The sequence below is a fragment of the Tractidigestivibacter montrealensis genome (genome assembly GCF_024741235.1).
GTDB lineage: Bacteria > Actinomycetota > Coriobacteriia > Coriobacteriales > Atopobiaceae > Tractidigestivibacter > Tractidigestivibacter montrealensis.
In genome coordinates, this window is record NZ_JANSKA010000005.1 from 229,193 (window position 1) to 284,629 (window position 55,437).

The 55,437-nt window shown below is 62.0% G+C and carries 44 protein-coding genes, 1 tRNA gene and 1 CRISPR repeat array; of the genes, 9 read left to right on the forward strand and 36 right to left on the reverse strand.

Going from position 1 to position 55,437, the window contains the following annotated elements; all coding sequences use genetic code 11:
• The first annotated feature begins 26 nt into the window (after positions 1-26).
• A complete protein-coding gene (locus tag NVS32_RS08635; protein WP_158559480.1) occupies positions 27-2,462 on the forward strand; it encodes a glycosyltransferase family 2 protein in 2,436 nt (811 codons plus the stop codon).
• A gap of 77 nt (positions 2,463-2,539) precedes the next feature.
• Here NVS32_RS08635 and NVS32_RS08640 read toward each other — a convergent pair whose 3' ends face one another.
• The 19 genes from NVS32_RS08640 to lepA form a co-directional block, all read right to left on the reverse strand.
• Complete coding sequence (locus NVS32_RS08640; RefSeq protein WP_199563322.1) at positions 2,540-4,279, reverse strand: N-acetylmuramoyl-L-alanine amidase; 1,740 nt, start codon at positions 4,277-4,279, stop codon at positions 2,540-2,542.
• Positions 4,280-4,326: 47 nt separating this feature from the next.
• Positions 4,327-5,382 (reverse strand): glucosaminidase domain-containing protein, encoded by a 1,056-nt coding sequence (locus tag NVS32_RS08645; RefSeq protein WP_258499443.1) that lies wholly within the window; start codon positions 5,380-5,382, stop codon positions 4,327-4,329.
• 86 nt (positions 5,383-5,468) lie between these two features.
• Positions 5,469-6,620, reverse strand: a complete 1,152-nt coding sequence (locus NVS32_RS08650; protein ID WP_258499445.1) for a glycoside hydrolase family 25 protein — start codon at positions 6,618-6,620, stop codon at positions 5,469-5,471.
• Between the two features lie 337 nt (positions 6,621-6,957).
• Positions 6,958-8,967, reverse strand: a complete 2,010-nt coding sequence (locus NVS32_RS08655) for a L,D-transpeptidase family protein (RefSeq protein ID WP_118078107.1) — start codon at positions 8,965-8,967, stop codon at positions 6,958-6,960.
• Positions 8,968-9,112: 145 nt separating this feature from the next.
• Positions 9,113-11,392: a polyribonucleotide nucleotidyltransferase gene (locus tag NVS32_RS08660; protein WP_258499447.1), complete on the reverse strand. Its 2,280-nt coding sequence runs from the start codon at positions 11,390-11,392 to the stop codon at positions 9,113-9,115.
• A gap of 170 nt (positions 11,393-11,562) precedes the next feature.
• Positions 11,563-11,841 carry a 30S ribosomal protein S15 gene (gene rpsO / locus NVS32_RS08665; protein WP_032111731.1) on the reverse strand — a complete coding sequence of 93 codons (279 nt, stop codon included), beginning with the start codon at positions 11,839-11,841 and terminating at the stop codon, positions 11,563-11,565.
• Positions 11,842-11,997: 156 nt separating this feature from the next.
• On the reverse strand, positions 11,998-14,286 hold the full coding sequence (locus NVS32_RS08670; protein WP_258499449.1) for a S8 family serine peptidase: 2,289 nt from the start codon (positions 14,284-14,286) through the stop codon (positions 11,998-12,000).
• Positions 14,287-14,388: 102 nt separating this feature from the next.
• Positions 14,389-15,138: a DNA repair protein RecO gene (recO, locus tag NVS32_RS08675; RefSeq protein ID WP_258499450.1), complete on the reverse strand. Its 750-nt coding sequence runs from the start codon at positions 15,136-15,138 to the stop codon at positions 14,389-14,391.
• Between the two features lie 14 nt (positions 15,139-15,152).
• Complete coding sequence (gene era / locus NVS32_RS08680) at positions 15,153-16,073, reverse strand: GTPase Era (protein ID WP_258499451.1); 921 nt, start codon at positions 16,071-16,073, stop codon at positions 15,153-15,155.
• A gap of 56 nt (positions 16,074-16,129) precedes the next feature.
• The gene (locus NVS32_RS08685) at positions 16,130-16,504 is read right to left on the reverse strand and encodes a diacylglycerol kinase family protein (RefSeq protein WP_258499452.1); all 375 of its coding nucleotides are present in this window, start codon (positions 16,502-16,504) and stop codon (positions 16,130-16,132) included.
• Complete coding sequence (gene ybeY / locus NVS32_RS08690) at positions 16,501-17,010, reverse strand: rRNA maturation RNase YbeY (RefSeq protein ID WP_258499453.1); 510 nt, start codon at positions 17,008-17,010, stop codon at positions 16,501-16,503. The genes NVS32_RS08685 and ybeY overlap by 4 nt, the downstream gene beginning before the upstream one ends.
• Positions 16,994-17,992: a PhoH family protein gene (locus tag NVS32_RS08695; protein ID WP_117652319.1), complete on the reverse strand. Its 999-nt coding sequence runs from the start codon at positions 17,990-17,992 to the stop codon at positions 16,994-16,996. Before NVS32_RS08695 ends, ybeY begins: the two co-directional genes overlap by 17 nt.
• Before the next feature lie 103 nt (positions 17,993-18,095).
• Complete coding sequence (locus NVS32_RS08700; RefSeq protein WP_258499455.1) at positions 18,096-19,484, reverse strand: MiaB/RimO family radical SAM methylthiotransferase; 1,389 nt, start codon at positions 19,482-19,484, stop codon at positions 18,096-18,098.
• On the reverse strand, positions 19,481-20,743 hold the full coding sequence (gene dnaJ / locus NVS32_RS08705) for a molecular chaperone DnaJ (RefSeq protein WP_258499456.1): 1,263 nt from the start codon (positions 20,741-20,743) through the stop codon (positions 19,481-19,483). Before dnaJ ends, NVS32_RS08700 begins: the two co-directional genes overlap by 4 nt.
• 144 nt (positions 20,744-20,887) lie before the next feature.
• The gene (locus NVS32_RS08710; protein WP_258499457.1) at positions 20,888-22,003 is read right to left on the reverse strand and encodes a DnaJ domain-containing protein; all 1,116 of its coding nucleotides are present in this window, start codon (positions 22,001-22,003) and stop codon (positions 20,888-20,890) included.
• Between the two features lie 146 nt (positions 22,004-22,149).
• Complete coding sequence (locus NVS32_RS08715; RefSeq protein WP_258499459.1) at positions 22,150-22,638, reverse strand: deoxycytidylate deaminase; 489 nt, start codon at positions 22,636-22,638, stop codon at positions 22,150-22,152.
• 88 nt (positions 22,639-22,726) lie between these two features.
• Positions 22,727-24,007, reverse strand: a complete 1,281-nt coding sequence (locus NVS32_RS08720) for a coproporphyrinogen-III oxidase family protein (protein ID WP_258499460.1) — start codon at positions 24,005-24,007, stop codon at positions 22,727-22,729.
• Positions 23,997-24,935 carry a tRNA dihydrouridine synthase gene (locus NVS32_RS08725; protein ID WP_258499461.1) on the reverse strand — a complete coding sequence of 313 codons (939 nt, stop codon included), beginning with the start codon at positions 24,933-24,935 and terminating at the stop codon, positions 23,997-23,999. Before NVS32_RS08725 ends, NVS32_RS08720 begins: the two co-directional genes overlap by 11 nt.
• A gap of 122 nt (positions 24,936-25,057) precedes the next feature.
• The gene (lepA, locus tag NVS32_RS08730) at positions 25,058-26,869 is read right to left on the reverse strand and encodes a translation elongation factor 4 (RefSeq protein WP_258499462.1); all 1,812 of its coding nucleotides are present in this window, start codon (positions 26,867-26,869) and stop codon (positions 25,058-25,060) included.
• A gap of 89 nt (positions 26,870-26,958) precedes the next feature.
• Here lepA and NVS32_RS08735 point away from each other — a divergent pair, with 89 nt between their 5' ends.
• The 3 genes from NVS32_RS08735 to rpsT all read left to right on the forward strand — a co-directional run bounded on the left by NVS32_RS08735 (position 26,959) and on the right by rpsT (position 29,044).
• Complete coding sequence (locus tag NVS32_RS08735) at positions 26,959-27,690, forward strand: helix-turn-helix transcriptional regulator (protein ID WP_258499463.1); 732 nt, start codon at positions 26,959-26,961, stop codon at positions 27,688-27,690.
• 143 nt (positions 27,691-27,833) lie between these two features.
• Complete coding sequence (locus NVS32_RS08740) at positions 27,834-28,400, forward strand: hypothetical protein (RefSeq protein WP_258499464.1); 567 nt, start codon at positions 27,834-27,836, stop codon at positions 28,398-28,400.
• A 380-nt stretch (positions 28,401-28,780) separates the two neighbouring features.
• Positions 28,781-29,044: a 30S ribosomal protein S20 gene (gene rpsT / locus NVS32_RS08745; RefSeq protein WP_258499465.1), complete on the forward strand. Its 264-nt coding sequence runs from the start codon at positions 28,781-28,783 to the stop codon at positions 29,042-29,044.
• 115 nt (positions 29,045-29,159) lie between these two features.
• On the opposite strand, the gene holA is transcribed toward rpsT, so the two are convergent.
• The 16 genes from holA to NVS32_RS08825 all read right to left on the reverse strand — a co-directional run bounded on the left by holA (position 29,160) and on the right by NVS32_RS08825 (position 44,281).
• Positions 29,160-30,122, reverse strand: a complete 963-nt coding sequence (gene holA / locus NVS32_RS08750; protein WP_258499466.1) for a DNA polymerase III subunit delta — start codon at positions 30,120-30,122, stop codon at positions 29,160-29,162.
• A 51-nt stretch (positions 30,123-30,173) separates the two neighbouring features.
• Positions 30,174-32,618: a ComEC/Rec2 family competence protein gene (locus NVS32_RS08755; protein WP_258499467.1), complete on the reverse strand. Its 2,445-nt coding sequence runs from the start codon at positions 32,616-32,618 to the stop codon at positions 30,174-30,176.
• Between the two features lie 13 nt (positions 32,619-32,631).
• Positions 32,632-33,279, reverse strand: coding sequence for a helix-hairpin-helix domain-containing protein (locus NVS32_RS08760; RefSeq protein ID WP_258499468.1), 648 nt, complete (start codon positions 33,277-33,279; stop codon positions 32,632-32,634).
• Positions 33,280-33,839: 560 nt separating this feature from the next.
• A complete protein-coding gene (gene thiI, locus NVS32_RS08765; protein ID WP_258499469.1) occupies positions 33,840-35,090 on the reverse strand; it encodes a tRNA uracil 4-sulfurtransferase ThiI in 1,251 nt (416 codons plus the stop codon).
• Positions 35,091-35,093: 3 nt separating this feature from the next.
• Entirely contained in the window at positions 35,094-35,378 is a 285-nt protein-coding gene (locus NVS32_RS08770) for a DNA-directed RNA polymerase subunit omega (RefSeq protein ID WP_032111716.1), read from the reverse strand.
• The gene (gene gmk / locus NVS32_RS08775; protein ID WP_258499470.1) at positions 35,365-35,958 is read right to left on the reverse strand and encodes a guanylate kinase; all 594 of its coding nucleotides are present in this window, start codon (positions 35,956-35,958) and stop codon (positions 35,365-35,367) included. The genes NVS32_RS08770 and gmk overlap by 14 nt, the downstream gene beginning before the upstream one ends.
• A complete protein-coding gene (gene mihF / locus NVS32_RS08780; RefSeq protein WP_059054191.1) occupies positions 35,958-36,266 on the reverse strand; it encodes an integration host factor, actinobacterial type in 309 nt (102 codons plus the stop codon). The genes gmk and mihF overlap by 1 nt, the downstream gene beginning before the upstream one ends.
• A gap of 219 nt (positions 36,267-36,485) precedes the next feature.
• Entirely contained in the window at positions 36,486-37,208 is a 723-nt protein-coding gene (pyrF, locus tag NVS32_RS08785; RefSeq protein ID WP_258499471.1) for an orotidine-5'-phosphate decarboxylase, read from the reverse strand.
• A complete protein-coding gene (locus NVS32_RS08790; protein WP_258499472.1) occupies positions 37,202-38,128 on the reverse strand; it encodes a dihydroorotate dehydrogenase in 927 nt (308 codons plus the stop codon). Before NVS32_RS08790 ends, pyrF begins: the two co-directional genes overlap by 7 nt.
• Positions 38,122-38,940 carry a dihydroorotate dehydrogenase electron transfer subunit gene (locus NVS32_RS08795; protein ID WP_258499473.1) on the reverse strand — a complete coding sequence of 273 codons (819 nt, stop codon included), beginning with the start codon at positions 38,938-38,940 and terminating at the stop codon, positions 38,122-38,124. Before NVS32_RS08795 ends, NVS32_RS08790 begins: the two co-directional genes overlap by 7 nt.
• A complete protein-coding gene (locus NVS32_RS08800; RefSeq protein ID WP_258499474.1) occupies positions 38,941-40,233 on the reverse strand; it encodes a dihydroorotase in 1,293 nt (430 codons plus the stop codon).
• Positions 40,217-41,152, reverse strand: a complete 936-nt coding sequence (locus tag NVS32_RS08805; RefSeq protein ID WP_258499475.1) for an aspartate carbamoyltransferase catalytic subunit — start codon at positions 41,150-41,152, stop codon at positions 40,217-40,219. The genes NVS32_RS08800 and NVS32_RS08805 overlap by 17 nt, the downstream gene beginning before the upstream one ends.
• Positions 41,152-41,709, reverse strand: coding sequence for a bifunctional pyr operon transcriptional regulator/uracil phosphoribosyltransferase PyrR (gene pyrR, locus NVS32_RS08810; RefSeq protein ID WP_258499476.1), 558 nt, complete (start codon positions 41,707-41,709; stop codon positions 41,152-41,154). Before pyrR ends, NVS32_RS08805 begins: the two co-directional genes overlap by 1 nt.
• A gap of 245 nt (positions 41,710-41,954) precedes the next feature.
• Positions 41,955-43,073: an ABC transporter ATP-binding protein gene (locus NVS32_RS08815; protein ID WP_258499477.1), complete on the reverse strand. Its 1,119-nt coding sequence runs from the start codon at positions 43,071-43,073 to the stop codon at positions 41,955-41,957.
• Between the two features lie 56 nt (positions 43,074-43,129).
• Positions 43,130-44,005, reverse strand: coding sequence for an ABC transporter permease (locus NVS32_RS08820; RefSeq protein ID WP_258499478.1), 876 nt, complete (start codon positions 44,003-44,005; stop codon positions 43,130-43,132).
• A 201-nt stretch (positions 44,006-44,206) separates the two neighbouring features.
• Positions 44,207-44,281 (reverse strand) — tRNA-Asn (locus tag NVS32_RS08825).
• Positions 44,282-44,531: 250 nt separating this feature from the next.
• Here NVS32_RS08825 and folP point away from each other — a divergent pair.
• The 3 genes from folP to NVS32_RS08840 all read left to right on the forward strand — a co-directional run bounded on the left by folP (position 44,532) and on the right by NVS32_RS08840 (position 47,139).
• Positions 44,532-45,719: a dihydropteroate synthase gene (gene folP / locus NVS32_RS08830; RefSeq protein WP_258499479.1), complete on the forward strand. Its 1,188-nt coding sequence runs from the start codon at positions 44,532-44,534 to the stop codon at positions 45,717-45,719.
• A 136-nt stretch (positions 45,720-45,855) separates the two neighbouring features.
• Complete coding sequence (locus tag NVS32_RS08835) at positions 45,856-46,560, forward strand: hypothetical protein (RefSeq protein ID WP_258499480.1); 705 nt, start codon at positions 45,856-45,858, stop codon at positions 46,558-46,560.
• A gap of 9 nt (positions 46,561-46,569) precedes the next feature.
• Positions 46,570-47,139, forward strand: coding sequence for a TetR/AcrR family transcriptional regulator (locus tag NVS32_RS08840; RefSeq protein ID WP_258499481.1), 570 nt, complete (start codon positions 46,570-46,572; stop codon positions 47,137-47,139).
• Positions 47,140-47,316: 177 nt separating this feature from the next.
• Here the strand turns inward: NVS32_RS08840 and NVS32_RS08845 are convergent, their stop codons facing one another.
• On the reverse strand, positions 47,317-52,008 hold the full coding sequence (locus tag NVS32_RS08845; RefSeq protein WP_258499482.1) for an InlB B-repeat-containing protein: 4,692 nt from the start codon (positions 52,006-52,008) through the stop codon (positions 47,317-47,319).
• Positions 52,009-52,358: 350 nt separating this feature from the next.
• Here NVS32_RS08845 and NVS32_RS08850 point away from each other — a divergent pair, with 350 nt between their 5' ends.
• Together NVS32_RS08850 and NVS32_RS08855 are read left to right on the forward strand one after the other, a co-directional pair.
• Positions 52,359-53,150: a DUF1295 domain-containing protein gene (locus NVS32_RS08850; protein ID WP_258499483.1), complete on the forward strand. Its 792-nt coding sequence runs from the start codon at positions 52,359-52,361 to the stop codon at positions 53,148-53,150.
• Positions 53,135-53,650 (forward strand): hypothetical protein, encoded by a 516-nt coding sequence (locus tag NVS32_RS08855; RefSeq protein WP_258499484.1) that lies wholly within the window; start codon positions 53,135-53,137, stop codon positions 53,648-53,650. The genes NVS32_RS08850 and NVS32_RS08855 overlap by 16 nt, the downstream gene beginning before the upstream one ends.
• Positions 53,651-53,920: 270 nt before the next feature.
• A CRISPR array of direct repeats spans positions 53,921-55,368; the repeat unit is 33 nt; unit sequence GTTTCAATCCACGCCCCTCATGCGAGGGGCGAC.
• Positions 55,369-55,437 lie beyond the last annotated feature (69 nt).

A 55,437-nucleotide genomic window follows, 5' to 3' on the forward strand; every position in this document is an offset into this window, starting at 1 on the left:
CACAGGGACAACACAAGGCGGTCAACTTGGACATCACTACCATGGGCATCTGCAGGAATGCCGAGAAGATCTACCAGCTCGTTTCTCTCGAAGGCGTCTCTCCAGACGCGCTCCTCGATATTAGCGCCCAGGACGACAACGGAGAGGATGTGCCCGCCAAGGTCTTCCGTGACACGCCTACCGAAGCCGTAGTCGTTCTTATCGACGCGCACTCCAACACCTCCAACATCTCCTACACCATCTATGCATCTGACGGGGCCATCCAGGATGCCAGCGCATGGCTTGAGGTTGGCGCGGCAACTGTGAGCCTTCGCGACGCCAAGCTGCAGTCCCGCATGAACTACCGCGTCCACAAGGACCTCACAAGCAGGATTCGCGACTACGACAATGGCCGCCAGTTCCTCTTCTCGACCATCTTCATCAAGAAGGCCATTCCCGACAGGGGCTCCGCCATCGTGCGCGTGGCAGTCCGCGTCCCATGGCGTGAGGATGGCGAGGTAGCACTTCGCGTGCGCGACCAGGCGCTGGCGCCTATAGACTCCGCGCCCATCTTCATGGGCTCCCAGAAGTTCGACGCCCGTTTCTCAGGCACAGTCAAGTTCCGCGAGACAGTCTTCTCGGTCCGGCTGCCCAGAGACGAGCGCACCGTAATCTTTGACGCCTGGGACAAAGCTGACCCCCACCAGCACACCTTCTTCGAGCTGCCAAAGCCCGACCTCGACCACCTGATTTACGAGAATGAGGTCCTTACGAGGTCTGCCGATCGCGATCCCTACTACAACGAGTGGTTCCACAAGCAGCAGGCACAGCCATGGGAACTGAGGCTTCAGAGCGAGGTTAGCTTTGACAACGAGGTCACCTGGAGCGTTGTTGTACCGCTCTTCCACACCACCCACCAGCAGTTTACGGACCTTGTGGCCAGCTTTAGGGCGCAGTCCTACGCGCACTGGGAGCTTGTCCTGGTAAACGCCTCCCCTGAGGACGGGGAGCTTGCCGAAGAGGTTGCTGCCGCCGTTGCATCTGACGAGAGGATCCGCAGCATCACGCTCCACAAGAACCTGGGCATCACGCTCAACACTGCGGCGGGAATCCGTGAGGCAACCGGTGACTTCGTGGGCTTTGTCGACCATGACGACACAATCGAGCCAGACCTCTTCTTCCACTACACCGAGGCCGTGAACAAGGAGCCAGAGACGGACGTGCTCTACTGCGACGAGGACAAGATCGACCCCAGTGGCACGCATGTCAAGCCCTTCCTCAAGCCGCAGCTTGAGATTGACCTTCTTACCTGCAAGAACTACATCTGCCACATGCTTGCCGTGCGCCGCAGCCTCCTCATGAGCCTAGAGTTTGACAACCCCGCATTCGAGGGCGCGCAGGACCACCACCTCACGCTGCAGGCCGTGGAGAAGGCCCGTCGCGTGACCCACGTGCCGCGCGTCCTCTACCACTGGCGCATGTGGGAGACCTCCACGGCAACCAGCGAGAGCTCTAAGGGCTACGCGCAGGAGGCGGGCATGAACGCCGTGCGCGCGCACTTCAAGCGCATTGGCGTGGACGCCGAGGTCACAGAGGGCGAGAGGCCCTTCTCGTATCATGTGTTCAACAGGCCGCCCGTCGAGCACCCGCGTGTCTCCATCCTCATCCCCTCTCGAGACCACGCAGAACTTCTCCAGCGCTGCATAGACTCCATCATTGGCAAGACTACCTATGACAGCTACGAGGTTCTTGTTATCGAGAACAACAGCGAGCGCACGGAGACCTTCTCGTACTACCAGCAGGTGCAGCGCGAGAACAAGGGACTCGTACGAGTGGTTACCTGGGAAGGCAAGGGAGGCTTTAACTACTCGAGCCTCATTAACTTTGGGGCCAAGGAATCCAGTGGCGACTACCTGTTGCTCCTGAACAACGACATGGAGCTGAGGACACCGGACTGGCTCGAGCGCATGGTTGGACTGGCGTCGCGCAAGGACGTTGGTGCCGTTGGTGCGCTTCTCCTCTATCCCGACAACACCGTCCAGCACGCAGGCGTCATTGTGAGCGGTAGCTGCGCCAACCACTTTGGCATCGATCTTCCGGAGAGCAACCATGGGTACTGCAACCTTATTGAGGATGAGCAAGACCTCTCGGCGGTGACCGGCGCATGTCTCATGGTGAGTAGAGAGAACTTCCAAGAGGTTGGCGGCTTCGACAGGGATCTTGCCGTTGCCTTCAACGACGTCGACTTTTGCCTCAAGCTAAGAGAGCAGGGGCTCCTCGTTGTCTACACTCCACAGGTTGTGCTCACGCACTTTGAGTCCGTCTCAAGAGGCTCTGATTACTCAACAGACAGAGTCAAGCGCTTTGCCCATGAGGTTGGCATCATGAGGGAGCGCTGGTCTGACTACTACGGACTTGGCGACCCCTACTACAGCCCCCTCCTCCGCTCCTACGAGCCGCTCGACACCTACTGGAGCTTCTAAACGAGAGAGCGCCCAACGGTTTTTCCGTTGGGCGCTCAATTTTTCCTGCAAGATGAGATTCGAGTCTTTGACTCCCCTTAGATTTTGGAGAGCTTGTCGTACCACTCCTGGGCCTTAGTGATGTACTCGTCGTGCTGAGAACCGCCAACTGCAAGCGATGCTGGGCACTCCGTTGAAACGCACTCGTTGTGGCCCACCACATTGACGCCCCACTGCGGCCTGCCAAGACTGTACTGAAGGCAGAGCGCCGCAACCAGGCGAGCTCCCGAGTTGATGGTGGCTTCCGTCATGCGCCACTGGCCGTTCCCGTCTTTGTAATCCGCGTGCTCGATGCCTATGGACTGGGTGTTGATGGTCCAGTTGCCCGCATGCCATGCCGTGTTGGAGTCCAGGACGAGCTGTCCCACCGTGCCGTTGGCCTCCACCTGATAGTGGGCTGACGCGGCACGCGTCTGCCAGGTGCTGTAGATGGTCTCTGTCGTAAGGTTGCCAACGTTGTGGTGAATCACGATCTTCGAGATTGACTGGCCAAAACGCCCAGTGGAGTAGTGGACGTTCATGAGCAGTTCCTTGACTGCGCCAGCCCCGGACCAGTAGGGAGAGCTCTTGAGCCAGCAGTAGCTCTCGCCGGCATTGGGGGCAATCGTCTGTGTGATGGTGCCGTCACTTGCGGTGGCATAGGTGTATCCGCTTGAGGGAGAAACCCAGGTGGAGCCCTTGGCCACAAATCCCACAGGAGTGAGGTAGCGAGACTGGCCGCTCTCGTTTGTAACAACGGCATCGGACTTCACCGCGCCACCAGACACAAGAAGCTCGTCTCCCGAGGAGGTTACGTACCAGCCATCAGCAGGCATAGCGGCACCATACCAGCCCGCACCCTCCTTACGCCACCCAATGGAGCCAAGGTAGTCATACTCGCTCTGAGCCGTGGTGTAGTGGTGCGTGGCCACAGTGACATATGGGTTGAAGAGACGGTACACCATGGTTGTCTGCGAGGAGTCAGAGTAAAAGCCAACGCCTTCGCCACTCCAGCCAAAGGAAACAAGCGAGTTGTACTCGTCACGGCTCGTCGTGTAGTGGTGGTCTCCCGAATACCTGTTGTAGAGGCGGAAGACGGCATTACCGGAATTGGGAGTAAACCAGGCAACGGACTCGCCGGTCCACCCAAGAGAGATGAGGCTCTGCGCCTCAGAGGAGGACGAAGTAAAGAGGTGCTCGCCGTTGTACCTGTTATAGAGGCGGTACATGGGAAGCTGAGAGATGCTCTCCTCTGCAGTCGTGACTGAAGAAGTCGTAGCTGCAGCAGAAACGCTCTCTGCGACAGCTGTCGTCTGAGGCGACGAGCTTGCCTCGGTAGTTTCCTCCGCATGGGATGACGCCTCGTCAGCATCGGAAGACGTGACGGACGTCTGGGTCTGACCGGCCCCCGGAGTCTTCTCCTCTTGAGCCTCCTGCTGCTGAGAAGAAGCGGGCATCTCGACTGTCGGCTGCTGCTCCGCGTTTGCCGTGTTTTCCTCGGTCGTTCCGGTAACAGTTGGAGATGTCTCGGCGCTGCTGCTTGCTGGCGCTTGGGGCTCAGCCTTTGGGGTGGCCCCGTTTGCTGTGCCCGTTTCAGCGACCTGGGACTCGTCGGGCTGAACAGTGCTCCTGGCGTCCTGCGACTGCACGGTCGTCAGGACTGAAGCAGTGTCGGTGGTGGCTGGGACGCCATTCTCGGCAGCAAAAACTATGGCAGGAGTCCCAAGCAGAGCAAGCCCCAGCGTAGTCACCAGTGCTACGCGATTAGGCAGCCAGTACGAGCGGTTCTCTTGTTGCACGATACAAAAACTCCCTTAATATTCCGGGCATCAATACCCAGCCAAATCTAGATGCCGTAGAGAATGGCGAGAATGCTTGCGCCATAGCCAGTTCCGCTGGCCCACGTGCCCGAGAGTCCCTCCACCGTGGTCGCACGTCCAAAGAGCCAGGTGCCATAGCGCTGGTCAACGATGATCGACGAGAGTGGTGCGTACCCAGCATAAGCGCGCAGGTGCTGGGCTTGAGCTAAGAATCCCTCGTAGACGCTCGAGAACCTGTTGGGTTCGCCGCCGCTGTCAGTGGCACCAAGGCCGCTGAAGTTGCAGTACTCAGGCTTGACGGCGCCGCCAAAGCCAAGGTAGCCCGTCTCGACCATGGATTGCGCGTAGATGACGTCAGCCCGCACGCCCTCGGCCTCGGCGGCTTCGAAAAGCCTGTCGACAAACTCGTCAACGTTGCTCGCGCCGTACTGCGCATACACGTCGGACGGAAAATCCCTCCCGCGCGCCTTGAGAGCGGCAGTGAGGTTTGCCTTGACCTGCTCCCTCGAGTGCTCGCTGGTGCCCATGAAGGGGGTGCCGTTCACAACGCTACCAACAGAAGAAGGGTCAAGGCCGTACCATGCGGTGCCCTCCGCATGCCATCCCAGGGACACAAGGTAGTCATTCTCGGCACTGGATGTTGTGTAGTTGTGCGTGCCAATTTTCTCATAGGGGTTGAACTGCCTGTAGAGCGGAACGCCTTGAGCGTCATCGGAGTACCAGCCCACGCCCTCACCGCTCCACCCAAGGGAGACGAGCGAGTTGTACTCGTCCAGGCTCGTTGTGTAGTGGTGGTCTCCGCTGTAGGGGTTGTACAGCCGGTAAACCGGAGCGCTCGATTCAAGCGGAGCATACCAGCCAATGCCCTCGTATCTCCACCCGGCGCGGTCGAGGCTCGAAAGCTCGCTTGCGCTTGAGGTATACAGATGCTCACCGGTATACGGGTTATAGAGCCGGTACATTGCCACAGCCTGAACGTTGCCCTGTGCGAATGCAGGGGCAACGCCAAAAGACAGCACAGCCGCAGCGACAAGTCCAGCCACCAGGGGTAGCAGCTTCTGGAAAGCATTGTGACGCGTCATGACGTCCTCCCAAATTGCAACTAAAGGAATAGTATACACGCCTGAGAATTCGCCAAGTAATAACTACGTCACGTTATCCGTTAGGCCTACACACCGTACCAGGCGACCCCTTCGTCAACCCAGCCAAGTGAGACGAGGTGGTCTCGTTCCTCGGTGCTGGTTGTGTAGTTGTGCGTGCCTATCCAGGCATAAGGGTTGAACTGCCGGTAGATGGGAACTCCCGTACTCTTGGGGGCAGAATGCCAGCAGACGTTCTCGCCCACCCACCCAACCGAGACGAGCGAATTGTACTCGTCGCGGCTCATCGTGTAGTGGTGGTCGCTCGAATACGGATTGTAGAGGCGATAGACCTCGCTTCCCGAGGTTGGGGCGTTCCAGCCAAGCCCCTCGTAGTTCCAGCCCAGGCTCACGAGGTTGTCTCGCTCACTTGCGCTCTCGGTGTAGAGGTGCTCGCCCGAGTATGGGTTGTAGAGACGATACATGGACACGTAGGAGTCCAGAGCGATGCGGAAGTCGATGTCCACGTTGCCGGAGATGCCGTTCACGCGGCCCGTCGAGCTGCATTGCCAGTACTCGTAGGAGCCCGCATAGGTGCAGGAGGAGTTGTACTGGGCAACCCAGCGCGACCAATTCTCAAAGCGGGAATCCGTGAGGTAGTTATTCCACCAGTTGAGGTTCGCATAGACCCCAGGGGTGTACCCAGCGGCCTCAACGGCTTCGCAGAACCGCGTAGCCATGTCTCCAAGCAGCGTGGCATCGCCATACGGCAACGTAACGTCTTCAAGGTCGTAGTAGACAGGAAGCGATGGAGAGGCATCGCCCATCGAGGCAAGGAGATAACGTGCCTCCTGCGCCGCCGAGGAAGCATCGACTGCGTAGGAGTAGTGGTAGATGCCATACGGGATGCCCACGCGCTCGCACTCCGAGGCGTTAAACGCAAACCTCTTGTCATGCTGCTTCGTCGAGGTTACGTCATCCGGCCAGCCGTAGCTGCAGCGGAGAATGGCAAAGTCGATTCCCGCCTCCTTGACGGAATCCCAGTCAATCTCTCCTTGATGCTCAGAAACATCGATGCCTTTGGCAACGGCGCCCTTGATGATGCTCCCGTCGCTTGAAAGATACCCACCATCGGTCTTGGTCCACGCATCACTCGAAGCAACGGAAAGGCCGGATACGCCCCCGCTCTCGCCTGGTGCCCCCGCTGTGTAGCGGAAGCTCTCGGCAAAATCGTTCTGCATGCGATACTGCAAGTCAGAGGTGGCGCCAGATGACGCCAAGGAAGACTGCTCTGCACGGGCAACATGGGGAAGCAGAAGCAACGGGACAGAACCGGCAATCCCAATAAAAGTTCGTCTGGATACGTGGGGCACGGGAGCCTCCCGAAGTCAGTCAATACTTACCAATCCACACGTAGTCTACGAAGAATGGCACCCCCTGCGCCATACTTGGCACGAATGCATAGAAAAAAATTCTGAGCTGCTGTGTTCTTCAAGCAATACAAACTTGTTGATTGAATAAAGCGGCCTCGTCGGTATAGACGAGGCCGCTTCTTAGATACAGAGCGCTCTCAATAACCTAGTACGTGACAACCTTGGTCCCACGCGGAATGGTGTCGTAGATCCACTTTGCGTTCTCGATGGCAAGACGCACACAGCCGTGGGACGCGTTGATGCCAAGCCTGCCATCCATGACGCGATTGCTGTTCTGGTAGTAGAGCACGGAGTGGAAGAGGTAGTCACCGTAGAACTGGGTGAAGTAGTAGCAGGTGAAGCCGCGACCAAAGGAGTAGCCCTTGAGGTTGGTGGCAAACTCCCCCTTGACGGTGCAGTTGTTGGCACCCGTCGTGCATGCCCATTCCTTCACCGCATACCAACCGTTGTCCCACTGATAAACGGCCGTCCTGTTGCTCCAACAATCAACGAGGATGAGGTAGTTGGTCGAGCTGCGGTAGTTCTGAGCCTTCGCTGCCATGTCCTGCCAGCTTCCACACGAGAAGCAACCACCCCAGTCAACAGCGCGCCACCATGCACCATTGGCGTAGAAGACGCCGCTGCGGTTGAGACGCCCACTGGAGGGATTGGCATAGAACGTATTGCCATCCTCGCCAAAGAAGCCATCGGCGCGCGCACCGACAAGGCCGTTGGGGCCATAGGCACCCATGCGGTAGAGGCAGGTGGAAGAGTCGTCGGCAGCCTGGAACCAGATGAACCCGGTGGACTCGTTGAGCCTTCCGTTGCCATCGGTGAGCACAAAGATGTTGCCAACGCGCGCGCGACCAACCGCAATGTAGCCCGCGCCGGGAACGCCGTAATAGGCGGAGCCACCGTCAACGAACCTGCCTGTCTTTGCGTAGGGCAGGCCATCGGAGCCCATCTCTATCATGTATCGGTGAGCAGAACCCGTGGGAGCAGAACTCTCCCACCAACCAGTGGACTCGGGGAGCTCACCCGTCGAGGCGTTAGCAACAACGGTACGGCCATCAACGACTTCGGCGCCCCTCACCACATGGCCATTGGAGGAGGTTGCATACGCACGAATACCCGGATTGCCGTCCTCGTTGGGCTCGATGACGCGTCCGGAAGCAAATGATCCGTCACGCTGGACCCACCAGCGTCCCGAAGGACCCGTGGCCCAGAAGGGCTCCACAGGAAGCGATGCGTGGTCGAGCGAGTACCATGCGACGCCCTCGCGCTTCCAGCCGAGAGCACCCAGCCACTCGTCCTCGGCTGTACTCAGGGTGTAGTTGTGGGTGCCGACGGTTTCATACGGGTTGAACTCACGCAGCACACCCCTCGTGCCGCTCGAGAGCCACGCCCTACCCTCACGCCTCCAGCCGATCGAGGCCAAAAAAGACGCCTCGGACTCTGAGAGAGTATAGAGGTGCTCGCCGTTGTAAGGGTTATAGAGCCTGATGACGGCATCGCCCGAGGAGGTCGAGGAGACCCAGCCCACGCCCTCCCAGGCCCAGCCGTAGCCTACAAGGCCCTTGGCCTCGGCAAGGTCCGCAGTGTAGAGGTGCTCGCCCGAGTAGGGGTTGTAGAGGCGGTAGATGTTCTGGAGGGAGTCGCTATCGTCAGAGGCAGGAGCTGCAGCAGCGGTGTCACCAGAGGTGGCGGCGGCAGCCGTAGTAGAAGAATCCTCGGGCTGAGGTGCCACGGGCGTCGGGGCAGGCTCAGATGCTTGCTCCGCCGCACTGGACTCAGAGCCTGTCGAGGCGGGCGCGTCAGTTTCTGCGGAGGTTGCCTCGGTGGAGTTGGCTTCCGAGGTGCTCTCTGTAGAGGTGGAGCCGGTGTCTACAGGGGCCGTCTCGTCCTTGTCGGCAGCTGGATCCTGGGGCGCGGCGCTTTGTTCCACCTCTTGCGTGGCCTGCGTGTGGTCACCGTTCTCCGTGACGGCCTGAGCCTCATTCTCGGCTACCGCTGCCTGGGGAGCGTCCCCAGCCCTAGTGAAAGTGTCCGAAGCCACGACCTCAGTCTGCTGCGCTCCCATGGCGTTGACCTCCTCCGCAACGGCAGACAGAGGCACGGCCGCAAGCGCGGCAGCAAGGACACCGCAGAAGAATGCACTTCTCACCTTTGGGCTCATCAAAACACTCTCCCTCAAGTCATAGACAGCTAGGGAAGATGGTAAAGCACGCTCAGGGTAATTTCAGCGAGAAGTCCACCGAAAAGGGGCGCCGCTCGATAACGAACGGCGCCCCCTGCCAATGAGAAGCTGGTAGCAAGTAATCCTACTGAGCCTCGTGGTGACGGCGCGGCTGGCGCTTCTCGCCATTCTCGCCGCCGTTGTTGGTGCGAGAGGAACCCTCGCCACGGTCGCCGGGATGACGACGAACGCGGGGACGACGCTCGCCGGAGCGCTCGGAACGCTCATGACCGTTGCCCTCGTCGTGGCCATTGTGGCCGGAGCCGGCAGGAGCCTCGGGCTTGTCGAGGCGGTCGAGGGAAATCTTGCCCTTCTCATCGACCTCGAGGACCTTAACGCGGACCTCGTCACCAATGTTGAGCACGTCCTCGACCTTATCGACGCGACCCTTGGCAACGCGGGAGATGTGGAGCAGGCCGTCTTTGCCGGGCAGCAGCTCGACGAAGGCGCCGAAGGGCTGGATGCCCACGACGCGACCGGTGTACTCCTCCCCCACCTCGGGGACCTTGACGATGGCCTTGATGCGCTCGGCAGCAGCCTCGCCCGCACCGTTGGTGCCAGCGATGAAGACGGTACCGTCCTCCTGGATGTCGACGGTGGCGCTAGTGTCCTCCTGGATGCCACGGATGACCTTGCCGCCGGAGCCGATGACGTCGCGGATCTTGTCCGTGGGGATCTGGAGGCTGATGATCTGGGGAGCGGTGTCCTTGGCGTGCTCGCGAGGTGCGGGGATCTGCTCGAGCATCTTGTCCAGGATGAACATGCGGCCCTCGTGCGCCTGCATGAGTGCCTTGCGCAGGATCTCGGGCGTGAGGCCGGTGGCCTTGTTGTCCATCTGCATGGCGGTGATGCCCTTGGTGGTGCCCGTCACCTTGAAGTCCATGTCGCCGAGGAAGTCCTCGAGACCCTGGATGTCGGTGAGGACGACGGTCTTGCCCTCCTCCTGGATGAGGCCCATGGCAACGCCGGAGACCGGGCGCTTGATGGGCACGCCGGCATCCATGAGCGCCAGCGTGGAACCGCAGGTGGAAGCCATCGAGCTGGAGCCGTTGGACTCCATGACCTCGGAGACCACGCGGATGGCGTAGGGGAACTCCTCCTCAGAAGGAATCACGGGAAGCAGCGCGCGCTCGGCCAGCGCACCGTGGCCAATCTCGCGGCGCTTGGGGCTGCCCATGCGACCGGTCTCACCGGTGCAGTAGGGCGGGAAGTTGTAGTGGTGGATGTAGCGCTTGCCGTCGACAGGCTCGATGGTGTCAAGGCGCTGCCACTCGTTGAGCATGCCCAGGGTGCAGATGGAGAGCACCTGGGTCTGGCCACGCTGGAAGAGGCCAGAGCCGTGGACCAGGGGCAGGTAGTCGGGCTTGACCATGATCGGGCGAATCTCGGTGGGGGTACGGCCGTCGACGCGCTCGCCGGTCTCAACGACCATCTTGCGCATGGCGTGCTTCTCGAGGCCCTTGAGCTCGACGGCGATGGCGCGGCTCCACTGAGCCTGCTCGTCCTCGGTGAACTCGGCCTTGATGGACTCCTTGAGGGCCTCGACCTTGCCCATGCGGGAGAGCTTGTCGGCGTCCTTGAGGGCGGCGCTCATCTCGTCAAAGTGCGCGAAGATGCGGTCGTGAACCTCGGGGGTGGGCTCGTCGAGGACGTACTCCTTCTTGACGATGGGGCCGTTGGCCTCCTCCCACTTGGCGAAGAACTTCTTCTCCTCCTCGCAGAAGGCGGCAATGGCCTCCTGGCCAAACGCCATGGCGGCCAGCATGTCCTCCTCGCTGATCTCCTTGGCGCCAGCCTCGAGCATGGAGATGAACGTGGACGAGCCAGCCAGCTCGAGGTCGAGGTCGGAGGTGTCGCGCTCCTCGTAGGTGGGGTTCACGAGGAACTCGCCCGTCTCGGGGTTGCGGCCAATGCGCACGCAGGCAAGCGGGCCCTCGAAGGGCACGCCACCGACGGTGAGGGCGGCAGAGGCACCCATCACGCAGATGGTGTCAACGGAGTGGATCTGGTCTGCCACGAGCGGAGTGGCGACGACCTGCACCTCGTTGCGGAAGCCGTCGGGGAAGGACGGGCGCAGCGGGCGGTCGATCATGCGGGCCGTGAGGGTGGCCTTCTCAGAGGGCCTGGCCTCACGCTTGAGGTATCCGCCGGGGATGCGGCCCACGGCGTACATCTTCTCGATGAAGTCGACCGTCAGGGGGAAGAAGTCGTAATCCTTGCGCTCCTTCGAAACCACGGCGGTCACGAGGACGGTAGAGTCCCCGCACTTCACCAGGCAGGCGCCCGTGGCCTGCTTTGCGAGCTCGCCCGCCTCGAGAGCGTAGTGCTTTCCGTAGAGGTCGAACTCGTATGTAACCTTTGTCATACGTTTCCTCTTATCTCCGCCTGCCCCATTGCAGGCGGGCCGTCTTGCGGGCCCCCGCACCACGCGCGGGGACGAGAATAGCGTGTGCGACGCATCGCACGCCCGCGGCGCGCCCTCGCTTCTCTCGGGCGCACAAGCAAGGGGCGCCCGCAGGCGCCCCCTTGAAACACTTACTGGATGTTGTCGCGGATGCCGAGGCTCTTGATGAGGGAACGATACTCCTCGATGTCCTGAGCCTTGATGTAGGAGAGCAGGCGACGACGCTTACCGACGAGCATGAGCAGGCCGCGGCGGGTGTGGAAGTCCTTCTTGTGGCTCTTCATGTGCTCGGTGAGGCCCTTGATGCGCTCGGTGAGCAGAGCAACCTGGACGGCTGCGGAGCCAGAGTCCTTCTCGTCCTTGCCATACTGCTTAATGAGCTCGGCCTTGCGCTCCTTGGTGACTGCCATGTGGAACCCCTTTCGTTCTTTGGATGCGCCCCGGACCGGGACGGTCGCCAGGCAGTTGGCGAGCCGCTAGGTGCGGGGTAATGACCTTGGTATGATAGCACGCGCCTTGGAGCTGCGGCGGTACCCACACAATCGCCGCATACAGCACGCCTTCACCTACTTCGCCGCGTAGAAGGCCTCGCCCTCCTGGCTCCATCCGAGGGGCCCCAGATAGGAGTACTCGGAGTAGTCCGTGGTGAAGAGGTGGGTGCCCGCCGTGAGCCAGCGGTTGTAGAGGCGGTAGATGGGCGCGCCGCCCGAGGAGGCGTCCGCGGAGCGGAAGGACTCGCCCTCCTGCCGCCACCCGATCGAGCCCAGGTAGGCGTACTCGGAGGCGCTGCCGGTGTAGAGGTGGTCGCCCGAGTAGGGGTTGTAGAGGCGCCACACCGGGGTGCCGCCCGAGGCCGGGGCGTACCAGGCGACGCCCTCCTGCGACCAGCCAATGGAGCCGAGGTAGGAGTACTCGGAGTAGTCCGTGGTGAAGAGGTGCTCGCCGGACCACCGGTTGTAGAGGCGGTACATGGGGACGGTGGCAACGGGGGGCTCAACTATCATGAAGGTCAGCGACGTGGAGCCCGTATAACCTCCAATGCCGGTAATCGTGACTGTCGCGGTACCCGGATCCACATTGTTGGAGTATGCCACCGTGTAGTCTGTGCCTTCCGTGAGCGTGAACCCCTCAAACGTGACGGTTACGGCGGTGGCAATGGCTGAGCCCGTGTAGACCTGGGACGGGATGGTGGCTACGCTCGCCAAGGAGATGTCCTTAAGGGATACGACTTGGGTGCCCTTCGCAAGCGAGACAGCCTTGTAGGCGTTGACCAGGCCATACCCCGTCTGCCTGTCCCATCCCGCTGTCCCCAAATCCTCTGCGGACTCGTAGAGGTAGTCAATGGCCTGCTCGGCACTCAGGCTGCTGTTGGCGGCAAACTCCATGGCGAGCACTCCGGCAACCCACGGAGACGCCATCGATGTGCCGCTCAGCTGGCCATAGCTGCTATCACCCGTCCTCAACGTGCTCAGGATGGATGTGCCTGGGGCACAGATGTTCTTGTTCGAGGTGCTGCTCGCCTGGGACGTAGTGTTGTAGTTGGAGGAGGACGAGAGGGTCCAGGCACAGTTCGTGTAGGCCACGTTCATAACGGCAACGAGGTGGGCGGAGAGGTCTGCGGGGGCAGACAGGTAGGGAACCGTAAGCCCCAGCGCCGAGTTCTGGTTGCCTGCGGCGCACACGGTAACAATGCCCTGCTCATAGGCCTTCTCTATGGACTCCGAGAGAGCCGCGTCCAAGCTCGAAAGAGCCCCACCAACACTCATGTTGACCACACGGATGTTGTACGCCGAGGCGTTCCGGATCACGTAATTGTACGCGCACACCAGGTCATCGGTGTAGCAATTGCCCTCGAGCTTCTTGGTGCCGGCGGGGGTAGTGAACGTACTTGTGGGGAACACCTTCACGCCCACAATGCCCGCGTTGTAGGACGTGCCGGCAACGCCCTTCGCGTTGTTCGCCTCTGCGGCTACGATGCCGGCCACGTGGGTGCCATGCCCCTCGACGTCCGTGGCGTCGGTAACATCACCATCGAGTCCGTTAGCCGAGTTGGCCACCGTGGCATCATAGGTGGCCACGACATTGTCCTTGAGGTCCTCATGAGACGACCGGATTCCCGTGTCCAACACAGCCAAGGAGACGGTCTTATCCGTTTGCACAAGGTCCCACGCTTCCGTGACCTCTGTGTCGTTGAGCCCCTCGTAGTTGGCAGCACCAGAGCCAGAGGCGCTCAAATACGGATCGTTCGTGAGCTTAGCGAGGCTCAGCGCGTCTTTCTCGTCATCCGCCAACGCGTAGGCGTAGTTGGGCTGCGAGTCCAAGCCGACGCCCTCAAGTTGCGAAACCGCATCCTCGACCGAGATGCCCTCGGAGGTTGCCACACGCACAAGGCCATTGGAGAGGTCCTGGTCATCCACGGACTTGGTGTTCACGCAATCGAGCTGTGCAAGCGCAGCGTCGATGTCCTCCGCGCTTTGCCCCTCTGCCACGCGGAGAAGGACTACGCCATCCTCGTAGCTTGCGCCATCGTCGCCACCAGAGGACGAGCCTTCATTGGCGTTGGCGTCGTCCTGCGATGAGCCGCTTGACCCGCTTGGCTCGGTTGCTTGGGTGTCTTGGTCAGCGCTGTTCGTGTCTAAAGTGGCGGAGTCCGTGACGTCGTGCTCCCCGGGTGCCGGGGTGGCAGACGTGGTGGAAGGCGCAGCCACATCAGCTCCGCCACCGCCAATGATGCCCGTCGCAACGCCAGCGACGACAAGCGCAACGCCCAGGACGAGAAGGCCGGAAACGATCTTCTTCCAGAGGTGATGCTGCTGGTCACCACGTCGTTTACGACCGTCAACTCGTCTGCCCACGAATCCGCCCCTCGCCTTCGCCGGTGAAAACAATCAGCAACTAAACCAATTGTATTGTTTGCTTTGCTTAACTCGCTTTAAGATGAGAGGTCAGCCCCACACTTAGAGTGCGAGCATGAACTCGAACGCCCTCAGGCGCGCGTCAAGATGTGTTGCCGCCCACCCGTGGGCGCACCCCACAAGCCAGAGCGCGAACTCGGAGGTGACGTCCGCGGCAAGGAGCTGGTCGAACGTAGACCCGATAAGCGCGCGCACCCAGGCAAGCTGGGACGGCGAAACAGGCTCTGCGCCAGGGACCTCACGCGCGCAGCTCTCACAGAGCGCGCCACCGGCGGCCGAGGAGAACCACATCGGTGACGGGTCCCCGCAGGCAATGCAGTGGTCAAGCTCCGGGCGCCACCCCTCGTGTGCAAGCACCTTGAAGACGTATGCGGCAACCGCCAGGTCGAGATGGGGTTGGTCGGTAGACTCCTCGAAGGCCTTGAGCGCACGCGACAGCAGCGGGTAGACAAAGGGATCCTCGGCATCCTCGAAAGACGTGAGACGTGCCACCTCGCAGGACGCCGAGGCGGCGCTCACGCGCTCGAGGTCCCCGCGCAGCCGCTCGTGCGGGTCGACAAGGGTGGCCTCGGAGACGATATCGAGATTCCTGCCCGAGGCCAGAAGGAAGTCCGTCTCGGAAAAGAGCTCCACACGCGCCGCCAGACGACCCCCAGGCTTGCGGGCGCCCTTCGCGACGGCCCGCGCCTGGGCGCCACTGGCTGTGAGCAGGGTCACGATGAGATCCTGTTCGCCCAGCTTGACGTGGTCGAGAACAATGCCGCGCGTGCGGTGTGTGCGGCTGCCGGCCATGGGTGCCTGCTCCCCTAGTCCTCGGCGCTATAGCCAAGGCGGCGGATCTCGTTGGCGTCCCGGCGCCACTGGGGCTGGACGCGTACAGAGAGGTCCAGGTAGACCTTGCAGCCAAGCAGGCGCTCGATGTCGCGGCGCGCCTCTATGCCCACCGTCTTGATCATGGAGCCGCCCTTGCCAACCACGATGCCCTTCTGTCCCTCGCGCTCGACGAGCACCGTCGCCGTAACCGAGGCATGCCCGTCCTTGGCGTACTCGATGTCATCGCAGATGACGCCAATCGAGTGCGGCACCTCCTGGCGAAGGTTGAGGAAGAGCTTCTCGCGCACGAACTCCGCCACAAGGTCCTCGGGTGTGGCGTCCGTGTCCATGTCATCGGGGAACCACTTGGGGCCTTCGGGCAGGTGAGCCGAGACAAGCTTCACGAATGCGTCGACGTTGAAGCCCTCGCGCGCGGAGATGACCAGCTCGTCGTCGAAATGGGCAAGCTCGCGCGCAGCGCCAAGCTGGGAGGTGACCTGCTCGGGCGTCGCCTTGTCCGCCTTGGTGATCACCAGGAGCTTGAAGTCTGCCTCGGAGCCGTCGACGTGGCGCGCCACCCAGGCATCGCCCGTGCCAACGGGCTTGGTCGCGTCGACGAGAAAGGCAACCACGTCAGCATCGGCGAGCTCGGCCAGCGCAGCCTGGTTGAGCTCCTTGCCGAGGCTGTCCTTGGGCTTGTGGAGGCCCGGCGTGTCGATGATAACGAGCTGCGAGTTGGGCGTGTTCACCACGGCGCGAAGGCGCTTGCGCGTGGTCTGCGCCACGGGGCTCGTGATGGCCACCTTCTCCCCCATGCACGCGTTGACCAGCGTAGACTTGCCAACGTTGGGCCTGCCGACCAGTGCCACGAAGCCGCTCCTGAAGGGCGTGCTGCTGTCGTTGTTGCTTTCCACGTGCCACTCCTCAATGAGACAAAGGGACTGTCCCTTTGTCTCGCTACTTTGTCTCGCTAGAAAAAGATTGCGTTTGCAAAGACGATGATGCCCACCACGGCCACGAGCACCGAGAGAACCCACACGGCCGCCGCCGCGATGTCCTTGGCCCGGCCAGCAAGCGGGTGGAACTCGGGCGACACGAGGTCGACCACGGTCTCGACGGCGGTGTTGAGAAGCTCAGCCGAAATCACCACGCCACAGCACACGAGCACGATCGCCCAGCTCAGAGGGTCAAGACCCACCACAAAGCCAGCCACGATGGCAGCAACGCCACCGCCGATCATCACCTTGATGTTTCGCTCGGTGCGCACCGCCGTCCTAAAGCCCTGGATGGCAAACAGGAAGCTCTTGCGAAACGACGGGTGGTCGTTGTTCGACCCGGGAATCACTCGTCTACCCCCTCGCGGTGCCTGGTGAGCGTGACGGGCCGCGTTGCGCCATCATGCGGGAGCAGGGCGAGAAGGGCGTCCTCGCGTGCCTCCATGACCTCGGCCTCGTCGTCCTCAAGGTGGTCGTAGCCAAGGAGGTGCAGGGTCCCGTGAACGAGAAGCAGGCGGAACTCGTCTGCCGCCGTAGTCCCAAAGCGAGCTGCCTGGCGGGCGATGTAGTCCGGCGCGAGGACAATGTCGCCGAGTTCGCAGGGTTCGCCGGGGGCAAGGTCCGGGTCGTCTGGACGCTCGCACTCGAGCGAGATGACGTCGGTTGCCACGTCACGCCCGCGCCACTCGGCGTTGAGCTCGCGGATGCGCTCGTCTCCCACGATGGAAATGGAGAGCAGGCAGTCGCGGGAGACACCTTCCTCGGCAAGCACGCGGTCGAGGTCGGCGCGAATCTCGTCATCGCTGATGGGAGCGGCCATGCCCTCCTCAGCCGTGATGTCATACTCGTTTGCCATGGCCGGCCCCCTTCCCAGGCGCCTTCGCGCCACACTCTTCCGTGGCACGATCATAGGCGTCAACAATGCGCGCGACCAGCGCGTTTCTCACGATGTCGTTGCGATCAAGGTCCACGAACTCGATATCGTCGATCCCCGCGAGCACCTCGCGCGCCTGGTCCAGGCCGCCTGGCCCCACCAGGTCGCGCTGGGAGGCATCACCCGTGACCACAAACTTTGACGAGAAGCCCATACGGGTAAGGAACATCTTCATCTGCTGGGGCGTGGTGTTCTGCGCCTCGTCGAGAATCACGAAGGCGTCGCTGAACGTGCGCCCGCGCATGAAGGCAAGCGGCGCAATCTCGATGGTGCCCTGCTCCATGTAGGTGGCGACCTTCTCGGCGTCTGCCATGTCGAGAAGTGCGTCGTAAAGCGGTCTCACGTAGGGGTCGAGCTTCTCCTCGAGCGTGCCGGGGAGAAAGCCCAGGGACTCCCCCGCCTCGACGACCGGCCTCGTGAGCACGATGCGGCTCACCTCGTGGCGCTTGAGGGCCGCGACTGCCATGGCCATGGCCAGATACGTCTTGCCCGTCCCGGCCGGTCCCACGCCAAAGGTTATGGAGTTCGAGCGGATTGCCTCCACGTAGCGGCGCTGGCCTGCGGTCTTTGGTCGCACGGGACGCCCGTGGTGGCTGAGGATGACGTCGCCCGCATGCCCGCGGTCATGGCGCACCCCATGCGTCACCTGGCCCAAGAGGATGTCGACCTCGTCGGAGGTTGGAATCTCTCCCCCCTCGACAACCTTGATGAGCTGAGAGAAGACCGAGGTGACCTGCTCGACCTGCTCGGCCGGCCCAACGATGAGGACCTGGTTGCCGCGCACCACGACCATGGCCTCGTCGAATGCTCCCTCGATGCGGCGAAGGTGAGTGTCAGCCGGGCCCATGAGGGCCGTAGGGTCAACGGTGTCGGGAATCGTGAGGCGGACGCGGGTGGGTTCCATGCTCCTCCGGGCTAGTCGCAGACGAACGTGCAGGTAGTTAGATGCGGTGCGCGACGCACAGCCGCAGAAACCAATCATAGCCAAACGGATGGCGCAGAACACGTCACAGGGCGTGCTCCCCATGCAGGCACACATGGCCAAGAAGCGTGGTTCCGTCTGGGGAGACGCCCGTCACGCGCACCGGGATCACAGCGTCAACGGGAGCCGCGGCATCCAGTGTGACGTCAAAGAGGCCTCCGGAGACGCCGCGGAAGGGCGCCTGCACGCAGACGAGGTCGTCCATGCCAACCAGGCGAGACGCCTCGCGTGCACGCAGGTCACGGGCCAGCTCTCGGGCACGGGCGCTTCTCTCGGCCATGACATGAGGGTCCACCTGGTCATCCGCGGTTGCCGCCGGCGTTCCCGGACGCCGGGAGTACCTAAAGACGTGCATGCGCGAGAAGCCCATCTCGCGGCAGAACGAGAGGGACCGCTCGAACTCCTCGTCCGTCTCGCCCGGGAACCCCACGATGAGGTCCGTCCCCAGGGACGCCTGCGGCAGAAGCTCGTGAGCGCGCCCGACGGCGGCGCGGAAGAATGCCGTGTCGTAGGCGCGCGCCATGCGCCTAAGCGTTGCGTCGCAGCCAGACTGCAGGCAGATGTGCAGGAAGGGCGCAATGCGCCCGTTGGAGGCGGCCATAGTCGAGAGGAGCTCGTCCGTGACGTCGGGCGGCTCGATGGAGGAGAGCCTGATGCGCCCTACGGGCGTTGTCTTAAGGAGCCAGGCGAGAAGCCCGGGAAGCCCCACCTTGCGGCCGTCCGGCAGCTGGGAGCGATAGACGCCCAGGTTGATCCCCGTGAGCACGACCTCGCTGGCATTGCGCTCGAGCGAGCGGAGCACGAGCTCGCGCACGCGGGCAGCGTCAACGGAGCGGGAAGCGCCTCTCGCCTTCCACACGATGCAGTAGGTGCAGCGGTTGTCGCAACCGTCCTGGATCTTGATGCCGGGGCGCGTGCGGCCGGTAGGCGTGGGGGCTGAGGCCGTCGAAGCTGGGGCGCCGCCGAGAAGCTCGCCGTCATCCCCCACGGCCAGCGCGCCGGTCCCCAGGCCCTCAAGCACAGCGGCAGGAACGCGAGACTTGTCCCGCTCGACCGTCACGTTGGGCGCGAGGGCGGAGAGCTCGTCGGCAAAGAGGTTTGCTACACAACCGGTAGCCACCACGAGCGGGGCCTGGGGCAATGACGCCGCATGGCGCACGGCCTTCCTGGCCTTTGCCTCGGCCTCAGCCGTCACGGCGCAGGTGTTAATGACCACTGCCTGGGACTCTTCCTCGGACGAGACCGCAAGGCCGGCGCGCGTGAGCTCGTCGGCGATGAGGTCCGTCTCGACACGGTTAACACGGCAGCCAAGGTTCACATAGGCGACGGATGGAACGCCGGCGTGGCTGTTATGCCCACTCCCAGCGCCAATACGTCCGCGCGGTGGCACGGAATTAGGGGACCCGGGGCTCACCTGCGACCGCCCTTGCCGCGAGAGCGCGGCTTGCGCTTTGCGTCCTTGAACGGGTTCTTGGGCGCGGTCCAGCGCTCGCCGGCGAGGTGCTCGGCCTCCTCGTCCCTGGCGGGAGAGTCACCCTCCTCCTCGGCGCGCGCGTCGCGGCCGGAGTCATTGCCCTCCTCGCCAAGCGTGCGCTCCGCGACGATGCCAGCAATGTCAAGCAGCTGGCGCTTGTCAAGGTCGGTGGGAACAACAACCTGCACCACGGCGATGAGACTGCCGCGAGAGATCATGCCCTGCCGCGGCATGCCACGGCGCTCGACCTTGATCTGCTGGCCGTACTGGCAGCCAGCGGGAATCTCGACCTTGACGCGCTCTCCCTTCATGATGCCGTCAACCGTCACCGTGGTGCCCAGGATCGCCTGGAGCGCATCCACGCGCACGGTGGTGTAGAGGTCGTCACCCTGGCGCTCGAAGCGCTCGTCCTGGGCGATCTCGATGCTCACGACAAGGTCGCCGGATGCGTCGCCACGCACGCCGGCCTCGCCCTTGCCGGCCACGCGGATGGTCTGACCCGAGTGGACGCCCGCAGGCACCTTGACCTCGACGGTCTCGCGCGAGGGGGTGCGACCCTGGCCCCCGCAAGTCTCGCAGGGCTTGTCGACGACCTTGCCCGAACCATGGCACACGGGACAGGTGGTCTGGGTTTGCATCTGGCCAAAGATGGTGCGCTGGACCTCGATGACGCGGCCGGTGCCGTGGCAACGATCGCAGGTGCGCTCGTGGCCGCCCTCGGCAACGCCCGTGCCACCGCAGTCGTCGCAGGGGGCAAGGCGGTCGTAGGCGAGTGTCTTGGTGACGCCTGAGGCAGCCTCGGCGAGGGTCACCGTGAGACGAATGCCCATGTCGCGACCGCGCGTGCGTGCCCCACGGGCACCCGCGCCACCAGTTGCGCCGCCACCAAAGAACGAGTCGAAGATGTCGTTGATGCCAAAGCCCGAGCCATTGAAGATGTCGGACATGTCGACGTAGTCAGAGCCAAAGCCGGCAGGGCCGTTCTCGTCGCCATAGCGGTCATAGTTCGCACGCTTGCGCTCGTCGGAGAGGACCGAGTAGGCCTGGTTGACCTCCTTGAACTTCTCCTCGGCGTTGGGGTCGTCTGAGACGTCGGGGTGGAGCACCCGTGCCTTCTTGAGAAATGCCCGCTTGATCGTCTTTGCGTCCGCGTCACGAGGCACGCCAAGGACCTCGTAGTAGTCCCTCTTCGATTCCACTCTCACCAAACTCCCAAAACCGCCCCGACCCCCGGGGCCAACCTGCAGACAAGGCGCCGCCATAGCGACGCGTACAAGGGTCTTGTCTACCCAAAGGCACGCCCGGCGAACGCGAGAAGCACCGGGCGCCGCGCAATGCGCGGGCTACCAGAGGAAGCCGTAGTACCGGACTCCGGGACCCGCAGCCGTGCATGAGAACATAGAGACCATGAGCAGGGCGATAAGGAGTCCGTTTGCGGCGCCGTTCCCCAGAGAGGCCAGGGCGTCTCTCCACCAGCGGGAGTTGGTCTTGAGCCCACCGCCACGCACAATGAACGCGACGCCAACCGCAGCAATAACGAAGATGAAGACGAGAAGCCCCGCGAGCGAGTTAGAGAGCGCCCCAAAGACGAGGAACGGCAGGTCAAAGCCAAGGACCCTGAAGCCCGAAGCCTGATATGGGTTGAGGCGCTCCTCGGGGACCACGATTCTGCAGACAAAGTCACCGGCAGCCGACCCGTTGGTTCCGGCGTTGCCCATGCCCTTCACGCGGACGAGGTCGCCGTCGTGGGTACCGGCGGGAACGTTGACCACGACCTCGCTCGCCGTGAGCACGCGCCCCGAGCCACCGCAGACGTCACAGGGGTCTACGACCACGCGTCCGGTGCCCTCGCACTCGGGGCACTCCATGTCCATGACGCCAAAGCCAAAGATGCCGGAGAGGTCAACGGAGATGCGGCCCGTCCCATGGCAGGTCGGACAGGTCTCGGAGTGCTCTGCCTGGACGGAGCCCTTGCCGTGGCACACCTCGCACGCGGCATAGCGCTGGTAGGTAACGCCGCGCTTGGCGCCATTCTCGGCCGTTGCGGCGTCGAGCGTGAGGTCAAAGACAACATCCGCGCCAACGCGCGGGTTGTACGAGCGCGAGCGACCGCGTGCCGAGGCGCGGCGCGTATATCCGTTGGAGCCAAAGGGGAAGCCCCAGCCAAAGGGGTCTCCCCCGCCGTAGCCGCCGGCATACGGGGATCCAGCCGATCCCGTAGCGCCGGCGAACGGGGAACCGGAGCGCATGGCGTCGTAGCGGGAGCGCTTCTCGGGATCAGAGAGAACGGCGTAGGCCTCAGAGACCTCCTTGAACTTCTCCTCCGCATCCGGCGCCTTGTTGACGTCCGGGTGAAGCTTGCGCGCCTTCTGCTGAAAGGCCTTGCGGATGTCCTCAGTGGAGGCGCCCTTTTCGACGCCGAGAATGGCGTAGTAGTCCTTGTCGTTCATCGAAGCCATGCGAAGTCTCCTGCCGATGCTTGGGGCGGGCCCTCCATGGGTCCGACTTCGCACGATTGTAGCCGGAAGGCATTGATTCTATACCTGGTGCCTTCCAGCCCAACGCATTTACCACGTGAGACAAAGGGACAGTCCCTTTGTCTCATCTACCTCCGCGAAGCGGCCGAGAGGTCGATGCCGATGGGGCGGTACGTCACGCCACACTCGTCGAGGACGTGCTTGGAGATGAGGTTGTCCTCGGTGCCTTCGTACTTGTCGTCCAGGTAGACGACCTCGCCGATGCCCACCTGAACAAGGGTCTTCGCGCACTCGTGGCACGGGAAGAGGGTCACGTAGACGGTGGCATGAGCCATGTCCTTGAGCGAGCCGCGGTAGTTGAGAATAGCGTTGGCCTCGGCATGGATGACGTAGCTGTGCTTGTCGTGGAGAGGGTCGTTCGAGGTGCCCCAGGGGAAGTCCGCGTCGGCAAGGGCGGATGGCGTGCCGTTGTAGCCCACGGAAAGGATCCTGTGGTTGGTGTCGGCGATGCAGGCTCCCACCTGCGTGTTGGGGTCCTTGCTCCTCAGGCTTGCCGCAATGGCAATTCGCATAAAGAACTCATCCCACGAGATGACATCGGTGCGCTCACCAGCCATGTTCTCCCCTTCCTGACCCGTCTCCCGCTGAGGCGCATGTCTGCGCAGCTGCAGCTAGCATGCCGCGCGCGCCGCAACAAATCAAGGGTTATGCGCTGCGCCTTGTGAGCGTCTCGGTGTCGCCAGCGAGGTCCCACAGTTCTCCGTACAGCTCGTTGCCAAGGAGCCATCCCCGCTGGGTAGGAGTAAGCGCATCGCTGAGGAAGCCCTCACGCACCAGTCGGTTGAGCGTCTTATCGACAGATTCGCCGAGAAGATCGTGCGTATAGGCGACAAGGCCTGCGTCAAGCCCGCAGGCAAGACGCGCGCCCAACATCAAATCCTCGGCGGCCGCCTGGCGCTCGGTCAGGAACTCCTCCTCGAAAGTGAGGGACGAGAGCCGTCCATTCGCCGCAATCTGGTCTCGGCCGGAAACAACCCTAAGACGGGCGCGAGTCATACCCTCTGGTAGAGGTCCAAGCTGAGGGCAAGCCTCAAGAAGCCTCTTGTAACCCTCGGCGGTAAGCATCGATGCGGCACCTGTTCCCAACCCAAGGTATGGCCGTCCGGTCCAGTACATCTTGTTGTGGCTGCATTCCTTCTCGGGCAAGCGAGCGTAGCTCGCTACCTCGTACCTGCGATAACCACAATCCTCAAGTACGGATTGAGCCTGCTCCATCCGCGCCGCTTGCGTATCTGAAGAGTTCCATGAGGGTTGCTCGTCGCCTACTTTCTGCGCAAGCGCCGTGCCGTCCTCGATCTGGAGGGGATAGACGCTCACGTGGCCCACACCGAGCGAGGCCACACCCTCGAGCGTTGCCTGCCACGAGTCGGACGTCTGAAGAGGAATGGCGCACATGAGGTCGCACGAGACGTCCAAGCCGCCCCCGACTGCCGCAGCGACCCGCTCCCGTGCACGCTCGGCATCATGTAGCCTGTCAAGCTCGCCAAGCTCGGAATCGCACAAACTTTGCACGCCAATGGAAAGCCTCGTGCACCCAGCTGCGGCAACTTCACGCAGCACGTTGTCAGACAGCGAATCCGGATTTGCCTCGCACGTGAGCTCGCGAATCCCCGGCGCACACTCCATGACGCAGCGAACGAGGCCCCCCAGCGCCTCCCCCAGAAGCGTAGGCGTGCCACCTCCAACGTATGCCGTCTCGCATCCATCGAGAAGCCCAAGGTGCGATACCTGCTCCACCTGCCTCTCCAGCGCCTCGGCATAGCGTCTGGGCAGCACGTCCCCACGAGTGGTGGCCCAGGAGGCAAAGTCACAGTACGCGCACTTCCTGGCACAGAAGGGAACATGCAGGTACAGGGCATCGATTCCAGCGGAAGACAGGCGCTCCCGCCAGGCGCGTCCACTCCCAATCGCGATGCTACTCGGCATCGCCAAGCATCCGCTCTGCCTCATCGGCCACGGCAAGGTAATCCTCAAGGGAAAGGCAGGTGACAGCCATGCCACGCAGACGGGCGGCCTCCGGAATACCGCGCAGGTACCACCCCGCAAGGCTTCGGGCTCGCTTGAGGTTGGCACCCGTTGCCGCGAGCAACCTCACGTGGCAACGGAATGCGGCAATCTTCTCATGTGCATCATGCGGCTCGGGCTTCTCCCCCAAGCACAGGGCGGCCGCATCCCGGAAGATCCAGGGGTTCCCATAGCTCCCGCGGGCGATCATGACGGCCGAGGCGCCTGTCTCTGCAAGCATGCGAGCCGCCGCCTGGGCAGACGAGACGTCGCCAGACCCAATGACCGGCACGCTTACCGCCTTGGCCACGCGGCTCACGCACCCCCAGTCCGCCTCGCCGTGATAGAGCTGGTTGGCAAAGCGCCCATGAACGGCAATTGCAGAGGCGCCCGCAGCCTCCATGGCTCGGGCAAACTCCGGCGCGACCTCCTCGCCCATGCGCCTGCCGCGACGGATCTTCACCGTCACCGGCACCTGGGCGCCAGAGCCCTCGATGCACGCCCGCACGAGCGATGCCGCAAGCTCGGGGTTGTCGAGCAGCGCAGAACCCTCCCCCTTCTTGGTCACCTTGGGGACGGGGCACGCCATGTTGATGTCGATGAGGGCGAGACGGTCCCTCAGGCGCTCAAACACGCTGGCCGCCGCCTCACGGAAGAGCTCGGGCTTGGAGCCAAACAGCTGAACGGCGATGTCAGGCTCTGTCTCTGCCGGATCGACAAGCTCCCAGGTCTTTTCGCCACCGTAGTGAAGACCGGCGCAGGAGACCATCTCGGTGTAGGCAAGGGCCGCACCGCCCGCACGGGCCATGGTACGGTACGCGGCGTCAGAGACGCCCGCCATAGGAGCCATGAGAAAACGCTCAACATTAAACCTCGACTTGAGGTTAAGTCTATCTGTTTGTGCAGGCAGAGACGTTGGGGCAGCAAGCAAGCCCGCTGCTGGACCCCACTGAGCAAGAACTTGGGCTGGCGTCATTCGTCGTCCACCTTGAGGACGGCAAGGAAGGCCTCCTGCGGCACCTCGACGGAGCCGATGGACTTCATGCGCTTCTTTCCCTCCTTCTGCTTCTCGAGAAGCTTGCGCTTGCGCGAGATGTCGCCGCCGTAGCACTTGGCGAGAACGTCCTTGCGCACGGCCTTCACCGTGGAGCGGGCGATGATCTTGTTGCCAATTGCCCCCTGGATGGGAACCTCGAACTGCTGGCGCGGAATGATCTCCTTGAGCTTGTCGCAGAGGCTTCGGGCCATGTCGTAGGCGCGGTCGCGCGGAACGATGAACGAGAGCGCGTCCACCTCCTCACCCGCCAGCAGGATGTCCAGCTTCACGAGGTCGCTCGTGCGATAGTCGCCGATCTCGTAGTCAAGCGAGGCGTAGCCCTTTGTGCGGCTCTTGAGCTGGTCGAAGAAGTCCAGGATGAGCTCGGCCAGCGGAATGTCAAAGTGGATCTCGACGGATTTCTCGGAGAGGAAGACCATGTCGCTGGTCTCGCCGCGGTGGTCGACCACCAGCTGCATCACGGCACCCATGAAGTCAGGCGGCACGATGACCTTGGCCTTGAGGTAGGGCTCCTCGATGTGGTCGATGCGGGTGACGTCAGGCAGGTCCTGGGGGCTCGTTATGTCGACCATCTCGCCGTCGGTCTTGTACACGTGGTAGTCAACCGAGGGCGAGGTGGCAATGAGGTCGAGGCCAAACTCGCGCTCGAGGCGCTCCTTCACGACCTCCATGTGGAGAAGGCCGAGGAAGCCCACGCGAAAGCCAAAGCCCAGAGCCACGCTCGTCTCGGGCGTCCAGATGAGCGACGGGTCGTTCACCTTGAGCTTCTCGAGGGCGTCACGCAGGTTCTCGTACTGCTTGTTGTCGATGGGGAACAACCCGGTGAAGACCATGGGCTTAGCCTCGTGGTAGCCGGGGCAGGCCTCTGCGCAGGGACGTTCCTCGTAAGTGATGGTGTCGCCGGTCTTGACGAGGGCCGGGTCCTTGAGGCCCGTGACCACGTAGCCAACCTCACCAACGCCAAGCTCGTCAAGCGGGGTCTCCAGCGGGCGCTTGCAGCCCACGCCGTCGCAGAGGAAGGTGTCGCCGAGCGCCATCATGCGAAGGTGGTCGCCCTTCTTGATGGAGCCGTCGAAGACGCGCACGGTGGCCACCACGCCGCGATACTCGTCGAAGTAGGAGTCCAGGATGAGCGCCTTGAGTGGCGCCTTGGCGTCTCCCTTGGGCGGCGAGACAAGGTAGACGATGGCCTCGAGAAGGTCGTGGATGCCCTCGCCGGTCTTGCCCGAGACGAGCACCGCGTCATCGGCCGGGATGGCGAGGTCCTCTTCGATCTCCTTCTTGACCTCCTCGGGATGCGCCGAGGGAAGGTCGATCTTGTTGATCGCCGGGACGATGTCCAGGTTGGCGTTCATCGCCAGTGTGGCGTTGGAGACGGTCTGAGCCTCCACGCCCTGGGTCGCGTCCACAACGAGGACCGCACCCTCGCAGGCGGCGAGCGAGCGCGAGACCTCGTAGGTGAAGTCCACGTGGCCCGGGGTGTCAATGAGATTGAACTGGTAGGACTCCCCATCGTCGGCGTCATAGACCACACGCACGGCGTTCGACTTGATGGTGATTCCGCGCTCGCGCTCGATGTCCATGGTGTCGAGGAGCTGGTCGGCCATGTCTCGCTCGTCCACCGTGTGCGTTAGCTCCAGGATGCGGTCCGAGATGGTCGACTTGCCGTGGTCGATGTGCGCAACGATCGAGAAGTTGCGGATGTGTGAGGTGTCTGTCGTCTTCATGCGAGACATCATAGCGCATGGGCCGTGCGTCTTGCCTGCGTCGATGCGTATCATGAAAGCTAAATCCCGCGGTATGAGAGGGGGCAACTTTGGACGCAAGTGAGAAGTGCACTCCTGATTTCGAGCGGCTATTGTCTGAGGCAGGTCTATCCGAGCGTGAGGCAGAAGCTTTACGTACCGTTGCCCAAGGACTGACTGCTGAGGAGGCAGGGCAGCTCATGGGGGTGACCCCCTCGACCGTTGGCACCTACCGACAGCGCGGATACAAAAAACTTGGTGTCTCCACGCGATCAGAATTCTTGAGTATTCCACAGGCGAGGGCCGAGGCGGCCTCGGCCGCACGGAATGCCGATGCGGCAAATACTGCCAACAACACACTAGCCCCTGATTGCTCAAGTGCAGCGATTTCGCACAGCAGGAAGAACGCATGCGCCACAAGAAAGATTGTCCTCGCAACGCTTGCGTGCTTGGCATTATCGTTGATCGCACTATTGCTTTTGCCAGCCCATTCCTTCGAGGATAAAGGCTACCTAGATTCCCCCTCCGGAACCATCTCCACAGACTATGGCGACCTCCCAAATGTGGTTGGCATGCGCGCGGACGCAGCAGCTTCTGAGGTCGCTCAGGCGGGCTTTTGTCCCTTATTTGAAGCGCAGACATCCGAGTTACCTTCGGGCAAGGTCCTCGAAATCAAGAATGTGAAAAGCGCGGCGGGACTTGGGGCGGGCGTCTCCGCCTTCTCCTGGGGAGAGGGCTGCACTTCCGGCTACAACTTGAAGGGCGGCTGGAAGGCAAGCGTGGTATTAGTGGTAGCGACCTAACCGCTCATCCAGTCAAACGCCCCGTCTGCGAGCCAATCTATGTAGCATCTTTCGCTTGTGACAGATTTGCCACAACCTAATTCGCTACTTTGTAGCCGCAACGCGTTGCACAGCAGCAATGATTACTACGAAGGGATGGGCCTATGCTTGATTTCGAAAGTACAAATGTATCGCGGAGAGAGCTGATCGCTATCGCAGCGAGTGCATTTGCACTGGCGACAATTTCGCCCAACGTAGCAAGAGCAGAGGAGGCTGGCGCCTCGGATGCATTATTGATTCCAGGAAGTGAGGAGGCTCGTTGTCGGTGGGAAGGGGCCGTCAGGCGAGCGGCACTTCAAGGTGAGCCTGTATATTATGGCCTCGAAGATGAGGCACAACGGGTATTTCCCGGTGCATCTCGAGCCATTGGATCTCAGCGTACCGTAAGCGCTTCAAAGAACCTGATGATTGCAGGTCTACCGAACACCATTATCATTTCCGCAAATTATGGGGTAACTTCGGCAGGGAAGATATCACCATTTAACTGGACTGCTATCTATATCTCGGCTGGCAGAATTATTAGCTCAAACTACAATCGGGCAATACTTGATGGCGGAAGAACGAATGCCATCTATTATCACGCAGAAATGCGCGACGTAGCTGATATCTCAACCTATGTTGGAGATTTCTACTGTGAGTTTTACGCTTCGTTCACCGGGCATTTTTACTAAGAGCAATCGAGGCGAGTGGCCATGGTATACGGGCTTGGATTTCCTGGGCTTATCATCACGTATCTCGTGACATATGCACCGGTGCTTATATGCATTGTTGTTGCTGTCATGGCAATTGCATTGCTGCTAAGAAATAGGCGCCACTAGTCCCTAACGACTAACATCCTGAGGTAGATTCGCGCTCTTCTCGCGAGAACTTGTGAAAATTACTCGATGAACACTCGAAGCCAGCACATCGTGGCAAATAGAGGGTTCCATGAGCGTTTGCTCTGCTATACTTCTCTAGTTGACCTCGCCGTGTCTGGTGCGGAACCCCCACTTCCCACCTACCTAGTTCTTAAGAGGCCTCTAGGAACAAGATTTTTGAAAGGATCCGCACCGTGGCAAACATCAAGTCTCAGAAGAAGCGCATCATCACCGCCGAGAAGGCCCGTATGCGTAACAGGGCTGTCCGCTCCGAGCTGAAGACCTACGTCAAGAAGGTTCACGCCGCCGTCGAGGCTGGCGACATCGATGCCGCCCAGGCTGCCGCAAACGCCGCCTGCAAGAAGCTCGACAGGGCTGCTGCCAAGGGCATCATCCACAAGAACCAGGCCGCCGACCGCAAGTCCGGCGTCCAGAAGCTCGTCAACTCCATGAAGTAGAGTTCCCTCTCTCTGAGATGAACTGAACTTTGGGAGCCCGGCCGAAAGCCGGGCTCTTTCTTTCTCTTCTTGTGAGAAGAGCAGGTCGTTCGGCTGGCCCCACCCCGGAGTGTCTCTATGCTCCGCAGATGGTCGCGATGAGTGAGAGGAACGCGGAGTCCGAGTCTGCAGACCCCTTGAGTGCTCGCTCGCAAGACGCGCAGGCAGTAAGGTCGCGCTCTAGCTCGCCTGGAGCAAAGCGACGAGCCCACCGCACGTAGTTCCTCACCTGCCAGTCCTGCTTGCCAAGCGCACGAGCGACGCCTTCGCCCTCGCCACGGGTGTCAAGAGCCCGGGCGCAGATGAGCTCACGGACACGAATGGTCACCAGGGTGAGGAGCCCCACCTGCGAAGAACCCCTGAGTAGCGCAAAGAGCTCCAATGAGCGTCGGACGTCCTTCTCGCTCAAGCGATCGAGAAACTCCCACGGCTTGACCTCCGCCACGCGAGCGACGCTGGCCTCGACGTCCGCAAGGGTCACCTGGCCCTGCCCTCCCTTGAGCGCCGAGAGCGTGCGGAGCTGCGTGTCGAGCATGGTGGTCGACTCCCCCACGCGATCCACGAGCGCGCGGGCAGCATCCTGGTCGATGGCAAGGCCATGAGAGCGAGCAAGCTTCTGAACGTACCCGGGGAGGTCCCTCCTCGTTGCCGGCGTGCAGTCGATGACTGCCTTGGGGCCAACCTTCGCAACCGCCTTGTAGAGGCGCGTTGACTTTGCCAACGTGGTTGCCGAGAGCAGCAGCGTGCAGGCTGGGTTGGGGTCCTTCAGGTACGCGACAAGGGCTTCTGAGACAGGCTTGGGGAGCTTGTCGGCGGGATCGATGATCACAATTCGGGGAGAGTTGCCCACGGGCATCGTGTTGAGAGACGAGATGACGCTGGTTGGGTCCGTGTCTGCCGTAGGCGCAATCTCGTCCAGGTTGAAGGCAGCCAGCCCCTCGTCGAGGTAGCCCTTGAGGCGCGTGATCGCGCTCTTGCGCTTGAGCTCGTCGGCTCCAACCACCAGATATGCCGGCAGCAGCTTTGCCGTCTTTGCCATGCATTCCCTCCATCATGTTGACCTCCCTACTTTGCCACAAACCGGACCGCCTCACAGGCCAGATACCAGAGCCGCCGCACTCCCGCCGGACGTGCGCTCCGACGAGACCACCGGACCCCTTGCACCGGGCCTCACCGTTACCGTCCCCACGTCCTTGGTACAGAGAAAGACCGAGTCTGCACCCTCTAGCGCATCCACGCACTCCTCGCGCGGGTGACCGTACTTGTTACCCTCACCGGCACTCGCAACGGAGACCTCTGGGTCGAGAGCCGCCGCCTCTTCAGACGTGAGAGAAAGCTCGGAGCCGTGATGGCCCACCTTAAGAAAATCGATGTCGCCCACGTCTCCTCTGGCAAGGCAAGCCCCCGTCTCGTCTCTCTCGGCGTCTCCGGTGAGAAGAGCAGATAGGCCGTTGCCGTTGTGCTCGTAGGTAAGCGCAAGCTCCAGCGAGTCCGCGTTCTCGCTACCATCGACGGGCTCGGTTGGCGAGACAACGCGCAGTGAGAACGAGCCGGCACGAATGGTGTCCCCGTAGGAGATCTCCTCTGCCGCGTGCCCCGAGAGCTTCGTGATGCTTGCCGAGAGGTCTTCGGGAATCTGATCTGTGACTCCCCCAGCCACAAGGACGCGATTGCATCCCACGCGTCCCACCAGGTCGTCCACGCCTCCTACGTGGTCGTCATGGAGGTGCGTGAGGACAATCGCATCCAGGTGGATTATCCCCTGCCGCGCGAGCGCCTGCGATACCTTCTCGTCTGGTCCCGTGTCCACAAGCACTGCTGTGCTGCCATCGGCCACGAGAATGGCGTCACCCTGCCCCACGTCCAGCACGCAAACTCTTGCGGGCTGCAAGAGGCACAGGCCCAGCAGGAGGGCAACGGATCCCCCCGCCAGAGCCGCAGCGCCACGCAGAAGGATGCGCTTGCGAGGAGTGGGCCAAACCCCGTAGAGCGCCGCGCTTGCGGCGCAGAGAATCGCGAGCATGGGGGCCGCGCTTGCCTCCATGGGCAAGCAAGCCAGCGGAAGCCTCGCCAGGGCGCAGAGCACCACACAGAACGCCTGGGAAACTCCTTCTGCGGCGGCAAGAACCGGGAACTGCAACGCCGAAAGGGGCGTGAGCGCAGCTGCCGCCAAGCCCAGAGAGACAAGGCATGCAAAGAGCGGCGCAAGCACCAGATTCGCAAGCGGCGCGATGAGTGACACCTCGCCAAATGCGGGGCAGGTCAGCGGCAGCGTGAAGAGCTGGGCGACGAGGGATACCCCTAGGGCGTCGCAGATGTTGGATCGCAGGCGCCCCAGGGTGTGGACCAACGCCGGCTGACCCCTGCCGGGATGCCTTGGCATGCGCGTGAGTACGTCAAGTTCATGACTCACGTAGCTCCCAAAGAGGCAGATTCCCACCACGGAGGCAACCGAGAGGAGAAACCCCAGCTGTCCCGAGACGTATGGGTCGAGAAGTGCCATGGCAAGTGCGGCCGCGCATGTGGAGGAGAGGGCATGGGACCTTCTCCCCACAAGGGACCCTCCAAACGAGACGCAGCTCATGATGCCGGCGCGCACGGCAGACGCAGGTGCCCCGCAGAAGACGATGAAGAGCGCAATCACACCCAGGGCGAGGGAGCCTCGCACGCCTGGCCCCAGCCTCGTCTTACCAAGTAGTGCCGCCAGGGTTCCCGCAAGAATCGCCAGGTGCCCTCCGGACACCGCTACCAGGTGGGAGACACCGCAGGTCGCGAATGCGTCATCCAGCCCACGGGAGCGTATGGGGGCGCGGTCGCCGCAGACGCTTCCGGCAAGTACCGCCGCCCCATCGGACTCGTCTGGCGAGAAGGACGCGAGCACCGTCTGTCTCATGCGCAGCACGGCGCCGAGGGACCCACCCACCTCCCGCACAGCCGTCACATGCACGACCGAAACCGTGCCTGCAAGCCCCTGCATGCGCGATGAAACGCCCCACTCGTCATCGCCGTTTGGCTTGAAGCGACCCACGCACGAGACCATAGAGCCGCATTCGAGCCGGGTCGGCGAACTGAGCCAGACCGCCCCCACCTTGCCGCCACTCTCGTCGAGCACGCGAGCGCGACCCCACCAGCCACGTCCACCCTCGGCCATGTCGCCCTCGACCTCGAGGCCCCACGCCGAGACGGGTGTCGTCGAAAGCGCCTCTGCGGCCGAGTTCACGCGCCCGAGCGCGAGCCACCCTAGAAGTGCGCCGACGAGCACCGAAGCAAGAACGAATGGCAGCACAGCGGGCACATCGGCCACGCCCCGACCCATCGCCTTGCGCATCATGGCCAAGACCGCAAGCAGGCAGGCACCAACCCCAACTCCCACTGCCACCGCAATCGAGCCAAACGATCGCGGCATCCCAAAATGCAGGACCGCCCGTTCCGCCAGGATGATCGCCACAAGCCCCCAGAGTGTTACGGGAATGGCAGGTCGCACGGGCATGCGGGCGTCCGCCTCACGCGACGGCACCGCAACGATCGCAGTCACTCCCCCTCCTCCCTCAGACACGGATCTTGTCCTTGAGCTTGGCGAACTTCTTCTCGCCAATACCCGAGACGCGCATGAGGTCCTCGACACTCGCAAACGCGCCGTTTGCCTCGCGGTCTCGGATTATCTCTGCGGCGGTTGCCTCCCCCACGCCAGGAAGCGTGGTGAGCTCTGCAGCGGCGGCAGTGTTGATGTTAACTACGACGTCTCCCACCTCGCTGGATGCTCCACCCGGAGCCTTCCCAGGCGCCGGGGGCACAGCCTCTCCCGCAGTGACAGCCTCATCTACAGCGGGCACGTGGACCTTCTCGCCATCCGAGATTGGCTCGGCAAGGTTGAGGCATGAAGTGTCCGCGCCCTCCACGAGCCCACCTGCCGCCCCCACAGCATCATTGATGCGCAACGCTGTACCCTGGAGCCGATAGACGCCGGGCGCCGCCACCATGCCGTCAACGTGAACCACAATAGTAGGCGGTTCATCGCTTGCGGCGTCGACTGCAGAGGGGGCATCTCCGTCCTGCGATGGGGATTCATCGGAGGCAGTCCCGGCTGCCACGGAACTCTCGCCTCGCTCTATCGAAAACGAGCTTCCCGGGGAACCCCAGACAATCTGAACGCCTGCAATCACCGCGAGAACAGCAACAAGGGCAATTCCCGCCACGCCTGCCTTCACGGCAGGAGCGAGCCCGGCTCTTCTCGCCAGAATTCGCGCCTTGCGATGCGCGCGACCGCCGTGCTTCCCGCCTGGTCTCGATTCCTGCGCCATTCCAACCACCCCCACTCCGATGATGAGGGCGGTTGAATGGAGCCTTCTCAAACATCTGAGAAAGTCCGACACGGAGCCGACAGCCTGCAGGCACGTACCTTTCAGATTATGTTGTTACCGCAGGAATACAGATCTGGGGGAAGCCCTCTTCCTGTTATCCCGCAACGCCATTCGCAGCGTTTTCGCAGGTGTGAGCGGCGGAAATTCTCGACGCGGCCAAAGGGGCGTTCCGGAGTGTCAACGCGTGTCCTCAGGTGGCACAGGATGCAGAAGGGCGAGCTAGGGCGAGAGCCGTACGCCCCAAGAGGGGTTCCGACGGGATTATGTACGAGGAGTGGATTAGGGTGCCGTTTTGTCGCCGGAGGGCACGATCCCGCAGCTGTTACGTACAAAAATGCCGCCCCGGCGCCACACGGGCGGCGGAGCGGCACCTTATGCGGAAAAGAAGCGAGGTGTTACTCGGCAGGCGCGTCATCCCTCGGCGCAAGCGATGAGTGGTGCGCGCGCAGCGGCCCCTTGGGCGCATGGTAGCTCGGGCACTGCGGGAAGTCCTCGTACTCGACGGAAGCCACCAGGGCGTTCACCATGGCCTCGTGGTCAAAGAGCTCCCAGGCGTCGAGAACCTCGCGCATGCGCGCGTGCGTCTCCGGGCGGCGCGGCATGAACAGCGTGCAGCAGTCCGGTGCCGTCTGGGACGAGATGTCGTAGGTCCCAAGCTCCTGTGCCCGACGGATGATCTCCTGCTTGTCAGAGCCAATGAGCGGCCGCAGCACGGGAATGGTGACGGCCTGGTTCACCGCCGCAATGTTGTCGAGCGTCTGCGATGCCACCTGACCCAAAGACTCGCCGGTCACGATGGCCTTTGCGCCCTCGAGCTGCGCGATCCTCTCGGATACCTGGTACATGACGCGTCGGTACATGATGATGCGCAGGCTCTGCGGCACCACCAGGGAAATCTGCCGCTGATACTCGCCAAAGGGCACCACGTACATGCGGCCCACCACGCCAGACGGCGCCAGTGCATCAACGATATCGCGGCACAGGTACTCGCTGGTGTCCGAGGTCATGGGCCTGCCCGAGAAGTGCACGGGGATGCAGGTGGCGCCGCGACGGCCCACCATCCACGTGGCCACCGGCGAGTCGAACCCGCTCGAGAGGAGCGTCACGACCTTGCCGGCCGTCCCCACGGGCAGCCCGCCCACACCCGGCATGGACGCGGCGTAGACAAAGGTCGAGCCCTGCACCACGTGCACCACCACGGTGACGTCGGGGTCGTGCATCTGCACGAGCTTGTCGGGGAATGCCTCGCACAGCGCAGATCCCACGATGTGGTTCATGTCGATGCTATGCACGGGGTACGTGGTGGAGCTGCGGCGCGCGTGCACCTTGAAGGTGGAGAAGTCCCCAGCCTCACGAAGTGCGCGGACGGCGGCAGCGTTGTACTCGCCCTCATCGAGCCCGCACTTGTAGGCAAGCGAGACGCGCGCGACACCGGGCACCTTGGAAATGGCGTGCGCCATCTCCGGCGTAGCCATGCGGTCCTCGGACTCGACAACGATGTAGCCGGAGATGCGCTGGATGTTGGCGATGGGAAACGCCTTGAGCGCACGATGCAGGTTGGTCACGAGCTGGTTCTCGAAGGTTGAGCGGTTCTTCCCCTTGAGACCGATCTCGTGGTAGTGGACCAGGCAGAGTCTCTCGGTCATGGCCTACTGAATGCCCGCGTTCTCGCCGCGAATGGCCTCGTCGAAGTCATCCTGGACAAAGCCAAGGGTGCCGTCGGCAATCTCGCCCATGGCGATGGAGACCGAGTCCTTGCCGGACGCGACGGTTGTGATGTCGTCGAAGTCCTGGATGGCCGTCACGCGAAGGTGCTGGCCACGCAGCATGTTGTTGATGTCGCAAGCGCGCTTGGAAGCAACGGAGCAGAGCAGGAACGGGTTGTGCTCGGTCCTCTCGAGCAGGGTGTCGATCTCGGGCTTAATCACTGACATCTTTGGTAGATCCTCCATTTGACTCGTACAGGTCGATGGTGCGCTCCAGCTCTTGTGCGGCGCGCTCGAGGTCATCGTTCACGATCCTCACGTCGTAGGACTCGCCCATCTCCATCTCGCGCCGTGCGTTCTCGAGACGGCACTCTATAGAGGCCTCGTCCTCGGTCCCGCGGCCGCGAAGGCGGTGCTCAAGCTCGTCCATCGAGGGCGGCTCGATGAAGACGAGCACGGCATCCGGATGGATGCGGCGCACGTTGAGGCCCCCCTGGACATCAATCTCCAGGATGAGCGACCTCCCTTCGGAGAGGTTCCTCCTCACCTCCGAGAGAAGCGTGCCGTAGCGATGCCCGTGCACGTTGGCCCACTCAAGGAACTCGCCCAGGCTCACCCGGCGAGAGAACTCGGCATCATCCATGAAGTAATAGGAAACGCCGTCGGCCTCCCCGGGCCTGGGAGGCCTTGTCGTAGCGGAAACCGTCAGGCCAAGCGAGGGGCGATCGCCACGAACCTTCGCGACCAGCGTTCCCTTGCCCACGCCTGACGGCCCAGATACAACGAAGAGCCTAGCGGAGCGCTCCACTACTTGGAGAGCGCCTCGATGAGCTGCTCGCGCTGACGGGCACCAAGACCCTTGACGCGACGGGTAGCCGAAATGCCAAGCTCATCCATAATCTTGGCGGCCTTAGCCTTACCATAGCCGGGGAGGGACTCGATGAGCGCGGAGACCTTCATGCGGTTGGCAATGGGGTCGTCGGAGTCAAGGACCTCCTCGAGGGTGACCTTGCCGCTCTTGATCTTCTCGCGAAGCTCGGCGCGCTCATGGCGAGCCTGGGCGGCCTTCTCGAGGGCTTCCTTGCGCTGCTCATCGGTAAGCTGGGGTAGAGCCATTGTTCCTCCAAACATCGAGACAAACTGTTGTGAGGGGCTGGGAGGGAACCTACGGGCCGCCCCAGCGACACAACTAGCTAGTTTGCCAATTCCTCGACCAGTTTACAAGCCCTTTGTGACTACTAGCAGCAGGAATGCAGCCTACACACAATCAGAGCGACACAAAGAGCGGCTTGGGTAACACACGGGCTCCAAGACACGAGCCTTCCGCAATGCAGCCTAGTGGCAAAGCTCGTCCACGATGGCCCGCATGGCGGCAGCAGGGTCTTCTGCCTGCGTGATCGGGCGTCCAACCACAAGCTTTGAGGCGCCGGCGGCGATGGCCGCTGCGGGCGTTGCAACGCGACGCTGGTCACCCACGGCGGCACCGGCGGGGCGCACGCCGGGGGTCACGATAAGGGCCTCTGGCCCGAGAAGCGCGCGCATCTCTGCCGCCTCCTGCGGCGAGCACACGATGCCGTCCGAACCGGCACCCACGGCCAAGCTCGCGAGGCGTGCAACCTCCTCCTTGAGCGGGCGCTCGATGCCAATCTCCTCGAGCGAGGACTGGTCCATGCTCGTGAGGACGGAAATCGAGACAAGCTGCGTACGCTTGCCGCCGCGCTCCTTGGCGGCGGCCTCGGCGCCCTCACGCGCGGCAGCGACCATGGCAGAGGAGCCCAGCGCGTGGATGGAGAGGATGTCTGCGCCAGAGAGCGACGCGGACTCCACCGCGCCCCTCACCTGGAACGGGATGTCGAAGACCTTGAGGTCGAGAAAGACCGAGAGCCCGCGGTCCTGCATGGCGCGCACAATGGAGGGACCCTCGCGGAAGAAGAGCGTCATGCCCACCTTAACCCACGAGGCCACACCCGAGAGGGTGTCGGCAAGCTCTATGGCGCGGTCGCGATCGCAGTCCAGCGCGACGATGACGGCGTCGCGTGCCTCGTTCTCGCTTAGCATTCGAAGGCTCCAATCAGCTCGTTGATGTCATTCACGCCCTGCTCGGCAGCCCAGGCCTCGAGCTCGTCGAGGACGCGGGAAGCCGCGGCGGGGTCGTAGAGGTTGGCGGTGCCCACAGAGACGCTGGTGGCGCCGGCAAGGATCATCTCCGCGGCGTCCTCGCCCGAGGCCACGCCGCCAATGCCGTTGATGGGGATGCTCACGGCCTGCGCAGCCTCCCACACCATGCGCACGGCAATGGGGTGGATGGCAGGGCCGGAGAGGCCGCCCGTTGGCCTCGAGAGCCTCGAGCGGCGCGTGTGGACGTTAATGGACATGGCGTTCATAGTGTTGACCAGCGAGAGCGCGTCCGCACCGGCAGCCTCGCAGGCGCGGGCAATCTCGCCCACGCGGGCAGGAGCCAGCTTCACGAGAAGCGACTTCTTTGTGAGAGGTCGCACGGCAGAGACAACTTCCGAAGCGTCCTCGGGCGTACCGCCGAGCAGACGGCCGCCGCGCGCGAGGTTGGGGCACGAGATGTTGACTTCGATGCCCGCCGCCCACGGTGCCACCTCGTCGAGAAGCTCGACCGATCGGCGGCACTCGTCAACAGAGTGGCCCACCGCCTGCACGATCACGGCGCAGCCACGCGACGCAAGCCCACCCAGGTAGTCCCCGTACTGCTCGACAAAGGCACGGGCGCCAGGGTTCTCGAGGCCCACCGAGTTGAGTATCCCCGAGGAGACCTCGCACACGCGAGGAGCAGGGTTGCCCGGCCAGGGCTCGGCCGCCACGCCCTTGCAGGTAACGGCACCAAGGCGGGCAACGTCATAGAAACCCTCGAACTGCCATGCGTGCCCAAAGGTCCCCGAGGCGGTGTTCACGGGGTTCTTCATGCGAATGCCGCCCAGGTTAACGGCCATGTTCACGTTGCTCACCACGCCACCTCCCCGGCGTCGAAGACGGGCCCGTCCATGCAGCATGAGCGGCTCGTGCCGTCGCGCATGGCCACGTTGCAGCAGCTGCAGGCGCCAAAGCCACAGCCCATCATGCGCTCAAGGGAGGTCTGGCAGGCAATGCCCGCGCCCTCGGCGAGACGGGCCACCCCCGCCATCATGACGGTGGGACCGCAGGTGAGCACGGCGTCATAGTTGCGCTTGGCGAGAAGCTCTGCCATCGCGTCGGTGGTGAAGCCCGCGCGCCCAAAGCTGCCGTCGTCGGTACACACAACCACGCGGCTCGCGGGGTCTGCCGAGGCAGCCTTTTTGAGCAGGTCCACGTCAACGCCCACCAGCTTGGAGCCGCGTTGGGCGCCAACCACTGCGTCGAAGGTACGCCCCGCAGCCGCCAGCATCTCTGCCGCGGCAAGCACGGGCGGAAGCCCAATGCCGCCGGCAACGAGAAGCGCGCGGCCCTCTCCGCCAGGAATCCTCCAGCCGTGGCCGCAAGGGCCAACCAGCGTGGATGTGTCACCCGGCTGCATGAGCGAGAGCCGGCGCGTGCCGTCGCCCACAACGGCGTACTCGATGCGAACGGTTCCCGCCGCAGAGTCTGCGCGGGAGAACGAGAGCGGCACCCTCAGCACCTGCGAGGGGTCGCCCGGCACCGAGATCTCGACAAACTCACCCGGCGCGAGAAGGGCGACCACTTCGCTCTTAAAGACCATGCACCACACGCCCTCTGCGACCTGCTCGTTGGAGACAACGGCAAAGTCGAAGAGACGGGCGCGGGCGCTGTCCCTTGTCGCCTTCACCTAGGCCACCACGCCGTTGGCTAGCGTGCGACGGCCGTCCACAAAGACGTCGGTCGCCTGGCCGGTGAGGTGCCAGCCCATGAAAGCGGAGTTCTTGGACTTGCCCACCAGGTAGTCCGGTGTGACCTCGAACTCTGCCGTGGGGTCGATGAGCGTGAGGTCTGCCGCAGAGCCGCGCTCGATGCGCACGGGGGCAAGGCGCAGGATCTGCCTGGGGTTCACGGCCATGACCTCCACGAGGCGCTTCCAGCTCATACGACCCGTGTTCACGAGCTTGGTGAGCATGAGCGGCAGCGAGGTCTCGAGGCCAACGGTGCCAAAGAAGGCAATCTCCCACTCGCAGTCCTTCTCGTGCGGCGCGTGCGGCGCGTGGTCGGTCACCACGCAGTCGATGGATCCGTCGAGAATGCCCTCGTCGAGCGCCGCCATGTCCTCGGGGGTGCGCAGCGGCGGGTTCATCTTGAGGTTGGTGTCGTAGGCAGGGGTGATGTCATCCTCGTTCAGGAACAGGTGGTGCGGCGTGACCTCACAGGTCACGGGCAGGCCCTCTGCCTTTGCCTTGCGCACGAGGTCAAGGCCCTTTGCCGTGGAGATGTGCGCGATGTGCAGCGGGCAGCCGGTGAGGCGGCACAGCTCGATGTCGCGGTAGATCTCGAGCTCCTCGCCAAGCGCGGGCCAGCCGAACATGCCCAGGCGCGTGGAGGCCTTGCCCTCGTTGATCACGCCGTGCGTGGTGAGCGTCTCAATCTCGCAGTGGGCAGAGACAACGCGGTCGAACTGCGAGACGTACTCCATGCAGGTGCGCATCATGCCTGCGCTCTGCACGCCGTGGCCGTCATCGGAGAAGGCGCAGGCGCCCTCCATGACCATGTCGCCGATCTCGGCGAGCTGCTCGCCCTTCTCGCCAGCCGTAAGCGCTCCGATGGGACGCACGTGGCAGAGGCCTGCCTGGCGGGCGTGGTCGAGCTGGTAGCGGATCTCGGCGCCGGTGTCGGTCACCGGGTCGGTGTTGGGCATGGTCGCCACGTCGGTGAATCCGCCGTGTGTTGCCGCGCGGGCGCCGGTCTCGATGGTCTCCTTGTACTCGAAGCCGGGATCGCGGAAGTGCACGTGCATATCTACAAGGCCGGGCACCAGGTACTTGCCGCGGGCGTCGATGACCTCGCAGCCCTCGGGAGGCTCGAGGCCCTCCCCCACGGCAGCGACCTTGCCGTCGTCGATGAGCACGTCGCAGACGCTATCGAGGTCGACCTGCGGATCGACCGCGTGCGCACCCCTAAGCAGAAAGGCCATTGTTCTCTCCTCCCAGAAGCAGGTACATCTCGGCCATACGCGTTAGTACGCCCGCGTTGACCTGATTAAGGATGCGCGAGCGCGCGCAGTCGGCTACGTCGGCGTTAATCTCCATGCCGCGGTTCATGGGGCCCGGGTGGCAGATGATGGCGCCCGGCTTCATGCGGTTAACGCGCGTCATGTCAAGGCCATAGAGGCGGTTGTACTCGCGGCGGGACGGGATTGCCGCGCCCTCCATGCGCTCGAGCTGCACGCGCAGCATGTAGACCACGTCCATGTCCTCGATCACGTCGTCGAGGCTCGCCGTCTGCGGGCAGCCAAACCAGTCTGGGTCGTCCACCTGGAAGGTGGGAGGGCCAACGAGCGTGACCTCGGCGCCCATGGTCTTGAGCGCGGGAGCCAGCGAGCCGCACACGCGGCTGTGCGCCAGGTCGCCCACGATGGCAACCTTGAGGCCGTCGAGGTGGCCAAAGTTCTTTCGGATAGTGTAAAGGTCGAGCATTGCCTGCGTGGGGTGCTGGTGCTTGCCATCGCCGGCGTTAATGACCACGGCGTCGGTGTTCTCGGTAATGCGCTGCGGCGTGCCCGCGAGCTTGGCGCGGCACACGAACATGTCGACGTTCATGGCAGAGATGGTCTGGATGGTGTCGGCGAGGCTCTCGCCCTTGACCACCGAGGAGGTGCTGCCACCCATGGAGAGCGAGTCTGCCGAGAGGCGCTTCTCGGCCAGCTCGAAGGAGCTCTTGGTGCGCGTAGAGGGCTCGAGGAACAGGTTCACGATGGTGCGGCCGCGCAGCGCCGGCACCTTCTTGATGGCGCGGTTGTTCACCGACTCGAACGACGCGGCGGTGTCGAGGATCTGCGTGATATCGTCCGCCGTGAGGCTGTAGGTGTCAATGAGGTTCTTGACCGAGAGCATTACCTCTCCCCTCCCTCGATGCCCCAGATCTCGACGGCGTCGTGGTCGTCGAGCGGACGCGCGCACACGCGCACGTCCTCCTCGTGCGAGGAGGGGACGTTCTTTCCAACGTAGTCAGCGCGAATGGGCAGCTCGCGGTGGCCACGATCGACCATCACGGCAAGCTGGACCGACTTGGGGCGGCCGTAGTCCATAAGGGCGTCGAGCGCCGAGCGCACGGTGCGGCCGGTGTAGAGGACGTCGTCGACCAGGATGATGTCCTTGGAGTCAATCTCGAAGGGAATGTTGGTGCCGTGGACCACCGGCTGGATGTGGCGCATGACGTCGTCGCGGTAGAAGCTGATGTCGAGCGAGCCCACCGGGGGACGCGTGCCCTCGATCTTCTCGATCTCTGTCGCAAGGCGGTTGGCAAGGGTCTCTCCGCGACGAATGATGCCAATCACCTGGATGTTCTCCGAACCCTCGTTGTGCTCGATAATCTCGTGAGCGATGCGCGTGATGGCGCGCTCCATGGCCTGCTCGTCCATGATGACGGCCTTGAGCCTTGGCTCTCCCATAGGACTCCCTTCAAGAAAAAAGATGTCCGAACCGACGTAAGCCGGCACGAGACATCCCATGATGGAAGGCCATGTGTCTGGGTTGGTCGCAGGCGTTGGCTGTGCGAACTCCCCTGGGCCTTGCGGGCATCTCGTGCGCGCTTAAAGGTCGTGGACACTTTACCACGAACTTCCGGCATGCGCGACAACTATGATGCCCGCCTCGCGATTCACAGATGAGACAAAGGGACAGTCCCTTTGTCTCATCAATCTTGGTCGAGGGAACGGTAGGCCTCGCAGACCTCGTCCGTCTCGCCAATCATGCGCATGTGGCCCTTCTCGATCCAGCACACGCGGTCGCAGATGCGTTCCACAAGGCTGATGTCGTGACTCACGAGAAGGACGGTCACGTTGTCTGACTCGACCAGCTCCTTGATGCGGCGCTCGCACTTCTGCTGGAAGAGGAAGTCGCCCACGGAGAGCGTCTCGTCGACGATGAGGATGTCTGGCTCGGTCACCGTGGCGATGGCGAAGGCGATGCGCGCAACCATGCCCGAGGAGTAGTTCTTGAGGGGCATGTCCATGAAGCCGTCGAGTTCGGCGAAGTCGACGATGTCCTGGAAGTGCTCGTCGATGAAGTCCTTGCGGTAGCCCAGGAGCGCGCCGTTGAGGTAGATGTTCTCCTTGGCCGTGAGCTCCATGTCAAAGCCCGCGCCGAGCTCGATGAGCGGCGCTATGGTTCCGTGGACGTTGACCTTGCCCGCAGAGGGCTCGAGCACGCCCGCGATGATCTTGAGCATGGTCGATTTTCCGGACCCGTTGGTGCCCACAAGGCCAAAGGCCTCCCCGCGCTTGACCTCGAAGGAGATGTGGTCGAGCGCGCGGAACTCCTTGAAGGTGAGCTCGTGCTTTGCAGCAGCGATGAAGTACTCCTTCAGGGAGTTGAACTGCTCGGAGGCAATGTTGAAGATCATCGACACGTCATCGGCGAGAACGGCCGTGGGAGCGTCCGCTGGCGGCACGGGCGGGCGCAGGAAGCCATACTTGCCCGCAACGATGATCCAGCGCTCGACGTTGCCCTTGAAGCGCCCATGCGAGTCCTCGATGTCGACGGCGATGCGGTAGCGGCCGGGACGCTCTGGGACGAACTCCCACGTGTACTCGGGGACGGTGTGGCCCACGCGCTCGATGGTGGAGTCGAAGTCGCCCTTCTCCCAGCTGCCGTCGAGGTTCCAGACGTAGTTGCAGAGGAAGTCTTCTTTCGCGACTCCTCTAAAGTGAGGCGTTACCTTGAGCTTGTCACCAACACGAATGGATGTTGACGAGAGGCCGAGAAAGACGCTGCCGCCGTTGTCCAGTTTGAGCGTGTCCTGCACGTATGCCACCTGACCTTACGGTTTGGGCCGTGCGCGGTCGCGCGAGGCAACCGCTGGCCAAAATGCTAGATGAAGAGAATGAAACGACGCTCCCGGGTACGAAAGACAAAATAACCCAGCACAAGCGAAACCAAAGCCCACACGACGCAGCTCACGACCACCTTAACGGGCGGAATGGTCGCGTAGATGACGGTGTCGCGCATAAAGGTGACAAAGTTGTACATGGGATTCACGTACATGAGGACACGAACTGCGTGATAGGGAACCTGTTCGATCATCGAGACCGGCCAGAAGAGCGGCGTTGCGTACATCCAAGCCATGAGGAGAACGCTCCAAAGGTGGATGAGGTCGCGAAAGAAGACGGCAAGCGCTGAGAGGAGCAGAGAAAGCCCCACGCAAAAGACCATGAGCAGCACGATACAGATGGGTGCAAGCAGCATGACCGGCGTGGGGGCAACGCCCTCCCACAACATCACAACAACAACGGCAATGAGCGAGAAGAGGAAGTTCACCAGAGAGAACAGGACCTTCTCGACAGGAAAGACAGCCTTCTTCACCCGCACCTTCTTGAGCAAGGGCGCCGCATCGATAATCGACATCATTCCGGCGTTGGTCGAGTCCGCAAAGACCTGCCAGGTAATATTGGCAACAATGAGGTAGAGCGGGTAGTGCTCGATGTTGTCGTAGCGCAGGAAAAACGAGAAGACAAGCGACATAACAAGCATCATGAGGAGCGGGTTGAGCACGCTCCAGATGACGCCCAGGACGCTCCGGCGATACTTGAGCTTGAAGTCCTTCGTGACAAGCTCGCGGAGGATGAAGACGTCTCGCTTGCCGGCGGGGTACCACGCGTCACGCGCCGAGGTAGTGTGCGCGGGAGCCGATGCTTCCTGTGCGGCCGGGGCCGTGACCTTCTCCGCGGGCTCAATGTCTGATGCCAAGGTTCCTCCTGTCGAAGGAGTATGCGGGCATGCGACGCCCGCCTGTGTTGAATATCCACAAGATGCTAGCACAGGGCTTGCCCTCTCACACAAACGGCAGAGGACGCTGGCCGGGCGCGACTTGGATTCCATTGCCGGGGAGATTAATCCCGCGAAAAAAACAGGCCAGATGACTGATTGCCATCTGGCCTGCGAAGTCTCTGGCTCCCCGGGCAGGGTTCGAACCTGCGACACGCTGATTAACAGTCAGCTGCGCTACCACTGCGCCACCGGGGAATTCTCAACGCGAGAAGTAATTATACGAATCACTCCGAGGGATGCAACCCTCAAATTGAACTTTTTTCTTTCCTCGCCCGGGCCTTGCCTGGACTTCGTCCGTCGGCCGCCGCTGACCCCCGTCCCTCGCTGGCCGCCGTCGGCCGTGACATGTATCATGGAGCCCGCCGGGCCAACCGCGTCCGACCGGCGCGAGCGCGCCGCACAGCAAGGCTCGGGGCGGTCCGGCCATGTACCCATGGAGACTGCCATGCCTATTGCGCCTGCCTGGAACTGCTCAAACATCGCCCTTGACCTCTCGCGCCCCCGCGTGATGGGCGTGCTCAACGTGACCCCGGACTCATTCTCCGACGGCGGCACGCACAACACTCCGAAGGCGGCGATTGCAACGGCGTCCCAGATGCTGGCGGATGGCGCAGACCTCATCGACATGGGTGGCGAGTCCACGCGCCCCGGCTTCACGCCGGTGCAACCAGACGAGGAGTTCCAGCGCCTGGAACCCGTGGTTCGCTGGCTCGTGCGCGAGGGCACGCTTGTCTCGATAGACACGCGTCACCCGGAGGTCGCGCAACGCTGCATTGACCTTGGCGCTCAAATCATCAACGACGTCACCGGCTTTTCTGACCCGCGCATGGTCAAGGTAGCCGCAACGTCGGACTGCGGCTGCGTGGTCATGCACTCAGGTCCCGTATCCGGCACGGCAACCAAGAGCTCGGCGGTCATGGCGTCTGCCGAGAAGGACGACCTGTCCGCACTCATGAACGGCGCCTCAGCCGGAAACCGCGCGTGGGAGGCCAGCGGCGACAAACCCCTGCTGCCCGACTCCAGCCACGTGATGTCACTTCTCGAGGGCTATCTCCTCGACCGCGCGCGCGACCTCAAGGCGCGCGGCGTCAGCGCCTCCCGCATCTGCCTTGATCCCGGCGTGGGCTTTGGCAAGAGCCCCGAGGACAGCATCGTCATTCTCCGCGCCACGAAAGACCTTGCCAGCCTTGGCTACCCCCTCATGTGCGCGGTGTCGCGCAAGCGCTTCGTGGGTACCGTGAGCGGCGTCGCAAGCGCCCCAGCGCGCGACGACGCGACCATAGGCATCTCGCTCGCTGCAGCAGCACGCGGCGCCCGCGTCCTGCGCGTCCACAACGTACCCGGCATGACGCAGGCGCTCGACGGCTTCTGGGCCGCGTCGGAGCCGTGGACCTCGCGCGTCACGCTGCTGCTCTCCCCCGCCGCCGAGAAGGACGTACAGCAGGCAATCGAGGCGGTCGACGCCATGCCCCTCACGCGCGTGAGGGGCTCCAACGCGAGCTTGCCTGGCGGGCAACTACAGCTTGAGGTAGAGACGGCGCTCGACCGCATCCCCTTCCAACATGAGCTGGACTCAGCACTCGGCGCAGCGGCAACCAAAGTTGAGCTTTCGCGGACCACCGCGCTCAAGTAGCAACAAACTGTGACGGACGCATGCAGTCTCTGCTCTCGTACTTGACTGTCTCGGCCCCTCTCCTCAACATGAACGATGTTCATGTTGACGTCATACATCCGGTGGGCAAGCCCGCCGATCGTTGGAGGGGACCGCAATGAGCAACTCGAAGGCTATCGAAAAACAAGAGACTATGCCACGTGGCATGCGCATCGGCGAGAGCGTCTTTGACATCGCGTACCTCATCTACGACCTTGTCGCAGCCATCATCTTCTTCACTCAGGCCAACGGTCGGCCCGTCTTCCTCCTCTACGGAGCGCTCACCCTCTGCCTTGGCGGCGGAGACGCGTTCCACCTTCTTCCCAGAGTCCAGATGCACCTCTTTGGCGTCCAGGATGACACGCAGCGCAAACTGGGGATGGGCACCGCAATAACCTCGGTGACCATGACGGTGTTCTACGTGCTGCTCTACTTCATCTGGAGGCAGATATTCCCGACAATCGAGGTCTCCCCCGCCGTTCCCGCGCTGATCTTTCTCACCGCTGCCGTAAGAATCGTGATCTGCTTCTTCCCGCAGAACGATTGGTTCTCGAACAAGGAGAACCTGCGCTGGTCCCTCTACAGAAACGTCCCCTTTGCCATCACCGGAATCCTTGTAATTGCTCTATTCGCCATCTCGGGTAACGCCGGCGGGTACGGCCTCTGGCGCATGTGTGTCGCCATCGCGCTCAGTTTTGGGTTCTACCTTCCCGTCACCTTCCTCGCAAAGCACAAGCCCGCAGTTGGGGCACTCATGCTCCCCAAGACGGTGATGTACATGTGGATTATCTGGATGGGTCTCTCACTTCTCAACGTGCTGTAGGAGTCTGCAATGAACCCCCGGTCAACGTCGAGAGAGACCATTTTGGAGACATGCCGCACAATCGTTAGGGAGCGAGGGCTCTCGGGTGTCAGCGTGCGTTCCGTCGCCTCAGCCTGCGGCGTGGCTCCCGGAACCCTTTACAACTACTTCCCCGGAAAAGAAGCCCTGGTTCTAGCTGTCACGGCAGACGTTTGGTCGGACATTCTCAGCTTTGATGTCGGGAAGGATAACTGTGACGAGAAGGACTTTGCCTCACACGTCGAGAGGGCCTTCCGAAGCGCACAAGCGGGCATGGCCCGGTACCCAGGGTTTCTCCCCGCCCACGCGCTTGGCCTTACCAAAGAGCGAGACCAACGCTTCGAGGGAAAAGAAATGATGCAAACCTTCATTGGGCAGCTTGAGAGCAGCATGCTCAGCGCACTTGAGTCAGACAACGGAGTGCGCGAGGATGCGTTCGATGACGGCTTGACAAAGGAGGGTCTCGCTGAGCTTGTGACCCAGCAACTAATATCCCTCCTGGTCCTTGGCCGGGGCGACTGCAAGGCTCTTGTCGCCATGATTCGCAAGGTGCTGTACTAGGAGAGCCAGCACAACGTGTGAGCGGTATGCAACTGCAATACACATCTAATCTAAGAAAAAAACCCGATGCAGTGCCAGGCACGGCGTCTGCATCGGGATTTCCATGTACGCGTACTGTACCAAATAACCGCGTGCGTCTTGGAAAAGAATCCGGGTCACGGTTCCCGCACCGATACGCTAGTTATTCCTCCTTCGCATGCGGCGAGCGACGGCAAGAGCGGCCACACCACACAGCGCGGTAACTGCAACTGAACCAACGGGGAGACTCTTATCTCCGGTGTCGGGCACCGAAGCAGGAGTCTTGGGCTTGATCATGCTGCTGGTGCCAGCCTGCTCGACAGGTTTCCCCGGGTTGGTGGGATTGGGCTCCTCCCCCTTTACCACCTTCATAGTCAGCTGGATGGTGTCGTCATCTGTTGCCACAGAGTCCTTTCCATCAGCCCACTGCGTACCCTTCCATGTGAACGAGAAGGCCTTGTGGGATCCAGACTCGGAGTCTGCCGTAGCGCTAAAGGCTCCATCGACTGTACCGATGACGGTGAGGTTTTTCCCAACCGTCGCGTCCTTGTCAATCATGATTCCAGGCACGGTGAGCCTCATCCAGCCATCAGTGGCTCCTGCTCCATCCACGACCTTCTCAAGGTCGGAATAGGTCTTAATCGAGCTGGGGTCGCTGAGGGAGAGCCTTACAGAGACGGTCTTTCCGCTCGCACTCACATCGCTTACCTTGAAGCCTTTACCAAAGTCAGCGACCTTAACGGAACTTTTGTCCAAGCCCGTAGGAAGCGTCATGCCGTCGGGCACTGTGAAGGTTGCGACAAACGAGAAGTTCAGGTTTCCGAGAGAGATGCCGTCGTGGTCGGCGTTTGGATAGGCAGCCTCGATCTTTTCCATTTGCTCTTTGATGGAGGAGACATCAACAGCGCCGGTCAAATCAAACGAAGAACCCTGCGCGCTCTCGAGAACCGCATCGTGCGTGGTGTTGCTACCAACCAGCAGGTCACCCGGAAGGTTGGAAGCCACTGGCGAGACGCCCTCGACGGTAAAGCGGATTCCGTCGTCGACGGAGTTAGCAGTGTTATCCATGCCGCCTGCGGTCTGCACGCCCTCCCACGTGAAGGAGAACACCTTCGTGGTATCGGTAGCAGAATTGGTGGCATGAGCAATAAAGCTCCCCTCGACGGTGCCCGAGACGGTAGCGGTCTTCCCCGCCGGGAAGTCATCGTCGACCCTCACACCAGGAAGCGTAACCTTCATGGTGTCATCAAGGTTTGTAACAACAGCCTCCTGAAGCTCGGCATACGTCTTGATGCCGTCCTTGAGCTTAATAGTGATTGTCACGGTCTTGCCGCTCACGGAGACGTCAGACACCTGGAAGGTATCAGAGAAGCCCTCGAGCTTGATGGAGTCCTTGGTGATGTTCTCGGGAAGAGACAAACCCTCGGGAATGGTGAAGGTAGCCGTGAAGGAGGACGACATATCGGTGAGCTTGATGCCCTCGTAGTCCTTCGCGTCGGAAAACTCTGTCTCGATTCCCTTCATCTGCCCTTTTACGACAGAGGCATCGATCGTACCCGTAAAGTCGATGGTCTGGCCGGCCAACACGGGATACGTGCTCTCGTGTTCGGTATCGTTGCCAACGAGAATGTCTGCCGGAAGCTTCTGATCCATAGGCTTCACAACGAGGATTGTCTGCTGGATTCCCTCACCGCGGGGGTCCTTGGCGGCCTGAATCTGAGCCCCATCCCACGAATAGTCGTACTTCTTGACCTTACCCGAAATCGTATTCTTCGCGTAGGAAAAGAATGAACCCGAGACAGAGCCCGTCGCCGTAATCTCCTCGCCGTTGGTGACCTTGTCAGCATCGAGTGAGAGCCCGTCGACCGTAACGGCTATTGGCTTCTTCATCTCACTGGCAGAGACACCGTTGCCAACAGTAGCGACAGCATCCTTGAGCTGCTTGTAGTTCTCGTAGGTGCCCTTAAGCCCAAAGGTAACGGTGATTGCCTGACCGTTAACGGAAGTCTCCGTCACCTCAAAGCAGTCGCCGAGGCCGTTGACCGAGACTTTGGGCTTGTCCGGGACAACAACACCATCGGGGAGCGTAATGGTTGCCGTAAAGGAAGACGCGGTATCGGAGAGCGAAATCTGTGTGAGGTCGGTCAGGCGGCCCGCGATGTCATTCTCGAGGGAATCCATCTGGTCAACAATGCCAGAGGCGTCAATGGCTCCAGTCAAGCTAAACGTGTCGCCAGCCGTGACCTCCTTGATAGAGGTGGTGTCCTTTGAGGAGTCGCCCCACATGTCAGAGGGAAGCGAGAAATTCGCGGAGACAGCCTCCACCGACGGGTCGTCGTTCCACTTGAGGTAGTAGGTCACGTCCCGGGTCAGGACATCGCTGCCCTTGAAGGTGGCGTTAGTGGTGCCCGAGGGATCGCTAAACCAGTAGTAGTAATCTGTCACGGTCCAAAACAATACGGTACGAGTGACCTTCTTGTTGGCGAGCAAATGGTACTTGTAGGTCGCGATGCCCGTGTAGGCCTTGTTTGTATCGGTGTCGGTGCTGCTGGCAATACCGTCAGTGGACGCTGACACCTTGCCGCCGCTCAGCGACTTGAGGAGTTTGTCGAGGGTCTCCTTATCAGACACCTTCGGCGTGCTCTTGACGGTGGCGACCTCCCCGCCATTCTTGTCGGTGGAGATGTCGAACACGTCGGGGTTCTTCTTGAACACGCTGTCCTTGGAGAAGGTTCCGCCGTTTGCGGAGAACCTCACGGTGACCGTCTGGTCTTCCCAGACGGCGTAGAGGTCGACGACGTCGGTATCGGTGGGGACGGTCAGGGAGCTGCCGGTGGACACCTCATCGCCCGTGCCGTCCTCCTTGGTGTTCCAGCCCTTGAAGATCTTGCCCGAGATGGCAAACGAGGAGTTTGCCTTCTTGACGGCGTCTGCGGAAAGGACCTTGATCGAACGAGTGGGATTGTTCGACGTGGAGAGGTACGTCACGTCAGGGGAAGCTCCGTTGTGATACTTGACTGCATAGGTAGAGGAGTCGCTCTCCCACTTGGCGTAGACCGACACGTCCGAGGAGATCTTCACCGCATCGGAGAACTGATGCTCTTCTCCATTGGCGTCCTTGTAGAACCAACCGACGAACTTGTAGCCTGCCGCAAACGGGTCAGTGGGAAGCGCGACGGATCCGCCCGCCACGGACTTTGCGTCCTTCAGGGCATAGCCTCGCATCGCGAGAGACGTCTGGCCAGTGGTGGAGCCATCCGCAAAGGAAGCGTCAATTTTCTGCTCGGCGTCGTCGGCGTTGAGCTTGAACGTCACCTTGGCAGCAGGGACCCAAACGTGCTTCTCGCCGTCGCTCGACGCCTTCGCGACGGAGTAAGCGTAGGTGGCACCATTTTCGTTGACCGGGTTGAGCTGCTGCATCGAGTCGTCCGCCAACGTGAAGAGTGAGAGCTTCTCGTCCCCGTTCGCGGAGCCGTTGGTTGGGATGGTGCTGCCATAGCTGCTGTTGTACTCCGGCGCATACTTCACGAGATAGGACCCGCCAGTCACGACGAAGTTCTTCCCCGTCTGGCCGACGCCGTTGTCGGCGTTGCTCTTTGCGGGAGTCTCGACGAGGCAGTTATCGCCGAAGACGATGGAGCCGTTTGCCTGCGCACCGAAGAGGGCGCCGCCGTTGTCCCCATTGCCCTTGATGGTGGAGTTGCTGAGCACGACCGTGCCCGTGTTGACGTTGAGGCCACCGGTGCCGCCGTTGTTGAATTCGAGCGTCGAGTTTGTGACGTTAACGGTGCCATCCTTGGCGCCGACCGAGATACCTGCGGTGGACCCCGCGTTCGTCGTGATGTGGGAGTTCACGATGTTCGAGGAGCCCTGGATGGTCATGCCCGTTCCGCCGTAGTACGACGGATTGATCGTGAGGTCCGAGCCATCCATGTTCAGTCTGTTCACATAGAAGGTCTGGCCAAAGCCCTTCACCGTAAGCGACGCGTTCTTGAGGTTGAGGTCGGAGGCATCGAACCAGGTGCACGCCTGCGAGGTCACGTTGACCGTGCAGTTCTCGAACGTGATCCCGGAGGCATAGAAGTCGGTGTTGCTCTTGTCGTCCGCTGTGATGGTGAGCTTGTCCCTGCTGGTGCCCCTCACGGTCCCCGCAAGGTAGAGCCCATGCGTTCCGCTTGCCCCGGCGTTGTCCTTGAGCACATACGTGCCGTCGGTGATGGTGGAGCCCTTCTCGGACGTGAGCGCCGTCTTGAAGCCCGTCATCGTAAGCGTCCCCGCGCCGGTGAGGGTAGAGCCGCTCTGGAGGACAATGCCGTTGATCTTGTTGCCGCTACCGCTGATGGTTGCCCCATCGGCTGCGATGGAGAGCGTCACGCCCGAGGGGATGTTTACGGTTTTCGAAAGAGAAAGATTGCCCTTGACGTAGATGGTGCTGATGGCCTTGTTCGCCGCCTGAACCTCAAGCGCCTTGGCGAGCGTCTTCAAGGCTTTTCCGTCAAACGAAGAGCCATCGTTGTCATCGCTGCCATTCGTGCCATCGACGTAGACGGCAGCCAGAGACGCGGGGGCAAGGCTTGGGGAAGCGCTCGCATCAGCACCGATCGTGTTGGCAGCAGCAGCGTTACCCTGTGTTTCCCCGTCAGAAGCGGAAGCGTCGGGTGAAGAAATGGAGTCCTGGGCACCTGTCGTGGTGGAATTGTCTGCCTTGTCCTGGTCATTGTCATTGTCAGAACTCTCCACCACAGCGGATGAAGTGCCTCCGTCATCAGCCAGCGTCCGGACCGTTCCTCCCGGCATGCACGTGCTGAAGACAAGCAAGGCGCTCAAGAAGTAGCAGAGCCTTTTTCTCATCTATGAATCCTTTCCGTAGTCCCCCAAAAAGCATTTTCAGCTTCTATGCCAAGTTGTTAAACACCCTAATACGCAACACGCAAAAGAACAAGTATTGTGACGTAGTTACGTATGGGGAAGAACAATAGCAAACAGATGTCAAACCCACCGAGCAAATCGGACAGCTCAACAATGGTGACCTCCAGAGAAGGCAATCAGGGAATAGCGGAGTAGCATGAGATACCGCAAGGCGAGAAGACAAGGGCCCTAGAATGGTGAAGGCTCCTTCGCCTGCCGAGACTTGCGTCTCTCGCTCAGGCGGCACCTGCCCGTCTTTCCAGCGTCACCGTCAATAATCACGAGGTACCAGCATGAACAACTTCCTCATCCTTCTCGCCCTAGCGCTTATCGCCAGCTCCTGCGGCTTCCGCAAGTACGTGTGGTTCATCTCCATTGGCTATGGAGCCGCAATCGCCCTCATAGGCGTTGGTCTCCTGGTGATCTTTGGGAGCTCCCTTACCGTGGGAACCGCACTCCAGTGCGTTCTGCTCGTTGTCTACGGATGCCGGCTTGCCGGATACCTTATCTACCGCGACGTTAAGACCGCCTACAACCGGCGCATGAAGGGCGAGGTCAAGTCCAACGAGGGCGTCTCCCCCGTGGCCAAGGTGGGCATCTGGGTCTCTGCCTCAGTGCTCTACGTGCTGCAGACCTCGCCCGTCCTCTTTCGCCTGGAGGGTACCCGCGGTACCGATGTCCTCTCCATTGTTGGCCTGGTAATCTCGACCGCGGGACTCGTGCTCGAGACGACGGCCGACCTGCAGAAGAACCGCGCGAAGAAGGCAAACCCCAAGCGCTTTGTTGACACCGGCCTCTTCCGCCTGGTGCGTTGCCCCAACTACTTTGGCGAAATGGTCTTCTGGACCGGCGTCTTTGTCTCCGGGCTCTCCGTGTATGCCAACACGGTTCAGTGGGTCTGCGCCCTCCTCGGCTACCTGGGCATCATTTACGTCATGCTCGGCGGAGCGCGGCGCCTTGAGATCCGGCAGGACAAGAACTACGGGGACGACCCGGAATACCAGAGGTACAAGTCCACGACGCCGATCATGATCCCGTTCGTCCCGCTCTATTCCGTGAAGGAGCACACGTGGCTGGTCGCATGAGCTCCCGCGGAGCCGGACAGGGCGATTCTGTCCCGGAGGGCTTCACGCTCTCGATGGCGCTCATGGACTGCCTGCCCGTGGCGTTCTTCTGCCTGGGTGCGGGGGTGCTGGCAACGCGCTTTGACAGCACGCTGTTCCGCGCGGGGATTGCGCTCGTCGTGCTTGCCGGTACGCTCAAGGTGTGCTGGAAGCTCGTGCTTGCTCTAGCGAAAAGAGACGTGCGCTTCCTCAACCGGCAGATGCGCTACCTGATGCCCGTGGGCTTTGCGCTGGCGCTCGTCTCGCTTGTGGTCGACCGCGCCAAGTGGTCTCCCGTCGCAGTCCTGGCCCATGTGGCAGCCATGCCCTCGCTGCTGTTTCTTATTGCGGGGCTGGCGGGGATGGTTCTCATGGGCTGGTTTGCCCGTCACTTGGACGGCCGCGACGCAAAGGCCAACTGGCGGGAGCAGGCGGTAAACGCCATATCCCAGCTGTGCATCATGCTTGCAATCGTGCTCTGAAGGACGAACGGGGCAGCTAGAAAGAAAATAAGAAAAACCTAGTCCAGACAATCCGAATAGAGCAGCTACTTTCCTCTCTGGTGAGAGCCACTGAGCTGTACCTCCCCTGAACAATGCACACGAAAACGATGCTTCAGCCCTTTGAACAAAGTTTGCCCAGGAAAATGTAGTCCATGATTATTTTCATGTACGTTATTTCAAGAAGGAGAGCCAAGCGGATTGCGGGGTTCGACAAGGGACTCGGGCGAAGTTAGCTGCGACCATCCTCCCGTTTCAATCCACGCCCCTCATGCGAGGGGCGACTTCGGCCGATGGCGCGGAGGTGCGCGGCGAACCTGTTTCAATCCACGCCCCTCATGCGAGGGGCGACGCAGAGCTGAGGGCTGGCGAGGTCACGCGCGGCAAGTTTCAATCCACGCCCCTCATGCGAGGGGCGACCTGCCACACACCCTCGTTCTCGATGAGGTTGAGGTTTCAATCCACGCCCCTCATGCGAGGGGCGACCTTCCCGGCGAAGGCCCCAGGCATAAAACAGGTAAGTTTCAATCCACGCCCCTCATGCGAGGGGCGACTTGAGGAGCAGGCACAGCAGGCGCACGTAGGCATGGTTTCAATCCACGCCCCTCATGCGAAGGGCGACCGTAAGAGATGCCCATGCCGGTGCCTCCCATGCCGTTTCAATCCACGCCCCTCATGCGAGGGGCGACATCAATCCATCTATCAAATGCGATAGGCCCTCGCGGTTTCAATCCACGCCCCTCATGCGAGGGGCGACCTGCTCTGCCCGCAGGACGAGCCGACCCGCTGAGGTTTCAATCCACGCCCCTCATGCGAGGGGCGACGCGAGCGTCCGCCGAGCTGGGTCGTGTCGACGTCGTTTCAATCCACGCCCCTCATGCGAGGGGCGACCAAGAGGTACCAAGTGCAACTCAGCATTCTTGATGTTTCAATCCACGCCCCTCATGCGAGGGGCGACTTCAGACCCGTGACAATTCGGTGAAGACCGACGTAGTTTCAATCCACGCCCCTCATGCGAGGGGCGACGTGATTCCCGAGACCATTGCTAACCAGATTATCAAGTTTCAATCCACGCCCCTCATGCGAGGGGCGACCTGCCAAGGTCGCGCGTCCAGTCGTGATTGAGCAGTTTCAATCCACGCCCCTCATGCGAGGGGCGACACCAGGGACCAGCCGTCCCCCTCGTCCTCGAGCCAGTTTCAATCCACGCCCCTCATGCGAGGGGCGACTAGAGCTCCTTGAGCATGAACCCGAAGTGCTCCATGTTTCAATCCACGCCCCTCATGCGAGGGGCGACACGCTTTGCGCGAAAACAGCCATGATTTGCGGCTGGTTTCAATCCACGCCCCTCATGCGAGGGGCGACTTGTCCTCGGCGAGCGCGAAGTTGTTGGACTCCGCGTTTCAATCCACGCCCCTCATGCGAGGGGCGACTGCAGTCGGCGATCGCACCCTGCTCGGAGACGGTGTTTCAATCCACGCCCCTCATGCGAGGGGCGACCGGTAATCGATTGTCTGCATTGCGCTCTTCATGGTTTCAATCCACGCCCCTCATGCGAGGGGCGACAACGCCACGAGCGCGTCTACGAACGTTCTCATCGGTTTCAATCCACGCCCCTCATGCGAGGGGCGACTCGGCCTCACGAGGCCCATCGGCACGCTCTCCCTGTTTCAATCCACGCCCCTCATGCGAGGGGCGACCGGGGCAGTTGTCGATGTCTGTATTCGCTAACGTAGGAGTCGACGGAACGCTCAGCAGGTTTTCGACAC

Excerpts from the sequence above, each read along its gene's own strand:
- NVS32_RS08645 (WP_258499443.1), bottom strand. The coding sequence starts at position 5,382 with ATGACGCGTCACAATGCTTTCCAGAAGCTGCTACCCCTGGTGGCTGGA.
- NVS32_RS08650 (WP_258499445.1), bottom strand. The coding sequence starts at position 6,620 with ATGCAGAACGATTTTGCCGAGAGCTTCCGCTACACAGCGGGGGCACCA.
- NVS32_RS08655 (WP_118078107.1), bottom strand. The coding sequence starts at position 8,967 with ATGAGCCCAAAGGTGAGAAGTGCATTCTTCTGCGGTGTCCTTGCTGCC.
- NVS32_RS08660 (WP_258499447.1), bottom strand. The coding sequence starts at position 11,392 with ATGACAAAGGTTACATACGAGTTCGACCTCTACGGAAAGCACTACGCT.
- rpsO (WP_032111731.1), bottom strand. The coding sequence starts at position 11,841 with ATGGCAGTCACCAAGGAGCGCAAGGCCGAGCTCATTAAGCAGTATGGC.
- recO (WP_258499450.1), bottom strand. The coding sequence starts at position 15,138 with ATGGCCGGCAGCCGCACACACCGCACGCGCGGCATTGTTCTCGACCAC.
- ybeY (WP_258499453.1), bottom strand. The coding sequence starts at position 17,010 with ATGGCAAACGAGTATGACATCACGGCTGAGGAGGGCATGGCCGCTCCC.
- NVS32_RS08695 (WP_117652319.1), bottom strand. The coding sequence starts at position 17,992 with ATGGAACCCACCCGCGTCCGCCTCACGATTCCCGACACCGTTGACCCT.
- NVS32_RS08710 (WP_258499457.1), bottom strand. The coding sequence starts at position 22,003 with ATGGCTTCGATGAACGACAAGGACTACTACGCCATTCTCGGCGTCGAA.
- NVS32_RS08715 (WP_258499459.1), bottom strand. The coding sequence starts at position 22,638 with ATGGCTGGTGAGCGCACCGATGTCATCTCGTGGGATGAGTTCTTTATG.
- NVS32_RS08720 (WP_258499460.1), bottom strand. The coding sequence starts at position 24,007 with ATGCCGAGTAGCATCGCGATTGGGAGTGGACGCGCCTGGCGGGAGCGC.
- NVS32_RS08725 (WP_258499461.1), bottom strand. The coding sequence starts at position 24,935 with ATGGCTCCTATGGCGGGCGTCTCTGACGCCGCGTACCGTACCATGGCC.
- lepA (WP_258499462.1), bottom strand. The coding sequence starts at position 26,869 with ATGAAGACGACAGACACCTCACACATCCGCAACTTCTCGATCGTTGCG.
- NVS32_RS08740 (WP_258499464.1), top strand. The coding sequence starts at position 27,834 with ATGCTTGATTTCGAAAGTACAAATGTATCGCGGAGAGAGCTGATCGCT.
- holA (WP_258499466.1), bottom strand. The coding sequence starts at position 30,122 with ATGGCAAAGACGGCAAAGCTGCTGCCGGCATATCTGGTGGTTGGAGCC.
- thiI (WP_258499469.1), bottom strand. The coding sequence starts at position 35,090 with ATGACCGAGAGACTCTGCCTGGTCCACTACCACGAGATCGGTCTCAAG.
- NVS32_RS08770 (WP_032111716.1), bottom strand. The coding sequence starts at position 35,378 with ATGTCAGTGATTAAGCCCGAGATCGACACCCTGCTCGAGAGGACCGAG.
- mihF (WP_059054191.1), bottom strand. The coding sequence starts at position 36,266 with ATGGCTCTACCCCAGCTTACCGATGAGCAGCGCAAGGAAGCCCTCGAG.
- pyrF (WP_258499471.1), bottom strand. The coding sequence starts at position 37,208 with ATGCTAAGCGAGAACGAGGCACGCGACGCCGTCATCGTCGCGCTGGAC.
- NVS32_RS08800 (WP_258499474.1), bottom strand. The coding sequence starts at position 40,233 with ATGGCCTTTCTGCTTAGGGGTGCGCACGCGGTCGATCCGCAGGTCGAC.
- NVS32_RS08805 (WP_258499475.1), bottom strand. The coding sequence starts at position 41,152 with ATGCTCTCGGTCAAGAACCTCATTGACACCTACAGCCTCACGGCGGAC.
- pyrR (WP_258499476.1), bottom strand. The coding sequence starts at position 41,709 with ATGGGAGAGCCAAGGCTCAAGGCCGTCATCATGGACGAGCAGGCCATG.
- folP (WP_258499479.1), top strand. The coding sequence starts at position 44,532 with ATGCCTATTGCGCCTGCCTGGAACTGCTCAAACATCGCCCTTGACCTC.
- NVS32_RS08835 (WP_258499480.1), top strand. The coding sequence starts at position 45,856 with ATGAGCAACTCGAAGGCTATCGAAAAACAAGAGACTATGCCACGTGGC.
- NVS32_RS08840 (WP_258499481.1), top strand. The coding sequence starts at position 46,570 with ATGAACCCCCGGTCAACGTCGAGAGAGACCATTTTGGAGACATGCCGC.
- NVS32_RS08845 (WP_258499482.1), bottom strand. The coding sequence starts at position 52,008 with ATGAGAAAAAGGCTCTGCTACTTCTTGAGCGCCTTGCTTGTCTTCAGC.
- NVS32_RS08850 (WP_258499483.1), top strand. The coding sequence starts at position 52,359 with ATGAACAACTTCCTCATCCTTCTCGCCCTAGCGCTTATCGCCAGCTCC.